We start from the raw sequence: 49,285 nt of genomic DNA, 5'->3' as shown, positions 1-49,285 counted from the left end.
TTTGACTGGAGGTCAGAAAATGAACATCAAGAGCCTTCTTCTCGGCTCCGCTGCGGCACTGATCGCAGTTTCCGGTGCGCGCGCCGCCGACGCCGTCGTCGTCGCCGAGCCGGAACCCGCTGAATACGTCAAGATTTGCGACGTCTACGGCGCTGGCTACTTCTACATCCCCGGCACCGAAATCTGCATGCGCATCGGCGGCTACGTCCGCTATGACATCTCCGCCGGCGATGCGGGCGCGTTCACTGGTGCCCGTTACCAAGACCTTTCGGAAGCCTTGGAAGGCAGGGACGATGTCAACGACGGCTATTTCAAGCAGGCTCGCTTCACGCTGAGGACCTATACCGGCCAGGAAACCGAGATGGGCACCTTGAAGACCTACACCGAGACCCGCTTCAACTGGGGAACCGGTTATCACGGGGTCGATCTCGACGGCAACCCGGCCACCCCTGATGCACAATTCTCCAGCTTTGGCAGCAGAGGCGTTTCGCTGAACTTCGCCTGGATCCAGCTCGGTGGTCTCCGCGTCGGTAAGGACGAAACGGCCTTCAATACGTTCACCGGTTACGCCGGCAACGTCATCAACGATACGCTGGTTCCCTACGGCGGCTTCGACACCAACGTCATCCAGTACTACTTCGATGCCGGCAACGGCTTCTCGGCCGTGGCGTCGTTGGAAACCGGTGAAGGCTTTATCCTCAACGACGACAACACCGCGCTCCACCTGGGTCACGATTCGATCGACAGCTATGTTCCATATGTCGTCGGCGGCGTGAAATACACGCAGGGCTGGGGTTCGATCTCGGGCGTCATTGCCTATGACAGCGCAGTGGAAGAATGGACAGGCAAGGCTCGCCTGGACGTGACGCCGATGCAGAACCTGACGCTGTTCCTGATGGCCGGCTACGGTTCGGACGACAATATCCCACGCAACTTCTACAAGCAGTGGAGCGGCAACTGGGCAGTTTGGGGTGGTGGCACTTACACCATCAACGAGAAGACCTCGTTCAACCTTCAGGCGGCGTATGACGAAGGCGAGAACGTCGGCATCGCGGCGAACATTGCCTACGACATCGTTCCCGGCTTCACGATCACGGCCGAAGTCGACTACCTGCACTTCGGTGACAACAATTTCGACAATTGGACCGGTGCTACCGACGAAAACAGCATCGGCGGTGTCCTCCGCTTCCAGCGCTCGTTCTAAGGGCTGGACTTAAGCAACTGAAATCCAGCCCGGGCGCTTCAACGCCCGGGCTGTTTTATTTTCGCGACTGGTAGCAAACAGAAGGAAAAGGGGGTTCGGTAGCTGAACAGGGTTGTGGAACGATGTCGTTGGGATCCACCACTGGTGGATGAAATCGGCCGCAACGCTTAAAACTCTTGAAAGGGCACCGCCAAGCAGGTAGGTCTAGGCCTATCCACTCGGGGGTGTGGCGAATAATGACGAACGATGCGATTCAAGAGGGAGGGACCTCTGATCATTTTTCGATGTTTTCTTCTCAAACTGCAAAGATAAAATACAGTTACAACAAGATACGAGAAGTAAAGTCGCACAGGATCGGAGAACTTTTTTCAGCATACCGGGATATACTTTGGGATGATGGGCGGCATAAGTACAATGTCAGCTCGTTCATCGGCGAAATAGACGAGATTCTCCTTGGGGAGCGTTTCAGCGCCTTTGACCAAAGCACCCTCGACAACCTTATCGGCACCTTGCGCCAGCGCGGCAACAGCAACGCAACCATCAACCGGAAGATGGCTGCCCTCAGCAAACTGCTGCGCAAGGCTCACAAGATGGGGGATATCCACAGCCTGCCCGAGTTCCGCCGCCAGAAAGAGCGGGCGGGACGGATTCGTTTCCTCGAAAGGGACGAGGAGGCTCGGCTGTTTGCCGCCATCAAAAGCCGCAGCGAGGACGCCTATCGGCTTTCCGTCTTTCTCGTCGACACCGGTTGCCGCCTCGGCGAAGCGCTGGGCTTGATCTGGAACGATATCCAGGAGCACCGCGTCAGTTTCTGGATCACCAAGTCCGGCCGCAGCCGCACCATCCCGATGACCGAGCGGGTAAAAGAGGTGATCAAGCTGCCGGCCACCGAGGGCCGCCGGCCTAAAGGCCCGTTCACCAAGCTTAGCCAGGCGCAGTTTCGTGCCATCTGGAACGATGCCAAGGCCGAAGTCGGGCTTGGCGCCGACGATCAGGTCGTGCCGCACATATTGCGCCATACATGCGCCTCGCGTCTCGTCCAGGGCGGCATCGATATCAGGCGTGTGCAGATGTGGCTCGGCCACCAGACGCTGTCCATGACCATGCGCTACGCCCATCTGGCCACCAACGATCTCGACGGTTGCGTCACCGTGCTTGAGACGCCGCGGTACAGTGGTTCGGACGACGGCGGGGCAAGTCCGTTGTCCTCTCCACCTTCGGCAAGGCGGGAACCAAAAGGTGAGCCGGCCGCAAGCAAGGCACCAAAGCCCGCGAAGAGAAGCGCCAAATCCTGACGGTTTGGGTGGATCTGGCGTAAGTCGGTCGATCTGACAACGGATTGCAGGCCAATACATCAAGTCGGCGCTGCCCCTCACCCTTACCCTCTCCCCGTGAAAAAACGGGGAGAGGGGAGTTCGTCAGCGTTGCGGCCGTCTGTCCTTCTCCCGTCACTACACGGGGAGAAGGTGCCAGCAGGCGGATGAGGGGCGGCGCCGACATCCAACAATTATTCTCCGGGACGCCAGCAGAGCTGTTAATCGCTGCCAGAATGCTTCACAGGTACAAGATAAGGCAGAGAGTTACTTAAACTTACCGTGGTTTTACTTCCAACCGCTCCGCCGCTCCACCCGATCGAAAAAACCAGCGATCCTGCCCGGCAGGATCCCGGACTCCAAAAACGGTGCATGCCCCTGGCCGTCAGCGGTGATCGTCTCGATATCGGTATGGCGCGTCCGCATCTGCTCGAGCGTTTCGGCGGACAGCAGCTTCGAGTTGGCGCCGCGTATGACGAGCATTGGGATGGCCGCCAGCGCGTCGAACTGTGGCCAAAGATCGGGCATCGGCCGGCTGGGATCGAGGCCCGCCAGCGTATCGACCAGTTTCGGATCGAAATCGGGCAGAAATCCCTCCTCGGTCTCGCGGTAGAGGGCTGACGCCATCCGCTCCCAATCCGCATCGGTCAGCGCCGCAAAATCGGCGCCATGGGTGCTGCGCAGGCCGCGGACCACCTCTGCGTACGCCTTCGGCCTGGGCGCGGGGTCGAGATAGGAGCGGATATGGGCGAGCCCTTGCGTCTCGATCACCGGGCCGATGTCGTTGAGGACGACGGCCTTCAGCACGGCCGGCCGCATCGCCCCGAGCACATGGATGATCAGTCCGCCGCGCGACGTGCCGATGAAGGCAGCCTCCTCGATGCTCAGCGCCGCCAGCCCGGCGAGAATATCGCCAGCTTCGATGCCGATATTGTAATGGCCGATATCGGCATCGTAGGCGGACTGCCCGCGCCCGCGATAGTCGAAAGCGACGACCTTGCGCTTCGCCTGCGTCGACAGATAAAGCGCCAGCTCGTGAAAATCACGGCAATTGCGGGTCAGGCCGGGCAGGCAAACGACTGGCCAGCGGCCGGAATTCGCTTCGCCGTAGATGCGGGCGTGCAGGGACAGCCCGTCCGGCGCGGCGTAGAAGAAATCGGAGAAACCCTGCTCGGTTGCCATGTGGACTCCGTTCCTCTCGCTGCTGGCTTGTTTCAACTGCTACAGGCGAGGGGCCGGTAGGGTCAAATAGGGAGGCGCCGAAGTTGCAGGGTCCCTCAAGGGGGAGATTGGCTGTCATCGTCGCTTTCGCCAAGTTTCGTCGGATGCAGAAAGGCACTGTCCACGAAGCTGGGACCCTTGGGGAGATGTCCGGCAGGACAGGGCGGGCCGCTGTCCGCCAACTCGACGTCCGGAACTTTCAAAGCCTGAAACAAAAACCCGCCTCGTTGGGCGGGTCGTCGGTGCGAATCAGCACTATGGTTAAATTAGTAGCATAGCTGCCGGCACAAAGCAAGAACAAAATACGCTGTGACCGGCAAACTTGGCTTGAAGCCCGGTCGTCACCCCCGGCCGTTCACCAGATCCCCGACAATGTCGTACTTGCCGGAGATACGCATCTTGTAGACCTCGTAATTCTCCATCACGCGCTGGACGTAACTTCTTGTTTCCGTATAGGGAATCCGCTCGATCCAGTCGACGACGGCATCGACGTCCTTGCCGCGCGGATCGCCGTATTTCGCCACCCACTGGGCGGCGCGGGCGGGGCCGGCATTGTAGCCGGCGAAGGTCAGCACGTAGGAGCCGTCGAAACGGCCGAGCTGCTCGCCGAGAAAGGCAGCGCCCAGCGTTGCATTGTAGCCGGCATCGGTGGTCAGCCGGGCCTGAGAAAATGTCATGCCGGCCTTCTTCGCCAATTGCTTGGCGGTGCCTGGCATTAGTTGCAGCAGTCCGCGCGCGCCGGCGCTGGAGATTGCGCCGATGTTGAACTCGCTTTCCTGGCGGGCAATCGCATAGGCCAGCGCCTTGCCCGAGCCGGAGATGTTGGCGGTGTCGGGAATGACGCCGAGCGGATGCGACAGCGCGCCGACATCGATGCCGCGGGCGCCGGCGATCTTGCCGATCTTCAGCGCCATGAAATGGTTGCCTTGTCTTTCCGCCAACACCGCAAGCAGCGCCAGTTCGCCGGGGTTGTTCAGCTGCCCGGCGAGGTCGCGGTAGAGCGTCTCGGCATAGCGGTCATAGCCGGCCTCCTGCAGCCGCTNATGGCGCTGACCGCCTCGCGGGTGGCGAAATTCTGGCGGTCGGCGGCACTTGGCTGGGGGTAGACGATGTTGAGGGTCTGCCGGCCGACGCGCTCGCCGGCGAGCTGGCCGTAAAAGGTCGTGCCGTAGCTTGCGGCGCGGCTGAAATAATCCTTGGCATTGCCGGGGCCGCCGACTTCGGCGGCGCGGCCGAGCCAATAATAGGCGCGCGACAGCGACATTGGCCCTTGGGCGAGCTCCGCGATTCGCGCAAAATGCTTGGCGGCGATGCTCGGGTCCTTGAGGCCGCGCAGCGCGTACCAGCCGGCATGGAATTCCGCCTCGGCAGCATTGGCGGGACTTTCGGCGGCATGCGCGGCGACTATTCTGTAGGCGGTCTTCATGTCGCTCTGGTCGACCAGCTCGCGCGACAGCACCCGGCGCTCGACCCACCAGGCGTCCGGATCGACCAGAGCGTCGCGGTCGCCCGGCGCCTTCATCACCAGCGCGGCGGCGTCGGAAAATTTCTGCTGCTTGCGCAGATATTCGGCTTCGGCAAAGAGATAGCCGGCCGCCCGCTGCGCTGCCGGCACCGCCTTCAGCAGCTTGGCCGCGTTCTTGTCGCCTTTGGTGACCGCCGCCCAGGCATCGGCCAATTGCTGGGCGCCGGCGAGACCGGCGACGCGCAGCGCCGAAGCGACCCGGTCGGCATAAAACATGCGCTCCATGCGGAAGCGATGGTCGGCGGCCGGGATCAGCGCACCGAACTCGCGAATGACCGCCGCCTCGTCCCTGGCTTCGAGCTTTTCGGTGCGCCAGAATGGCGACAGCACCGAGCGCGCCGCCTTGGTATCGCCCAGCGCTACATAGGAGCGGGCCAGGATCAGCACGCCCTCGAAGGTCAGCGGCTGGCTGCCGTCGAACGCCCGCACCACGATCTGCGGCGTGGGGTTCTCGCGATAGAGCGCGCGCTCGCTGTTCCTGCGCAAGGCGATCGTACCCGGCCAGTTCGGCAGCATCTTTGCCGCATCGGCGATGTCGCCGCTCGGCACCTGGTCGCCGCCATAGAGCGCGATCGCCCAGGCAAGGATGTGCCGGTCGAGCGATTTGGCCGGCAGCGCTTCGCGCACCTGGCGCGCGCGCGCAATGTCGTTTGCCGCCAGCGCATCGAGACCGCTCTTCAGCACCGCGACGCTCGCGGACGGGGACTGCTGCACCGCATCGTTCTGCGGCTCGGTCANCTTTCCCTACACGACGCTCTTCCGATCTGATCGCGCCGATAAGCGCGAAAAGATGAGGCCGCCTGATCGGCATGGATTTGGTCATCCCCGTTCTTCGACGCTACAACAGACACAGATGAATTGAAGCTTACTCGTCTGTGATGAAGGGCCCGTAAAGAAAACCTTCTCGAGGTCATTCGAATTGCAATTGCTGGCGCAATGCTTGCCGCGCAACAATGTCGAGACTATGGTGCGCCGCTTCGCTTTCGGCTAGAAGGCGCGCACGACAAACCCGAAAGTCCCCAAGGAGTTGGACGACATGCTGAGAGGCTCGCTGACCGCGCTCGTCACACCGTTCGAAAAGAGCGGCCGTTTCGACGAGAAAGCCTTTCGCGCCTTCATCGCCTGGCAGATCGCCGAAGGCACGACGGGCGTGGTCCCGGTCGGCACCACAGGCGAGTCGCCGACGCTGTCGCATGACGAGCACCGCCAAGTCGTCAAGGTCTGCATCGAGGTCGCCAAGGGCCGGGTTCCTATCGTTGCCGGCGCCGGCTCCAACAACACCGAAGAGGCGGTTGGCCTGGTCCAGTATGCCGAGAAGGCGGGCGCCGACGCGGCCCTTGTCGTCACGCCCTATTACAACAGGCCGACGCAGCGCGGCCTCTACGCGCATTTCGCCGCCGTCGCCAAGGCTACCAGCCTGCCGATCATCATCTACAACATTCCGCCCCGCTCGGTGGTCGACATGAGCCCGGAGACGATGGGGCAATTGGTGCACGACTTCAAGAACATCGTCGGCGTCAAGGATGCCACCGGCAAGGTCGAGCGGGTTTCGGAGCAGCGCGCCACCTGCGGCAAGGATTTCATCCAGCTCTCCGGCGAGGACGCCTCGGCCCTCGGCTTCAACGCGCATGGCGGCGTCGGCTGCATCTCGGTGACGGCAAATGTCGCGCCCAGACTCTGCGCCGAATTCCAGGAGGCGACGCTTTCCGGCGACAGCGCCAAGGCGCTCGACCTGCAGGACCGTCTGTTGCCACTGCACAAGGCGATTTTCCTGGAACCCGGCGTTTCCGGCGCGAAATATGCGCTGTCGAAGCTGGGCAAGGTCGAGAACGTGCTGCGCTCGCCGCTAATGACGGTCGAGCCGTCGACCGCCGAGAAGATCGACGCGGCGATGAAGCACGCCGGCTTGATAAATTAGGGATGAGGCGCCACCTCTCCGCATCATGAATCAAGTCAGAAAAGCCGATCCCAACAACAAGACCGTTGCGGAAAACCGCAAGGCGCGGTTTTCCTATGAGGTGCTCGACACGATCGAGGCCGGCCTGGTGCTGACCGGTACCGAAGTGAAGTCGCTGCGCCAGGGCCAGGCCAATATCCAGGACAGCTATGCCTCGGTCGAGGGCGGCGAGATTTGGCTGATCAACTCCTATTTGCCGGAATATCTGCAGGCCAACCGCTTCAACCACGAGCCGCGCCGACGCCGCAAACTCCTGCTCAACAAGCGCGAGATGGCCAAGCTGTCGCAGAGCGTCGACCGCGAAGGCATGACGCTGGTGCCGCTGAAGATCTATTTCAACGACCAAGGGCGGGCGAAGGTGCTGCTCGCCGTCGGCCGCGGCAAGAAGCTGCACGACAAGCGTGAGACCGAAAAGCAGCGCGACTGGTCGCGCGAGAAGGGCCGGCTGCTGAAAGAGCGAGGGTGAGGAGAGGTCCGCGAAGCGGACGAAAAGCCAGTGATTTGGCTTTTCGAGCGACGAACGCCCGGAGCCATGGCGGAGGGCAGGGCGGACCAATAGGGATAGGTCTCGTTTGAAAAACCGGATCGTCTTGTGGGGCGCGGCCGGTCTGCTCCTGGCGGGCCTCGTCCTGGCCGGCGGCTATGCCTACTTCCAGACGTTTTCTCCGGACCGCGGCAAATATCCGGTCAGGGGCATCGACGTTTCCCATCATCAGCGGCAGATCGACTGGCGGCGTGTTGCCGCCGACGATGTCGCCTTCGCCGTTATCAAGGCAACTGAAGGCGGCGACCATGTCGACGATGCCTTCGCCGCCAATTTGCGTGCGGCCCGCGCCGCCGGCCTTGCCGTCGGCGCCTATCACTTCTTCACCTTCTGCAGGCCGGGTGCCGATCAGGCACGCAACTTCATCTCGGTGGTGCCGCGCGATCAGCCTTTGCTGCCGCCGGTGGTAGACATCGAGTTCGGCGGCAATTGCCCGCAGCGGCCAACTCCCGAACAGTTGAGCGCCGAACTCTCAGCCTTCCTCGGCCCGGTCGAAGCAGCGTTCGGCAAGACGGCGATCCTCTATGTGACCGACGAGGCCGCGCAAGCCTATGCCGGGCAGATAGCCGGCCGCCCGCGTTGGCTGCGTTCGCTGGCGCTGCGGCCAGGCCATAACGACTGGATTTACTGGCAGTACCACAACCGGGGCCGCGTCGACGGCATCAGCGGCGACGTCGACCTGAATGTTCTCCAAGGCGGGCCGGCGACGCTGGCCGCGTTGTTTGCCGCAGCGCCTGAAGCGACGGCGTCGGATTGACGCTATTCCTGTCCAGCGAGAGCACCCTCAGTGGGCGATGACGGGAACGACGAAGCCTTCGCCAAGGTGGCTATTCATATCGCAGGCGGCGCCGTGCTAAGTACATTTGATGCCGGAGCGCCCTTCATCAGCCAATGACAGCAACGCCCCGCCTGCTGCGACGGACGGTGGGGATCCCCGCCTGGCGTTTGTCTATGCGGAGGCGGTGCGTGGCCTCCAACACCAGCAGGGCGTGGTTGAAAGTCTCAATACGCGCGCTGGAAATCTGATTTTTGCAACTGCGTTCGCGAGTTCTCTCCTTGGGGGCAGGGCGCTCCTGGATGGCGTGGGGCCTTGGGACTGGCTGGCGCTGACATTGCTTTTTCTTATCGGACTGCTGGTCGCGATTATGGTGTGGCCATATTATAACTATACGTTCCGTTTCGATCCCGAGAAGCTGCTCCAGGATTTCGTCGATCAGCATCCTCCCGCAACCATGGATGGGATGCACCGAGCGCTTGCGCTGCGCATCAAATCCGACATGGCCAGCAATTGGCGGATCATCCAACGCCTGCGCGTCGCGCTGCAGCTTGCACTGTTACTATGGTTGCTGGATCTCTTGGCCTGGTTGTTCGCGATCACCCGAATCTAGGGCTTGTGCGCCGGCGGGCGTCGTCCGGCTCTCAGTCTTCAGAAAAGCTTCTATCTGACTGAAAACGTTGACGAACATGGCTTGCGTCAGTACGCCCGTATTGGTGTTGTAGCGCGAGCAATGATAGCTGGAAAACAGCGCGATGCCATTGGCCTGCTGCTGCCCACCATGCTGGAACGGATAGGCGGCGACGCGCTGGCCGAGCGCCCGCACGGTCGACTGGTGCGCGATCGAGCCCAGCGCCAGCACGGCGCGCAGGTTTGGAAATCGGGCGATCGTCGGTACCAGGAACGTCCGGCAGGTGGCTATCTCGGCACCAACCGGCTTGTTCTCCGGCGGCACGCAGCGCACCGCATTGGTAATCGCCGTACCGACAAGCTCCAGCCCGTCATCTGGTCGCGCTTTGAATTCGCCGCGCGCAAAGCCGTGCGCGATTAGCGTATTGTAGAGCAGATCACCGGCAAAATCGCCGGTGAAGGGGCGCCCCGTCCGGTTCGCGCCGCGCAGGCCAGGCGCCAGCCCGACGATCAGCAAGCGCACCGCATCCTCGCCTTCCGGCGGCAAAAAGGTCGGCACTGGCGCGTTGAACCAGGACGGCTCGCGCTGCCGCCACTCGGCGATGAAGTCGTGCAGCCGCGGACAAAGCGGGCAGTCGCGATCGGGTTCGGGAGAGGCGGCCAGGGGCGCGGTCAAGGCAACGACCGTCAATAGTCTTCCTCGTCGACTTCGGCCGGCTCGGACCGGCGTACCGGCCGCTCCGACGGATCGCGGCCGACTTCATTCTTGAGCGCCATCAAGTCGATGAAATGGTCGGCCTGGCGGCGCAGGTCATCGGAGATCATCGGCGGCTGCGATGCCATGGTCGAGACGATCGAGACCTTGCGCCCACGCCGCTGCAGCGCCTCGACCAGCGTGCGGAAATCGCCGTCACCTGAGAAGATGACATAATGGTCGACGACATCGGCGAGCTCGAGCGCATCGACGGTCAGCTCGATATCCATATTGCCCTTGATCTTGCGGCGGCCGGTCGAGTCGGTGAATTCCTTGGCTGGCTTGGTCACCACCTTGAAGCCGTTATAATCTAGCCAGTCGATCAGCGGCCGAATCGAGGAGTATTCCTGATCCTCGACCAGCGCGGTGTAGTAATAAGCGCGCAGCAGATAGCCGCGTTTCTGGAAGCTCGACAGAAGTTTGCGGTAGTCGATGTCAAAGCCCAGCGCGCGCGAGGTGGCGTAGAGATTGGCACCGTCGATAAAGAGAGCGATTTTTTCACGAGGATCGAACATGGAAAAATGTCCTTTTTCGAAATAAGCGGTCGTCTAAATGCGTGGCGACTATCGGCCGGTCTGATAATAGACCTGTTGGCCTTCATCGTTCGAGATAACGCCAGTTTTACGGCAATCCAAGGCACCATGCGGCACCGCAAGCAATTGTGATCGGCGCTGCGTCGTCGCAGGCGGCCCGCGTCAGAGCTGGGCACCGCCATAAAAGCTTGTATTTTGGCGGCGTTCGGGTTATGGACCGCGCCTGTTTTCCATCAAATCCAGGCATGAAAGGGGCAACTCATGGCCCGCGTAACCGTTGAAGATTGCATCGACAAGGTCGACAACCGCTTCGAGCTGGTGCTCCTGGCCGGCCACCGCGCCCGTCAAATCAGCCAGGGCGCGCAGATTACCGTACCTCGCGACAACGACAAGAATCCGGTCGTTGCGCTCCGCGAAATCGCCGACGAGACGTTATCGCCGGACGACCTCAAGGAAGATCTCATCCATTCGCTGCAGAAGCATGTCGAGGTCGACGAGCCGGAAGCCGATGGCGAGGCGATTGCCGACCAGACCGGCAGTGCCGTTGCGGCCACCGATGCCGACGACGCCGAGGACAACGTCACCTTCGATCGCATGACCGAAGAAGACCTGTTGGCCGGCATCGAAGGGCTGGTACCGCCGGAAAAAAGCGACGATTATTGATCTTAGCAACAACTGCCGACACTTTCGCGTCGGCAGTTTCGTGGCTATCTATGACATGCGCCGTACGTCAGTGCGGCGCATGATTCATTTCAGCATTGCGAGATCCCGCCATGATGCGTCAGTATGAGCTTGTCGAGCGCGTCCAGCGCTACAAGCCTGACGTCAACGAGGCGCTGCTCAACAAGGCCTATGTCTACGCCATGCAGAAGCATGGCCACCAGAAGCGCGCCTCCGGCGATCCCTATTTCTCGCATCCGCTCGAAGTCGCCGCCATCCTCACCGAAATGCACATGGACGAGGCGACGATTGCCGTTGCCTTGCTGCACGACACGATCGAGGACACCACGGCGACCAGGGCCGAGATCGACGAATTGTTCGGCCCGGAAATGGGCAAGCTGGTCGAAGGCCTGACCAAGCTGAAGAAGCTCGACCTCGTTTCGAAGAAGGCCGAGCAGGCGGAGAACCTGCGCAAGCTGTTGCTGGCGATCTCGGAAGATGTGCGCGTGCTTCTGGTCAAGCTCGCCGACCGCCTGCACAATATGCGCACCCTCGACCATGTGCCGGAAGCCAAGCGCCTGCGCATTGCCGAAGAGACGATGGACATCTACGCGCCGCTGGCCGGCCGCATGGGCATGCAAGGCATGCGCGAGGAGCTGGAGGAGATCGCCTTCCGCTTCATCAATCCCGAAGCCTACCGCGCCGTCACCGCGCGGCTTGCCGAAATTTTCGAGCGCAACAAGGGCGTGCTGTCCGAGATCGAGAAGGCGCTATCCACGCTGTTCGACAAATATTCGATCAAGGCCGAGGTCAAGAGCCGGCAGAAGAAGCCGTGGTCGGTGTTCCGCAAGATGGAGGCCAAGGCGCTGTCGTTCGAGCAGTTGTCCGACATTTTCGGCTTCCGCGTCGTTGTCGAGACGGTCGAGGACTGCTATCGCGCGCTCGGCGCCATCCACACCACCTGGTCGATGGTGCCCGGCCGTTTCAAGGACTATATCTCGACGCCGAAGCAGAACGACTACCGCTCGATCCACACCACCATCGTCGGCCCGTCGCGCCAGCGCGTCGAATTGCAGATCCGCACCTACCAGATGAACAAGATCGCCGAATACGGCGTCGCCGCTCATTCGATCTATAAAGATACCGGCGGCAAGATGAATGGTGCCGCCCATGCGATCTCGAAGGAGACCAATGCCTATGCCTGGCTGCGGCGCACCATCGAGCAGCTTGCCGAAGGCGACAATCCCGAGGACTTTCTCGAAAACACCAAGCTGGAACTGTTCCAGGACCAGGTGTTCTGCTTTACGCCGAAAGGCATGCTGATCGCGCTGCCGCGCGGCGCCACGCCGATCGACTTTGCCTATGCCGTCCACACCGACGTTGGCGACACTTGCGTCGGCGCCAAGGTCAATGGCCGCATCATGCCGCTGATGACGGAGCTGAAGAACGGCGACGAGGTCGAGATCATCCGCTCGAAGGCGCAGGTGCCGCCGGCGGCGTGGGAATCGGTGGTCGTTACCGGCAAGGCGCGCTCGGCCATCCGCCGTGCCACCAAGAACGCTATCCGCAAGCAATATTCGGGTCTCGGTATCCGCATTCTGGAGCGCGCCTTCGAACGGTCCGGCAAGACCTTCACCAAGGAAAACCTGAAGCCGGTGCTGCACCGGCTGGCACGCAAGGACATCGAGGATGTACTGGCCTCGGTCGGGCGTGGCGAACTTGCCTCTACCGATGTCATGAAGGCGGTGTTTCCCGACTACAAGGACGAGCGCGTCACGCTGGTCGCGCCCAAGCAGCGCGAGGAGGGCTGGTCGAAGATCCGCAACGCCGCCGGCATGCTGTTCCAGATTCCGGGCCGCGCCGCACGCAAGGACAAGAACCAGCCGCGTGACGATGCGGTGCCGATCCGCGGTGTGCGCGGCGATCTGCCGGTGCGCTTCGCGCCGGAGGGGGCGGTGCCCGGCGACCGCATCGTCGGCATCGTGCAGCCGGGAACCGGCATCACCATCTATCCGATCCAGTCGCCGGCGTTGCAGGCCTTTGACGACCAGCCCGAGCGCTGGATCGACGTGCGCTGGGATATTGACGAGCGCACCAAGGAGCGGTTCCCGGCGCGTGTCTCGGTCACCGCCATCAACGCACCGGGTTCGCTGGCCGACATTGCGCAGGTCGTCGCATCCAACGATGCCAACATCCACACTTTATCGATGGTGCGCACCGCGCCCGATTTCACCGAAATGCTGATCGATCTCGAAGTGTGGGATCTTAAGCACTTGAACCGGCTGCTGTCGCAGCTAAAGGACAATTCGAGCGTCAGCGACGCGCGACGCGTGAATGGGTGAATAGTGAATAGTGAATAGTGAAAGAGGGTGCTCTCACTACTCACTACTATTCACCATTCACTATTCACCATGACATGGAGCGAACGATGAATACCGACGAAGTGCTGGGCATTTTCCGCGAGGCCGGCGCCGTTCTCGAAGGGCATTTTATCCTGACGTCCGGCCTGCGCAGCCCGGTCTTTTTGCAAAAGGCGCGCGTTTTCATGCATGCCGACAAGACCGAGCGCTTGTGCAAGGCGCTGGCCGAAAAGATCCGCGCTGGCGTTCCCGGCAGGATCGACTATGTCGTCGGCCCAGCGATCGGCGGGCTGATCCCGGCCTATGAGACCTCGCGCCATCTTGGTGCGCCGGCGATCTGGGTCGAGCGGGAAGGGGGCGAATTCAGGCTCCGCCGTTTCGAAATCGCCAAGGGGTCGCGCGTTGTCATTGTCGAGGACATCGTCACCACCGGCCTGTCGATCCGCGAGACCATCGACTGCCTGCGCGGCCTTGGCGCCGAAGTCGTTGCCGCTGCATGCATTATCGACCGCTCGGCCGGCAAGACCGATGTCGGCGTGCCGCTGATCGCGCTCGCCGAATACGAGGTTCCGGCCTATCCGGCCGACAGGCTGCCGCCCGAGCTTGCCGCCATACCGGCGATCAAGCCGGGCAGCCGCAATTTATAACGGAGCGCCGCCGTGATCACCGGCATCGATCATTTCGTGCTGACAGTTCGTTCGGTAGACGATAGCTGCGCCTTCTATCAGCGCGTGCTTGGCTTCAAGCGCCTCGACGAGCCGGACCGACCAACGGCGCTGCTGTTTGGAACGCAAAAGATCAATGTGCATGAGGTCGGGCGCACCTTCGAGCCGAAGGCCAAGGCGCCGACTCCCGGCTCTGGGGATTTCTGTCTTGTTGCCGCCCGGCCGCTCACCGAGATATGCGCCAGCCTCGCGGCCAACGGCGTAGCCATAGAGGTCGGCCCGGTCGAGCGTATCGGCGCCTGTGGCCCGATGATGTCGGTCTATTTCCGTGACCCGGACGGCAACCTCGTCGAGGTCAGCGAGTATCGTTCCTGAGGCTCCTCAAATTCGCCGCGATCATGCCCTGTTCAGAATGGCGATACCCAAGGCTGCCGCAAGTGGCGACCGAGCGGATGCCGTCGGCCTCGTTGTTCTTCGGCTAGCACATCGCTATATCAAAGTCGTAGTTGCCTTTCGGTGACCGCAAAGCGCAGCATAGGGCTGTCGCGCCCCGGCTGGGAAAAGCCGGCGCGAAGCCATTGATGGAACTAGGAACAGGAACAGAGTGCTTTTTCGACGGCGCAAGCCTGATGGTTTTTTCGAGCGGGTGCGTACTTATTTGTGGCCGCGCCGCTCTTTCTCGCGCTCGCTGCGGTATTTTTCCAAGCGCATCCTGCGGCTTAGGGCCACGCCGCATGCCGTGGCCGCCGGTGTTGCGGCGGGCGTATTCGCGTCTTTTTTCCCGCTTGGCTTCCACTTCATCATTGCCGCCATGCTGTGCTGGCTGATCGCCGGCAATCTGGTCGCGGCAGCACTCGGCACGGTCTTCGGCAATCCCCTGACCTTTCCGCTGCTATGGGCCGCCTCCTGGGAGGTCGGCAAGCTGATCCTGCATGAACACCTGCCGGCGCATGGCCCACCCGCGCATCTCGGCGACATGCTGCATAATCTTTCCTTTGCGCAGTTGTGGGGACCGGTGCTTAAGCCGATGACCATTGGCGCAATACCGCTTGGCTTGGTTTTCGGCCTGCTGTTTTACGGCATTACCCGCTGGGGTATGGTCACTTTCCACGAGCAGCGCCGCAAGCGTCTGGCCGAAAGAGCCGCAAAGGCTGGAAAAACCGGGCCGGAAGTTCCTGCCGAATGATTATCGGTATCGGCAGCGACCTCATCGACATCAGACGCATTGAGAAGTCGCTGGAACGTCATGGCCAGCGCTTCATCCAACGCATCTACACCGAGATCGAACAGGCGCGCTCCGAAAACCGCGCGGCGCGTGCGGCCTCCTATGCCAAGCGTTTCGCTGCCAAGGAGGCCTGCGCCAAGGCATTGGGCACCGGTCTGGCGCAGGGTGTGTTCTGGCGCGACATGGGCGTCGTCAACCTGGCCAGCGGCAAGCCGACCATGGCGCTGACCAACGGGGCGGCAGCGCGGCTGGACGAAATCCTGCCTGAAGGGCACCGCGCCGTGATCCACCTCACCATCACCGATGATTTTCCGCTCGCTCAAGCCTTTGTGATCATTGAAGCGTTGCCGGTCGAAGAAGCGCCACATTGATTGCATCTGACGACCGGCATGACGTTGCCCAGCGCGCGCCGAGACTCTATACCATCCAACGCACAATCGAGGACGACATGAGCGTGGCTGAAAAAACCCAGAAGAAATCCGGCGGACTTGGCGAAACCGTCAGCGTCATCGTCCAGGCCCTGCTGCTTGCGCTGGTCATCCGCACGCTCCTGTTCCAGCCGTTCTCGATCCCGTCCGGTTCGATGCGGCCGACTTTGCTCGAAGGCGACTATCTCTTCGTCACCAAATGGTCTTACGGCTTCTCCCGCTACTCGCTGCCGTTCGGGCCGAACATCTTTTCGGGCCGCATCTGGGGCTCCGAGCCGAAGCGCGGCGACGTGGTGGTGTTCAAGTTTCCGCCGGACCCTTCCGTCGACTACATCAAGCGCGTCGTCGGCCTGCCGGGCGACAAGATCCAGGTCAAGGATGGCCAGCTCTTCATCAACGACGTCGCTGTGCCACGCGTCAAGGTCGGGCAGATCGACAACCACGACATCACCGAGGAGAACGGGCCGGTCGATGTCTATCGCGAGACGCTGCCGAACGGCGTCACCTACGACACGCTCGACCTGACACAGGCTTCGATCGGCGACAACACCAAAGAGTTCAAGGTGCCGCCCGGTCACTATTTCATGATGGGCGACAATCGCGACAACTCGTCCGACAGCCGCTTCACCGTCGGCTTCGTGCCGGAAGAGAATTTGGTCGGCCGCGCCAACCTCATCTTCTTCTCGATCGGCGGCAGCGCCAGCCCGCTCGAAATCTGGAAATGGCCGTCGCAGATGCGCGCCTCGCGCCTGTTCCATTTCGTCAATTAGGACCATGGCGGCGACAAAACGGCTGACCGCCGATGCGCTCGCCGAGGCGCTCAAGGAGCGCACCGGCCACAGTTTTGGCGACCACCAACGCCTGCAGCGGGCGCTGACCCATGCCAGCGCTCGCGGCAGTCATGCCGGCATCGACTACGAACGCTTCGAATTCCTGGGCGACCGCGTTCTCGGCCTTGTCGTTGCCGATATGCTGCTGGCGGCATTTCCCGACGCTGCCGAGGGTGAGCTGTCGCTCAGATTGAACGCCCTGGTCAACGCCGAGGCCCTGGCGGAAATCGCCGAGGAGATCGGCCTGCCGGAACTCATTCGCGCCGGTTCGGACGTACGCGGCCTCGATGGGCGCAAGCGCGTCAATCTGCGCGCCGACGCACTGGAATCGCTCATCGCCGTGCTCTATCTCGACGGCGGGTTGGAAGCGGCCCGTGCCTTCATCCACAGGTACTGGCAACCGCGCTCACAAGCCATCGACGCCGCCCGCCGCGATGCGAAGACCGAACTTCAGGAATGGGCGCATCAGGCGGCAGGCGCGGTGCCGGTTTACATAATCGACAGCCGCGAGGGACCGGACCACGATCCGCTGTTCACCGTCAGCGTCAAGGTCGGCGCCTATCCGCCAGCGACCGGCAGCGGGCGCTCCAAGCGCGAGGCAGAGCAGGCGGCAGCCGCGGCACTTCTGCAGCGGGAAGGCGTCTGGCTCAATCAAGGGAGTGCCGCATGACCGCCACCGAAGCTCCGGCAACAGAAGCTCCCGCTACCCGCTCCGGCTTCGTCGCGCTGATCGGCGCGCCCAATGCCGGGAAATCGACGCTGGTCAACCAATTGGTCGGCGCCAAGGTATCGATCGTGACGCACAAGGTGCAGACCACGCGCGCCATCGTGCGCGGCATTGCCACCCACAACAACGCGCAGATCGTCTTCGTCGACACGCCGGGCATATTCAAGCCGAAGCGCCGGCTGGACACCGCGATGGTGACCACAGCCTGGGGCGGTGCCAAGGACGCCGATATCGTGCTGCTCTTGATCGATGCCGAGCGCGGCATCCGGGGCGATGCCGACGCCATCCTCGAGCGGCTGAAGGATGTCCGGCAGCCGATGGTGTTGATCCTCAACAAGGTCGATCGGGTCAAGCACGAGACGTTGCTGGCATTGTCGGCGGCAGCCAACGAAAGGGTGCCGTTCAAGCGCACCTTCATGGTTTCGGCGCTGACCGGGTCCGGCTGCAAGGACCTGCTCGACTATCTCGCCGAGACCTTGCCGGCCGGACCTTGGTACTACCCGGAAGACCAGATCTCTGACCTGCCGATGCGCCAACTCGCGGCCGAGATCACCCGCGAAAAGCTCTATCTCAGGCTGCATCAGGAACTGCCCTATTCCTCCCACATCGAGACCGAGAAATGGGAAGAGAAGAAGGACGGCTCGGTGCGCATCGACCAGACCATCTATGTCGAGCGCGACAGCCAGAAGAAGATCGTGCTCGGTCATAAGGGCGAGACGATCCGCGCCATCGGCCAGGCCGCGCGCATGGAAATATCAGGCATACTCGAGCAGAAGGTGCACCTCTTCCTGTTCGTCAAAGTGCGCGAGAACTGGGGCGACGATCCCGAGCGCTACCGTGAAATGGGGCTCGAATTTCCGCACTGAGCCTGTTTGGGCGATCCGCCGAGCGGCCTGTTGGCCGCCGCCTCAGGATTACCCAAGTGCCAGCGACACGCCGTCGGCAAGATGTTCGGCATCGGAGGCGTTTTCGAAGGGGATGCCCGTTCTTGCATAGTCGAGCGGCGAGAGATTGGAGCCGTCGGCGCTGATCAGCGCAGCCTGGCGCCTTGCCGCCTGCATCTCGCCCAGCTGAGCGTAACAGGCGGCAAGCCGGGTGCGGATCCATGGCCTCGGTCGCGTCGCCAGCTCCAGCGCCTCGGCAGCCGTGCGGTATTCGCCCAGCATGTATAGCGCGAGCGCGCGATCGTACTGATACCAATGAGGGTCCAGCGGGTTGATGCGGATGGCGCGTGCCAGCCAGGCGAGCGCGTCGAGCGGCCGGCAGCGCATCGTCAACAGATGCCCCATCTGCTCGATACAGTCCGCGTCGCCCGGATTGAGCTCGAGCGCGATGCGCAAGTGATGCTCGGCCGCCTCGTGCTCACGCATATTGAGCCGTACCAGCGACTGGATGCGGTGTGCCGTTGCCTGGTCCGGCGACAATGCGATGCCCCGGCCGGCCAGGTCGCGGGCCTTCGTCAGAACGGCGTCGCTGGTGGGTCCGAATTCGCTGTTAAGCACATGCGACAGCGCCAGATAGGTGTAAGCGAGGCCATAGGCCGGGTCTCTGACGATCGCCGCTTCGAAAAACGCTGCCGCTTCTTTCAGTTCGCTTTGCGCCGGATCGCGCAGCAAAGCGACGCCGCGCAGCACCAGTTCATGGGCGGCGAGGCTGGCTACCGGCTGCCGCGAGGCACGTTGCAGGCCGGCATTGTTCACCCGAACCACCAGCCGGCCGACGATCTTTTCGACGATCTCCTGCTGGATGGCGGACAGCCCGGCGTAATCGGCCTGGTAGCGATCCCCCCAGAGCTGGGAAGCGCTGGCTGCGTCAACGAGATTGACCGCACAGACGATGCTGTCTGCGTGCCGGCGCACCGAACCCTCGATGAGATAATCGGCGCCGATGCGCGAACGCACGACAGGCCATTCACTGGGCGAATATGAGGCAAACGAGAAGCTCGAATTGCGCGCCAGGACCGTCAGCGTGTCGAAGCGGGCGAGGCCGTTGATAATGTCTTCGGCAATACCGTCGACGATCGCTTCGTCGGCCGGATCGGCGCTGTCATTGCGGAACCTGAGCACCGCCACGATCGGCTGTGCGCCGGGTTCGGGCACCGGTTCGATTTCAGGGATCAGCATGTAGCCGCGCTTCGATACGGTCCGTATAGTTTCCTCGCCGAGCACCTTGCGGATCTCGCGAATCAACTGCGTCAGCGAATCCTCGGTGACGAAAACACCCGGCCAGACCGCATCCATCAGTTCCGACTTCGGCACCACACGGCCGATATGGCGGGCGAGATGCGTCAGCAATGCGTAGGCTTTCGGCCGCAGGAAGGCCGGCTGTTCGGCCCGGCCGAGCGTACCTTTGCCCAGATCGAGCGTGAAACCGCCAAACTGAAAAACCTGGTCAGTGGCCGAACCCGCCATCGAGACGGCCCGCTCCCTGAAGCCGTGCCTTTATTGGCCTACGGCTGGAGGGCTGGGTCAAGGTCTGTCGCCGCCGAAAGCGGCTTTTGATTTGGGCGCCGCAAATTAGACGGTGCCAGCGAGGGTGGGCTGCGTTGCCGACCTGCGGACGAAGCTTTCGGTACCGTAGAAGACAACGATGGCGACGGCAGCCACCGCCCAGATCGCAACACCGATCCATTGCTGCTGCACATGGTCGGCGTCGATGAACACCTTGCCCAGGAAGCGCACGCTGTTCTGATGGGTGACATGCATGAGAATGGCGAGAAGCACACTGCCGGTGTTCTGATAGAGCCAGGTGAACACCACTGCCGCCAGCACGACGTTGATCGTGCCGTAGACGCTGAGATCGCCGACCAGGCCGAGCGGAAAATGCCAGATTGCCCAGATCGCGCCGAGGATCAGGCTTCCGGCCAGCGCTGAATGGCTGGCCATCAGCCGCGGTGTCGCAAAGCCGCGCCATCCCGGCTCTTCGCCAAGCGGGCCGCTGAAGACCGCATACAGCGCGATGATCGGCAGTATCTCAGTGACAGCAGGAATGTTGCTCCAGACCGGCGTCGCCGAGCCGAACAGCGGATTGACCAGGATCGAGGCAAGCTGCGTGCCGAATGGCAGGCCGAATGCCACCAGATACCACAGCGGAGATACCCGCCACTTCACCACGGAAGCGAGAATGGCCTTGACCGAAGCCCAGCCTCCGGAAAGGGCTGCGACAACGAATCCGGAGACCATCGGGCCGAAGGTAAACCAGGGAATGCTATCGCCATTCGACAGGTAGAACGGGATGAAGGCAAACCAGCTCAGGGCAAGCGCCAACGAAAAGAAGGCAGCCAACTGATGCTGCCGCACCAGGTGCAGGAACGAAGTCATGTCAGTCCTCTCACGGGCAGATGACAATGAGAGGTCGCCGGGCTGCCCAATCGGTCGACTTGCATTTTTTACAGCCGGCCGAATCATTCCGGGAGGCTATGCGTGGACCACGTCGGTCGACCCGTTTCTTATTGGCACCGGCGCGACCCGAAATCCTGAGCGGGTTCTGAGAAATTTCCGATATTCCATGCAAAATTGGTCAGTTAGATCGGCTGGAGCACCTGCCGACACTGCGACCGTGCGTGGTTCCCGTTTGTCGTCTCTCCGTCATACACCCTGCCTATAGGCTGTGCGAAAGACCCGCTTCCGAGCAAACCGGAACAGGCGGGCAAACAGCCAGATTAGGACATGACCGGGACTTGGAATCGCATCGACCCCATCCGTCAGATCGAGTTTGCAAACGCCGTCGCTGTTGAGATCGAGCGCGTGCTGGCGCGGCAAGGCAAGGTGACGAACAGCGATGCGGTCGTCGCAGCGGGCAGGGTCGCCGGGGCCGTTGCCGCCGCCGTCGCCCTGCTTGCGCCGACCGACATCAGGGCGATCGACACCATGCAGGAAAGATTGCCCGGCATGGCGTCGCGGTTCGTGCGGATATTGGCGGCCGAAGCGACGGAACGCCGTACCCGGACGCCTCTGTCGACGGCGCACGAAGGCCAAGGGGCAGACATCCAACCCCTGGCCGGAACGGGCGACCTCGACGCGATGCGGGTCGAGGACTGGGCCGGTCGGGTCGCCGGGTCGACCTTCCTGCAGGAAAATCTCGGCATATCGCGCTCGACCCTGCATCGCTGGCAGCGGAGCGGCACGGTCGTTGCGTTGCGCACCGGTGGCCGCAAACATGTATTCCTCTGGCGCAGTTCGTCGACGGCAGGCCGGCTCCGGGTATCAACGAAGTGTTATCCGCGATGCCCGATCCGCGGCGTGCCTGGTCGTGGCTGGTCGGCCCCGCGCCCGGCCTTGCCGGACGTATTCCCATTGAAATGCTCAAACAGGATCTGGTGGCGGAAGTCGTTCTTGCCGCACAGAACGCAGCGATGGCGAAGTTGGCTTGATTTTCGCCGCCAACGTTAGAAGTCTATTCCAAAAAATAACACGTAAAAGGAATGTCAACCGGACTATGACCGGTTTGCCGGCTAATGGAATAAGTATAGTTTCGTACAATTGTGACAATGTCTCGTTTGTGCCGGGAGCAAACGTGAAGAAAATATGAAGTGATATTTGTGCAACATGGATTTCTTCTGTTATACAAACATTGATTATTTTTGGAATCGTCATTGAGACTGGAATGCGGATGAGTATGTTCGCCGCCTGGAGAGGGGGTGCGGTGCGCGCCTTTTTCGACGTGGGTGAGGCGTTCAGCCGTTCAACCCATGAATCCAAAGCCATTTTTAACTTTGACTGGAGAGGTCAGAAAATGAATATCAAGAGCCTTCTTCTCGGCTCAGCCGCGGCATTCGTCGCGGTCTCCGGCGCGCGCGCCGCCGACGCTGTTGTGGTCGCCGAGCCGGAACCCGCTGAATACGTCAAGATCTGCGACGTCTACGGCGCCGGCTACTTCTATATCCCCGGCACCGAAACCTGCCTGCGCATCGGCGGCTATGTCCGCTATGACGCCAGCTTCGGCGACGGTGGCCGCGTTTTCGACGGCGCGACGACCCACGACCTTATGGACGGTGACGAACAGCAGACCTGGAACAAGAATGCCCGCTTCAATTTGAAGACGTGGACCGGCCAGGAAACCGAGCTCGGCACGTTGAAGACCTACACCGAGACCCGTTTCAACTTCGGCAATACCAAACACACCGTGAGCGGTGTTGATTTCAGCGTGCAGGACAACAAGGCGGTTACCCTGAACTTCGCCTGGATCCAGCTTGGAGGTTCCCGCGTCGGCAAGGATGAAACTGTCTATGATTCGTTCATCGGCTACGCCGGCAACGTCGTCCAGGACACCATCATCCCGTACGGCACCAAGGACACCAACCTGATCAGTTACTATTTCGACGGCGGTAACGGCTTTACGGCAGTCGCCTCGGTCGAAACAGGCTCCGGCGCTGACCAGTCGATCGACAGCTACGTTCCGTTTGTCGTCGGCGGCGTGAAATACAAGGGTGACTGGGGTGCGATCACCGCCGTCGGCGCCTATAACAGCACGTCGGAAGAATGGGCCGGCAAAGCTCGCCTCGACGTCAAGCCGATTACTGACCTGACCCTGTTCGTGATGGCGGGCTACGGCAGCGACGACAACGTCGCAAAGAACTTCTACAAGCCGTGGACTGGCAACTTTGCCGTCTGGGGCGGCGGCAGCTATGCCGTCAACAAGAAGACCTCTTTGAACGCCCAGGTCTCCTATACCGACGACAAAGACTTCGCCGTTGCGGCCAACGTCGCCTACACCATCGTTCCTGGTTACACGATCACCGCCGAAGTCGATTATTACGACAATTTCGATGCCGACGATGCCGACGCAATCGGCGGCATCTTCCGCTTCCAGCGCTCGTTCTGATCAAACGACGATCTCGCAAAAACGGCCCGTAGCGATACGCTACGGGCCGTTTTGGTTTGGCGGCGGATAAGTCGCTCATCTTGATTTCGCCATCGAACCGGTGACAAGCTCTGGTCATGGAATGGCGCGACGAGGGAATCATTCTCGGCACCCGCAAGCATGGCGAAACCAGCGCCATTCTCGAGGTGATGACACGTGCGCATGGCCGCCATCTCGGTCTCGTGCGCGGCGGCCGTTCGCGCAAGCAGCAGCCGGTCTTGCAGCCCGGCAACCGCGTCGACCTGTTGTGGCGGGCGCGGCTCGACGAACATCTCGGCACCTTCCAGGCCGAGGCCATCGAAATGAACGCCGCCCGGCTGATGGACAGCGCCGTTGCCGTTTACGGCTTGCAGACGATGGCCGCGCATTTGCGTCTTCTGCCCGAGCGCGATGCCCATCGCGGTCTCTATGAGACGCTCGCGGTCATGATCGCCCATCTCGACGATGCCGATGCCGCCGGCGAGCTGGTGGCCCGCTTCGAGCTGCTGGTTCTCGACGAACTCGGTTTCGGCCTCGATCTCAGCCAGTGTGCGGCGACCGGCACCAGGCAGGATCTTGCCTACGTCTCGCCGAAATCCGGCCGCGCCGTGTCGCGGGCGGCGGGCGCGCCGTGGCGCGACAAGATGCTGGCGCTGCCTGCCTTCCTGCAGCGCGGTTCGGGCCTGCGCGCCGATCCGGCGGCGATCGACGACGCCTTCCGGTTGACCGGCTTCTTTTTGACCCGCCATGTCTACGAGCCGCGCGGTATCGAACCACCCGGCGCCCGCGCCGGCTTCCTCGCCGCCTTGCGCAAGCATTATGCGGGCGGCAAGGCAATCGCCGGGGAAACCGCCGTCGGCGAAGCCATCAGGTGAGCGAAGTGGAACTCTACCCCGGCCGGGTTTCGCCGCTTGGCCTCGACATTATTTGACGCGGCCGATCACACCAGGGACCGGCGAGGTGGTGTGCGAGGGCAAAGTGGTGCACAAGGGCCGCACGCTGGCGGTTTCGGAAGCGGCGCTGAAGGATGCCAATGGCAAGCTGCTGGCTTTCGGCACCGAAACGTGCTCGATCTTTCCGGCGGCCAATCTGGCGGCACGTTGAATGGACCGGCCGTCTGGCCGCCGCATTTGAATGTCACTGAACATTGAATGTCAGTGACGACTGGCCTGGTTTGGGGGAACCGCCATGTTTGAAAGCCTGATTGGCCTCGTCGCCATCATCGCGCTGTTCGTCATCATTTCACGCCAGCAGCGCCGTATCGGCCTGATCGAGCGCGAGCTTGGCGCGTTGCGCAGCCTCGTGCTTTCGGGCGCGCCTGTCCTGCCGCCGCAAGCCAAGGAACCGGCTGCAAACGACAGCAAACCGGCGGATGGCGCAATCCCGCCGGCGGCGGCAGCCGACATGGCCGCATCGCCAGGGGCCGAGACCGCAGCGGTCGCATCAGCCACAGAGGCAGAAGCCGATACCGCGGCGCCGTCCGCACCCGAGCCGGCGCAACCGGCGGCAGCGGCGAAAGCCGCCCGCCAATCCGACGTCGAAACGGCGCTCGGTACCCGCTGGGCGGTATGGGTTGGTGGCATCGCGTTGGCGCTGGGCGGCCTGTTCCTGATCCGCTACACCATTGAGGCCGGCATTTTCGGGCCACGCGTGCGGCTTGCCATGGCGGCGGCACTTGGGCTGGTGCTGGTCGCCGGCGGCGAGTTCATCCGGCGCACCGGCTTCAGGGTGCCGGTGCAAGGTGCCGCCGGTGCCTATATCCCGGCGATCCTGACGGCGGCCGGCGCTTTCATCCTCTTCGGCACCGTCTACGCCGCGTACAGCATTTACGGTTTCATCGGCCCGGCGCTCGCTTTCACGCTGCTCGGCGCCATCGGGGTGGCGACGATCGCGGCAAGCCTGGTCCACGGTCAGGCGCTGGCCGGCGTAGGCCTGCTCGGCGCCATGGTGACGCCGCTACTCGTCGCCTCGCAGGCGCCCAATCCGTGGGCGCTGTTTGGCTATCTGGCGATCGTGCTCGCCGCCACCGGCGTCATTGCCCGCATCCGCGACTGGAGGCTCTTGATGGCCGCAGCCTTCGTCGCCACCGGCATCTGGACCATCTTCTACATGACCGAAGCGCCGGGGACGAACCTTTCCGTCATCCTCTTTATCGACGTGGTGACACTGGCCGTGCTCGCCTTCGTGTGGCTTGGCCGTCGCAGCGAAGCGGTCGCCGGCACCGGCTTCGACTGGCCGTCGATCGCGCCGGGGTTCTTCGACGCTCTTTCAGCGCTGGCCCTGTTCGTCGATCCGGTCTTTGCCGCCGCCGGCGATGCCCTGCAGGGCGCGGCCCTTATCGTAGCCCTGGTGGCGGTAGCGCTCTACCGTCCGCGAGCGCTTGCACTGCTGCACGCCGCCGGGCTGGCGACGGTGCTGGTCTATCTCGGCATCATTCCGCCGACCACGGTCGCCGCCGATTTTTCGGGCGGCGCTCTCGGTGTCGATGGCGTGCCGGTTGCGGCGTCTGATGCCTTGATGCTCAGGATCGGCATCGCGCTGGGCCTGGTCTTCATCGGCGCCGGCTTTTGGGCAGCGCGCCGTTTTGCGGCTCCTGGCTGGCTGCGCGCCGCCACATGGGCGGCATGGAGCGCTGTCGCGCCACTGGTCATCCTGCTGGCGCTCTGGTTCACCTTCGGCAATCTCGACCGTGACCTTGCTTATGCGGCCGCAGCGGCCGTTTTGGTCGGGATCTTCGTCGCCGGCGGCGAATGGATAGCGCGCGGCGAAGCGCCGCCGCTGACCGGCGGCGCTGCCGTCTCCTTCGCGCTCGCCGGCGCGGCGATTGCCGGCCTGCTGATGTTGCATATGGCCTTTGGTTCCGGCTGGACAACCATCCTGCTCGGAGCAGCCGCCGTTGTGCCGGCGCTGGCGACGCGCTGGCGCAGCTATCCGGTGCTTGGCTGGATTTCGGTCGGTGCGGTGATCGCAGTGCTCGGCCGTGCCGCCTTCGACCCGACCATCGTCGGTGCCGAGTTCCTGTCGAAAACACCGGTATTTAACTGGCTGCTGCTCGGATATGGCGTGCCGGCGCTCGCCTTCGGCTTTGCCGCCTGGCAACTCGCCCGCACAACCAATGGCCGGCCGCGCCTCGCCATGGAGGCCGGCGCCGCGCTGTTTGCTCTGCTCGCCGTTGCCATGCTGGTGCGTCATGCCATGCATGGTGGCGTCATCGACAGCGGCTCGATGACACTTGCCGAACAGGCGATCTATACGCTGATCGCCATCGGCGCCGGTGCAATCCTGGTCGCCATCGACATGCGCTCGCCAAGCTCGGTGCTACGTTACGGCTCGATGGCTGCTGGGGTGCTCTCGGTCGCCTTCATCGTCATCCGGCATTTTGTGGTGCTGAACCCGCTGCTGACGGATGAATCGACCGGCGGCATTCCGGTGTTCAACCTTCTGTTCCTCGCCTATCTGTTGCCGGCAGTCGCGACAGGCGCACTGGCGCTCTATACCCGCGACAAGCGGCCGAAATGGTATGCGGCCATGCTTGCGGTTGTGGCGGCGGTGCTCGCCTTCGTCTATGCCACGCTGTCGGTCAGGAGGCTGTTCAAGGGCGAGTTCATCGGCCTGTGGAGCGGCCTCGGCCAGGTCGAGACCTATACCTATTCGGCGCTCTGGTTGGCCATCGGCGTGGTGCTGCTCACCGCCGGTGTCTGGCTGAAGTCGCAGGTGCTGCGCATAGCGTCTGCGGCGCTGATCGCGGTCGCCGTGCTCAAGGTCTTCGTCTTCGATATGTCGGAGCTGGAAGGCGTGTTGCGGGCGCTGTCCTTCATCGGCCTCGGCGCGGTGCTCATCGGCATCGGCTTGTTTTATCAGCGGCTGCTGACAAGGGCGGCGAAAGAAAAGCTCGAGACGAGCAATAGCTGACGATTTCAATTTGGCCGGGAATAAAGCTGGCATCGGCAGCGTTATTCAGTTGCTTGGGTGACCGGGGCGGCGGACCGCTTCGCGCTGGCCGCTTGCGCCGCGCCGCAAAGGCGCGTTCAATCACCACGGACAGGGGCTCCAGAACCAGCGGTCATGGACGAAAAGAAGGCAGCAATCCTTGGTGAAATACCGCGTTTGCGCCGCTATGCACGCTCGCTGTTGCGCGACCGCGATTCCGCCGACGATCTCGTCCAGGATTGTCTCGAGCGGGCGCTTGTGCGGCTCGACAATTGGCAGACAGGAGAAAGCCCCAGGAGGTGGCTGTTTACGATCATGCATCATTTGTTCATCGACCAGATGCGCAAGGTGAACCGGCGCGGCGAGGCGGCGATGCTGCCGCTCGAGGCAAGCGAGGCGCAGGCAGCACCCGCCGAGCAGGTCGAGAGCATCGCCTCGCGCGAGATCGTCGACGCGCTGCAGGCGATCAGCCCTGACCGGCGCGCGGCACTTGTGATGGTCGCCATCGAAGGGTTTTCCTATGCCGAAGCCGCCAACATCCTTGGGGTTCCCGCCGGCACCTTGATGTCCCGCATCGCGCGCGGGCGTGAGGAACTGCGCGCGCTGCTGGATGATACCGCGCGCCGCCGCTCGATAAGGATCGTCGAGAAATGAGCCGGCGCGATTTCTCCGAACGCGACATCCACATGGCTCTCGATGGCGAGTTGCCGGGCGACGAGCGGACGGCCTATGAGGCATGGCTCGAGGCCAATGCCGAGATGAAGGCCAAGAGTGCACGCTACGCCGCCGACCGGGCAGCATTGCGCGCAGCCTTTAACGGCGTGCTGGACGAACCCGTACCGGTGCGGCTGAACAAGGTGGTGCTTGGCGAGGCGTCGGTGGTCAGAGCGGCGCCGTCGCGCTCGCGTTGGTGGCTTGCGGTCGCCGCTGCCGCCATGCTGGTGATTGGCGGTGCTGGCGGCTATCTTGCCGGCATCGGCGGCCTCGGCCTGGAAAATAGGGCCGAGGACCAGCTTGCCGAAGAAGCGATCGCCGCCCACGTCATCTATGCCGCCGAAAAGCGGCATGCGGTGGAAGTGCCGGCAAGCGACAAGGATCATTTGCAGAGCTGGTTGTCGAACCAGGTGGGTTTGAAGCTCGTCGCGCCGGATCTGGCAGCGCAGGGATTCCAACTGGTCGGTGGCCGGCTGCTGCCTGCCGGCCAGGGCAAGGCCGCGATGCTGCTTTACGAGGACGACAAGGGCGCGCGCATTTCGCTCTTCGTCACCGCCGAATCGGCTGCCAAGGCCAAGGGCACCTATGGGTCGGAAGAAGATGGTCCTGCGGCTATCTACTGGCTGGACAAGGGTTATGGCTGCGCCGTCGTCGGCTCGCTGCCGCGCGAGCGGCTGGCCGCGGTGGCCAAGAGCGCCTATGGCCAGCTTCTGGCGGCCTTGCAAAGCTGAGCAGGATCTCATTTTTCCGGAGCCGCGCCGATGCCGAAACACGGAGGTCGCTCAAAGCCTTTGCGCGACCTGCCTGCTGTCAAAACTGTCACAATTCGGCCCTAATCGAGGTGCGATAGCGCTTGCTTAATGCTGGCACTTCGGCTGGTGTGACCGATGTTTAGACTAGGGTCGTTTCCACAACCCAATCGAGGTTTTCTGAGCCCGCATGCCTGCCGAGATTCGCAAGGCCCGCGCGTCCGACGTCGATGACCTCGCCGCCATCGAAAAAGCTGTTTTCTCGAGCGACCGCATTTCTCGCCGTTCCTTTCGCCAACTGATCGAACGCGACACCGCCGAACTGCTGGTTGGCGAAAGCGATGGCCGCGTCGCCGGCTATGCAGTCGTGCTGTTTCGCAAGGGCAGCGGCGTCGCGCGGCTCTATTCGATCGCCGTCGGTCCATTTTTCGGCGGCCGTGGCGTTGGCCGCCTTCTGCTGGAAGAGGCCGAGACCGCTGCTTTCGAGCACGGCCGCATGATGCTTCGTTTGGAAGTCCGCGAGGACAACCCGCGCGCGATCCAGATCTACGAGCGGAGCGGCTACCGCAAGATCGGCCGCGAACCGGACTATTACGAGGATGGCGCCACGGCGCTGCGCTATGAAAAGACCTTGCGTGGCGACATTCCGGTCGCCACCGAAGTGCCGTTTTATCAGCAGACTTGCGAATTCACTTGCGGACCATGCTGCCTGATGATGGCGATGGCTTACTTCGGCCCCGGCTTCGTGCCGGACCCGGTGATGGAAATCCGGCTGTGGCGTGAGGCGACGACCGTTTTCATGATGTCCGGCCCCGGCGGCTGCGAGCCGTTCGGGCTGGCCGTCGCCGGCTATGAGAGCGGGCTTGCTGCTGAGATCTATGTGTCCTTCTATGGCGCGCTTTTCCTGCAGTCGGTGCGCAGCGAAGACAAGCGCCGGGTGATGGAGCTGGCGCAGGTCGACTTTCGCCGCCGCGCGGAACTTTACGGCATCCCGGTGAATTACCGTTCATTCGGGCTTGACGACATTCGCACCGCGATCGCAGAGGGAAAACTGGTACTGGTCCTGATCAGCGGCTTCCTGATGTTCGGCAAGAAGGTTCCGCACTGGGTATTGGCCATTGGTGACGATGGCGATCATATCCTGATCCACGACCCCTGGGTCGAGGACGAGCGGCAGGAGACGATCCTCGATGCTGCCAACATTCCCGTGCCTTACGGCATCTTCATGAACATGGCGCAATTCGGCCGCGACGGATTGCGCGCCGCCATCACTCTCGGAAAGCGCGACAGCCAATGACCTGGGTCATCCTTACCGGCCGGCAGAACGATCTCGACCAGGTGGCGACGCCGCACAAGATTATCACCAATCGCGACTACCTTGCCCATCCGGCACTGTTTCGCGGGCAGCGGCCGAAGGTCATCAACCTATCGAACAATTACGGCTACCAGAGCCGCGGGTATTACGCCTCGCTGCTCGCCGGTTCGCGCGGCCACAAGGTCATCCCGACGGTCGAAACGATGATCGACCTGTCGGAGCGCAAGCTCTATGAGCATGCGTTGCCGGAACTCGAACTCGCACTCAACAAGTGCCGCAAGGATTTGGGCGGCGCTTTCCCGCAGAAGGTCTGCATTTTCTTCGGCATAGGACCGTCCAGGATCTGGGACCGCTTCGCCAAGCTGCTGTTCGACTGGTTTCGTGCCCCGGCGCTCGAGGTCCACATCAGGGACAGCGCCGAATGGGCCTCGATCCGCAAAATTGGCTTCCATCCCCTGGCCAGGATGACCGAGGACGAGGAAACGCACTTTCTCCAGTGCCTGGAGACCTACACCAACCGCGAGTGGCGCGACACCAAGGGCCGCACGCCGGCGCGCTACACTTTCGCCACGCTGGTCGATCCGCATGAGGAACTGCCGCCGTCGGAGATTTCGTCGCTGCGCCACTGGGCCAAGATCGCTGAAAAGATGGGCGTCGAAATCGAGCCGATCACCAAGCGGGATCTGGCCAAGCTCGCCAACTACGACGCGCTGTTCATCCGCGAGACCACCTCGATCTCCAACCACACCTACCGCTTTGCCCGCCGCGCCCAGCAGGAAGGCATGCCGGTCATCGACGATCCGCTGTCGATGATCCGCTGCACCAACAAGGTCTATCTCAACGAGCTGATGACCTACAACAAGGTACCGGTGCCGCCGACGGTGATGATAGCCGGCATCTCGGATCTGGAAGTTGCGGCGCAGACGCTGGGCTTCCCCCTGGTGCTGAAGATCCCGGACTCCTCGTTTTCGCGCGGCGTCAAGAAATGCGGCACCTTCGAAGAGTTAAAGACGCTCGCAACCGAATGGCTGGAGGATTCCGACCTCCTGATCGCGCAAAAATTCATTCCGACGGAATATGATTGGCGCGTCGGTGTCCTCGGCGGCCAACCCTTGTTTGCCGTCCATTATCTGATGGCCAAGAAGCATTGGCAGATCGTCAATCATAAGGCCAACGGCAAGCCCGACCAGGGCGGCATCAAGACCTTCACCCTGAAGGAAGCGCCGGCCCATGTCGTCGAGACGGCGGTGAGCGCGGCGCGCTGCATCGGCGACGGCCTCTACGGAGTCGACCTCAAGGAGACCAGGGACGGCGTCTTCGTCATCGAGGTCAACGATAACCCCAACCTCGACCACGGCTGGGAAGACTCCGGCGAAAAAGACGAGGTCTGGGTGCGGCTGACGCAGTGGTTCCTGGAGCGATTGGACCGGCCGGGCCGATGACATCCGAATTGAGGGGAAAAAGATGCTGTTCTTCGTAACCGAGGATTTTCGCGGCTGCGACCGTAAGGAGATCTACCGCCGTTTCCGCGACCAGGGCCGCCTGAAGCCGGACGCGCTGCTCGTGCACCACAGCTGGATCGCAGCGGATATGAGCCGCTGCTTCCTGCTGGTGGAGGCCGATGACGTCACACTCCTGCAGCGGTGGGTCATCGAATGGGCGGATCTGGTCGAATTCGAGATCGTTCCCGTGGCGACGAACAAGGATATGGTGGAGGCGTTGAGCGGACATCTCTGACCTGCGCGCGCTTCGACGAGGTATATCCAGACATTGTATTGATGGCAGATGTCCAGGCTGAGCCGATGACTGGCTCGCCCGGCTGTCGCACTTAGCCGGATTGCCTGATCGTCGCGTTCGACTTCAGCAGCCGGTTGATGTCCGACGCTTTCGATGGCACGCCGATCAAATAGCCCTGGGCCTCGACGCAGCCCTCCTTTTGCAGGAATTCAAGCTGCGCTTCGGTCTCGACACCCTCGGCGGTGACGGTGATGCCCAGCTGTGCGCCAAGCCCGATGATGGTGCGCACGATCGCCGCGGTATCGCGACTGTCGATGTCACGGGTGAAAGAGCGATCGATCTTGATCTTGTCGACGGGAAAGCGCCTGAGGTAGCCGAGCGAGGAATAGCCGGTGCCGAAATCGTCCAGCGCTATGCGGACACCCAGATCGCGCAGCTGCCTCAGTGTCTTGAGCACCAGATCGCTCTCGTCCATCAGCACCGTTTCGGTGATTTCCAGTTCAAGCCGGTTGGCCGGCACGCCCGAGAACGCCAGCGCCGAGATGACGCTGCGGGCAAAGGTGCCGCTTTTGATCTGCACGGCGGAGACATTGACTGCGATGCGCAAAGGCGCCCAGCCTGCCGCGGTCGTGCAGGCTTTCCGCAGCGCCCATTCTCCAAGCGGCACGATCAGCCCGGTCTCCTCGGCGGCCGGAATGAAGTCGTCCGGACGCACCAGGCCGCGCACTGGCGAACGCCAGCGCATCAAGGCTTCGGCACCGACGATTTCGCCGGAGGCGATGTTCATGATCGGCTGGAAATCCAGCTCGAATTCCCGGCGCGACAACGCCGCCCTGAGATCGATTTCGAGCGCCCGGCGCGCGCGCACCATCGCATCCATGGCTGGTTCGAAGAAACGGTAGAGGTTGCGCCCTTCGCTCTTTGCCCGATAGAGCGCCATATCGGCGTTTTTCAGCAAAGTGTCGGTGTCCTTGCCGTCATTCGGAAACAGCGCGATGCCAACACTGATGCCGACGCGCATGTCGTGTCGCTTGTCGCGAAACGGCTTTCCGATGATCTCGACGATGCGTTTGGCCAGTTTTTCCGCATCGCCCGGGCTTTTGAGATTGAACTGGATTATGACGAATTCGTCGCCGCCGAAGCGAGCGACAACGTCCGTTTCATTGCGCAGGCACCGTTGCAGCCGTTCGGCCACGCATTTCAGCAGCCAGTCGCCGGAAGGGTGGCCCCAAGTATCGTTGACCGCCTTGAAGTGATCGAGGTCGAGCGAGAATATCGCCAGCGATCCGTCTTTCGTCTCGCTAAGGGCTTGGTCGAGCCGTTCGCGAAGCATCGAGCGATTGGGCAGGTTGGTCAGTGTGTCGTGATGCGCAAGGTGGGTCATGCGCTCTTCCACGCGCCTGCGCTCGGTCACGTCGTCGAATGTCGCGACCCAGCCGCCGCCGCTCATCGGCCGGCGTGCAACCAGCAGCGTTCTGCCATCGGCAAGATGGCGATGCGTTAGTGTGTTTTGCCCGCCCGCAGGCAGGCTTCGATTTGCGAAATTTCGCTGTCGGGGTCGAGCTTTGTGTAAATGCCCAGTTCCAGCAGCCGCTTAAAGGCATCACGGTGGCTCATGCCAAGCGGGAGGTCGGCCGGCCTGACATGGTAAAGTTCCAGAAAACGTTCGTTGCGCACGATCAGCTTGCCGTCCGCGTCGTACATCAAAAGTCCTTGCGACATGTTGGCAAGTGCCGCGTCGAAACGGCGGTGCTGCTCCTTCAACTCCTGCTCGGCGCGCCGTTGCTCGGTGATATCCTCGTAGATCGATACCCAACCGCCCGACGCCAGCGGCCGGTGCGAAATGTTGACGATACGCCCGTCTGCAAGCGTTTCCTCATAGGTGGAAGGTTTTGCCTGGTCGATATAGGGCTTGCGAATGGCATAGAGTTGCTCAGCGCTTTGCGAGGCGATGCCGATGTCCACGCTGTGCTGGAGGATGTCGAAAAACCGGATGCCGGGCCGTACCACTTCGGCGTCGAGGCGAAAGATACTGATGTAGTTCCTATTGCAGATGATCATCCGTTCATCGGCATCGAACATGCACAGGCCATGCGACATGTTCTCGACCGCTGCCGAAAAACGCTCGTTCTGTTCGCGCAGCTCGTCTTCAATCCGTTGCGGCAGACCAACGCCTTTGACCCGTCGTCGGCGGACGGGCGAACCTGCCTTGATACCGGCAACGGGCATGTAGCGCGCCTATGGACCGTGGTTAACCACGGCACTCTTGTCCTTGCCGGTTAATTTACCGTTTTCAGCCGGCTGGAACGGCAGTCTGGCGTCGCGACTTCTCGATCGCCGCAAACCGTTTGAGAAAGGCATTCTGCGCCCAGGTCACCGAGCGCGGCGTGACATCGAAGCGCTCGGCATTGAAGCCGCGCGGCCGGCCGAAGAACTCCGTCGCCTCTGCCGTTGAAAAACCCGCAAGCAGCGTCGCTTCGAAATAAGCGGCGATCTGATCCGCTCGCTTGATCTCCTTGCGCAGTCCCGCGTCGAGTTCCGCTGGCAGCGAAAAGCGCAGATGGATGGCGCGCTGCAGCCTGATCTCGCAGTCCCTGTAGCTGCCGCCCATCACGGACTTGAACGGCGAGATCATGTCGCCGATGACATATTCCGGCGCGTCGTGCAGCAGCGCCGCCAACCGCGCATCGGCGTCGGCATCCGGCATCAGCTCGCCGACAAGCGTTTCGACGAGCAGCGAATGCTGGGCGACCGAAAAGGCGTGCTCGCCTCTGGTCTGGCCGTTCCAGCGCGCGACGCGGGCAAGGCCGTGAGCGATATCCGAGATCTCGATGTCGAGCGGCGAGGGGTCGAGGAGATCGAGCCGTCGCCCGGACAGCATGCGCTGCCAGGCGCGCGGCGGCGCCCCGGCGCGATCGGCCGCCATCAGGCCTCCTCCGCGCCGACGGCTTCCTGCGGAAAGCTGAATTTCGCCCAGGGCGGGATGGTGAGCGACACGGCGACATCGTCAGCCAGGATCGGCAGGCCGGCGTCGAACGCTGCCTTGACCCGGTCGATGCGGGCAATGGCGAGGCCTGTCGTGCCGGCGGTCGAGCCAAGCGTGCCGACCGGCCGCCCCTCCACGGTCAACTCTGCGCCCGAGGCGGGCAGGGAGCGTTCGGCCGAGACGATCAACACCCGGCGTCTGGCAGTGCCGCGATGCTGCATGCGCGAGACAACCTCCTGGCCGACATAGCAGCCCTTCTTGAAGCCGACGCCGCCGATCTCGTCGAGCAGCACGTCATGCGGAAACGCATCGCCGAGCTGATAGTCGGTGCCGCTTTCGGCAATGCCATGGGCGATGCGAAAGGCTTGCCATGCGGCAAGGTCGCCTCCTTCTGCGGTGCCATCATAGAAGCGTTTGACGATAGCATCGACGAACCGCCCATCGGCAAACGGTGCTGATTCAAATTGCGAGGCAGTTGAAGCGCTTTCCCATAGGACGGTCACAACAGGCTGATCAAGCTTGGAAATTTGGACTTTGGCGCGCAACTTGTAGAGCGTCAGCCGGCGCATGAAATCGTCGGCGGTCTCGGCACGGCATTCGAGGCGGAAAGCATTTTCGCCGGCGCGCGAGATCAGGAAGTCGAAAAGGATCTTGCCTTGCGGCGTCAGCAGGGCGCCGGGCTTTGCTTCGCTGCTCCCGAGCACGTCGAGGTCGGTAGTCAGGATGTTCTGCAAAAAGTGCGCGGCATCCGGCCCGGACACGGAAACGAGTGCGCGATCTCTGAGCGAGGCAAAGGGCATGGTGGGAAAACGAGCCTGATCTTGCAAAACTGTCGGCCATTACGTAAGCCGCTGGCACTTCCCCCGCAAGAGACCTGATCCGCATGGCCCCCATCTACGATCTCATCCTGACAGGTGGCACCGTGGTCAACCACGACGGCGAGGGTTTTCGCGACGTCGGCATCAATGGTGGGCGCGTCGCTGCCATCGGCGATCTCCGCCAGGCGTCGGCCGGCGAGACAATCGACTGCCGCGGACTGCATATCCTGCCGGGCGTCGTCGATAGCCAGGTGCATTTCCGCGAGCCGGGACTGGAGCACAAGGAAGATTTGGAGACGGGCTCGCGGGCAGCGGTGCTTGGCGGCGTCACCGCCGTCTTCGAGATGCCGAACACCAATCCGCTGACTACCAGCGAGACGACCCTTGCCGACAAGGTGCGGCGTGCCACCGGCCGCATGCATTGCGACTTTGCCTTCTGGGTCGGCGGGACCCGCGACAATGCAAAAGACGCTGGCGATCTCGAGCGGCTGCCGGGTGCGGCCGGCATAAAAGTGTTCATGGGCTCGTCCACCGGCGACCTGCTGGTCGAGGACGACGAAGGCGTTGCCTCGATCCTGAGGAACACACGCCGCCGCGCCGCCTTTCACTCCGAGGACGAGTTCCGGCTGCGCGAGCGGCTCGGCGAGCGCATCGAGGGCGATCCGTCCTCACATCCGGTGTGGCGCGACGAGATCGCCGCATTGCGCTGCACCGAGCGCCTGGTGCGCATCGCGCGCCAGGTCCGTGCCCGGATCCATGTGCTGCACATCTCGACCGCCGAAGAGATAGGCTTCCTCGAACAGCACAAGGATGTCGCGACTTGCGAGGCGACGCCGCATCATCTGACGCTGAGCGCAGATGACTATGCGCAGTTAGGCACGCTGATCCAGATGAACCCGCCGGTGCGCGCCGCGCGCCATCGCGAGGGGGTCTGGCAGGGCATTGCGCAAGGCGTTGTCGATGTCCTCGGCTCCGACCATGCGCCGCACACGCTGGCCGAGAAGGCAAAACCTTATCCGGCGTCGCCGTCAGGCATGACCGGCGTGCAGACTTTGGTGCCGATCATGCTGGATCATGTCAACGCCGGCCGGCTGACGTTGCAGCGCTTTGTCGACCTGACCAGCCATGGCCCACAGCGCATTTTCGGCATCGCCAGGAAAGGCCGTATTGCCGCCGGCTACGATGCCGATCTGACCATCGTCGACCTGAAGCGCCGCGAGATCATCGCCAACGCCCAGCAAGGCTCCAAGGCCGGTTGGACGCCTTATGACGGCAGGCAGGTGACCGGCTGGCCGGTCGGCACTATCGTTCGGGGCCGGCGCGTGATGTGGGAAGGCGAGATTGCCACGCCAGGCCAAGGCAGGGCGGTGGAGTTTTCCGAGGCGTTGGCGGGCTAAGCTCCCTGCCTCAATAAGGGCCAGGCCTGACCACTCAATCCCCAGCGACGAAGAACGTCCATTGCCCGGTCGGCGTGATGCCGACGCGGTAGAAGATGTAGGCGCCGAACTGCTTCATGTTGTCATAGTCGCTGGCAGTGACGATCTTGAATAACTCGACCCGCTGCCTGGCATCGAGCTTGTCCAACGGCAGGGCGAAAAAATACGGCCAGACGTAGAGATCCTGCGGCGTGCCTGCATCGACATGGACATAGCCGGCATTGAGCACCTCTTCCAGGATGGCGAGGATTTCCTGGCCTTCCGTGTCGCCCGAAAGCCCTTTCAGGAAGGCGATCGGGTCGCCCTCCATGTCGCCCAGCGACAATTGGGTCATCATGTCGCCCGTGCCGATCAGCGGCCGCAGTCTTTCGATGTCGCCGCTTTTGCACGCCTCGACGATCAGATCGTGCATGCGCCTGACCGGTTCCGGCAACTTGGCAAGGTCGTAAACGACTTCGGGCACAGGCGCGTCCGGATCGACATGCGGATTGGCCATGCCGCCGTCGTCCGCTGGCCCTTTCGGTTCGGTTTGCCTTGGCTCGTCGGACGGAGTCGGCTGGCTGGCTGCAGGTGGCGTCGTGCCGAGCGGGCCGGGCATCGGCACGGTACTTCCGGGCGGCGACATGTCGCCGTCGGGCGGCGGCGTGACCGGCGAAGGCAGGTCTTCGCGCTTGATCTCGCTGAGGGCGTGAGCGGGACTGCTCGCAAGAAACAGTGCAAGGGGAATCGTGGCGCAGGAGGCGATAAGCCAAATGCTGAGGACCAGGCCGCGCGGCTTGCCTGATATCGAAAAATTCACCGCCTGCTACTCCCTGGTTCCAGGCCCACTCATGTGCCCGGACATGATGTGCCCGGACATGATGTCCGGCGACGCGCCGTCGTCAAAGAACCGGGGTCAGTGCCGCAGCCTTTCGGGCTCGAAGGCCCCGGCAACCACCTTTTCGCGCATGCGATCGAGCAGGGCAAGCGCCGAGGTCTCGCCATTGGTTCGCAGCATCTCGCCGAATGCCGTTTCGAGGGCTGCCTCGGCGATGATTTCCGGCTCGATCCCCGCCGACAATCCTTCCGCCCAGGCTTCGCTGTGGCTTTCCACGGCGGTCAGGCGCTTTTCTTCCCTGACCAGCGCGTCGATGTCGTTGACGCCATGTTCCATTGCGATGTCCACCCTTTCAAGCGGTGATCCGTTGGATAGGGATCAAGCTTGAGTTGTCCCTTTTACACGCAGGCGAAGTAAGTACTTGTAAATGCGACATTTTTTTGGTCGTTTTCTACAAAACCCGTCGCATTAAGCAAACCTGCGTCCGATCCGTTTCAAACTTACCCGATTAGGCCGGCCAAGGGGACGGAAACCTTCAGTTTGAGTTAATTTCACATCTGCGCGCTAACGTTTCGTTAACATAGTTGCAAAAGTGCAACATCAGGTTTGCACCAAGACCTCACCCGAGGCAAGCGGAGAAGTGTCGAACGCGTCCGCCGCCAACAGCGCCGACGCTTGATTCCGCTTTGCCGGAACGGCAGCTGCCGCCGTCAGTTCCCGTAGCGCGAGGCGATGTCGCGAGACAGCGTCTCGCCTTCCTTCATGTAGCGGCTGATGGCTTCCGTCGCCGAGGCGGTGCATTGCGTATAACTGCCGCCGAAGGATCGGTAGCCGCGGTTGAAGCTGGCGATGAAGCGGGCGCGCCGCTCAGGGTTCGGATTTTCTGATGCGATCAGTTTTTCCATCTCGGCCCGCCACCGGTCGCCCTTCTCGCCGCATAGATTGCGCAGGAAATGCAACGAGCCGAGCACTTCCGCCAGCCGCAACAGCCCGGGCTCGAACGGCGCCTCGGCGGCAATGGCAGGACGCAAGCCGACAACCACACTGACGGCGAGGCAGGCGGCGAGAAACGGTGATGTGCGGTTCATGAGCCCTTGTGCTGAAACAATTTGTTGCCTGCAAGGCGATTCTCAAGCTCAGTTCGCGCCGCCCTTGCTGGTGGCCAGCAGGCCGTCGGCGATATCAAACACTGCATCGGCAAGCTGCATCGCTGTCATTTCGGCCAGTGTATAGAAGGCGGCGGTTTCGGCGTCGTCACTGGCCACCGCCTCGCCGCCGGCATAGTTGGCCCCAAACACCGTCAGCCGGTAGTCGACCGGATGCCCATTGCCGCTGCCGTCGATGTGGATTTCCCGCAGCGGCCGGTAGTTGCGCGCCTGCAATCCGGTCTCTTCCAGCAATTCGCGCCTTGCTGCCTGTTCCAGCGTCTCGCCGGCTTCGACCTTGCCACCGGGAAAGGCATAAAGGCCCTGCGAGGGCGGTCTGGCCCGCTTGACCAGCAGCACCGTGTTCTCGCGCACGACGCAGACCGAGACTGCCGGAATGATCTTACGTGCTTCCATGGGTTCCCGATCGCTCGATTGGCATAGCCCGTTGTGGACCGGCCGTCGGCGAACAGCTTTAGCGGTTGCGAAAGGCAGGTTCCATGGTCACTTTCACATGTCACCCATTCGAGAGCTGAATTCATGTGCGGACGCTTTGCCTTGACCGCCACTCCGGACCAGACCGCCGCCCTTCTCGGTCTGGCGGAGTTGGAGGAGTTTCCGCCCCGCTACAATATCGCGCCGACGCAGCCGGTGCTGATGGCGCTCGCCGGATTGCCGCAGGCGCCGGGCTCGAACCTGCCCGACCGCCGCTCGATGCTGGTGCGCTGGGGCCTGATCCCGGCCTGGGTCAAGGATACGCGTAACTTCCCGCTGCTGTTCAACGCGCGTTCTGAGGGGGCTTCGGAAAAGCCGTCGTTTCGCGCTGCCATGCGCCATCGCCGCGCCCTGGTACCGGCTTCGGGATTCTACGAATGGCACCAAACCGCTGGCAGAAGAGGGCAGCCCTATTGGGTGCGGCCAAAGCATGGAGGGCTTGTCGCCTTCGCCGGGCTGATTGAGACGTATGCCGAGCCGGGTGGCTCGGAAATGGACACCAGCGCCATTCTGACCGCCCACGCCAATGCCGATATTGCCCATATCCACGACCGCATGCCGGTGGTGATCCATCCCGAGGATTTCGCGCGCTGGCTGGATTGCCGCACGCTCGAGCCGCGTGATGTGGCCGATCTGCTGAGACCCACCCGGCCCGATTTCTTCGAAGCGATCCCGGTTTCCGACCTCGTCAACAAGGTCGCCAATACCGGGCCGGAGATTCAGGAGAAGGGCGTCGTCGAGCCTGAGCCCGAGAAGGTCAAGCGCCAGAAGTCCGGCGCGAACGACAGTCAAATGACATTATTTTAGCGAAAGCTACTATTTCCAGGACACCGTGAGCGCCTCAATCTTCACCCGACGGCATTCTCAGGCAGCGCGTGGCGACACGATCTTCTGTGCCGGCTTCTTCTTCTTCGCGGTGTGCAGAAGAGCTGCGACGATTGCTGCCGGGCCGATCGCCCGGTAATGGCTGGCGAGCGCCGGTTGCTTGGCGCGGTTGGATTCTTGCTTAGGCATTATTCTCTTCCCTGGTAACGTTTTCGTGTCTGCGTTTGCTGGCCGAATCCGACCAAATCGTGACGCTTGCTGATCTAGCCGGCGAATGTTTCATGACAGTGCCGATCTGTTTAATAAAATGTTTCAGTGGCTCATTTCCTGTGAGCCAACGATATTTTTGGCGAAGGTAGCGACTTGACGGCAACACCGGGCAAGGCGATAAAGCCGGCCATGAAAACGTCTTTCGCCATTTGCGGCATTTGCATTATCGACTAGCCTCGCGCTGGTCCTGGACGTTTTCGCCTCATCTCCTCCCAGATTGGACAAACGCCCCGGCCAGCAGGCTGGAGCTCGATTTTGCGCCTCGGCGTGACCGACTCCATCCAGAGCACGATCCCAAAAGATCATGCTCAAACAAAGTAACGCACCGGAACGCACGTATGTCTGACGCATCGAAGAGCCTGCGCCTCTACAACACGCTAACGCGGAGCAAGGAGGATTTCTTCCCGATCGATCCGCGCAACGTGCGCATGTATGTCTGCGGCCCGACGGTCTACGACTTCGCCCATATCGGCAATGCGCGGCCGGTGATCGTCTTCGACGTGCTGTTCCGTTTGCTGCGCCATCTCTACGGGCAAGCGCATGTCACTTACGTCCGCAACATCACCGACGTCGACGACAAGATCAACGCTCGCGCGCTGCGCGATTTCGGCGGCGAGATTGCCTTGGGCAAGCTGTCGCTGAACGAAGCGATCAGGCGGGTCACCGAAAAGACCGCCGATCAGTTCCACAAGGACGTGGCGGCGCTCGGTTGCCTGGAACCGACGGTCGAGCCGCGCGCCACCGAGTTCGTCGAGCCTAGGCCCGACGGCAAGGTCGACATGATCCTCTTGATTCAACGCTTGATCGAACGCGGCCATGCCTATGTCGCGGCTGGAGAAGTCCTGTTCGACACCGCTTCCATGCCGGACTACGGACAGTTGTCGAAGCGCAATCTCGACGAGCAGCAGGCAGGCGCCCGCGTCGCCGTCGATGCGCACAAGAAGAACCCGCAGGATTTCGTGCTGTGGAAATTGTCTTCGCCCGAGGAACCGGGCTGGGAGAGTCCGTGGGGCAGGGGTCGGCCGGGCTGGCACATCGAGTGCTCGGCGATGTCGGCCGCCTATCTCGGCGAGGTGTTCGACATCCATGGCGGTGGTCTCGACCTGATCTTTCCACACCACGAGAACGAGATCGCCCAGTCACGTTGCGCCCACGGCACCGAAACGATGGCCAAGGTGTGGATGCACAACGGTTTCCTGCAGGTCGAGGGCCAGAAGATGTCCAAGAGCCTGGGCAATTTCTATTCGATCACCGAACTGCTGGAGACGGAGACTTTTGGCGGCCGCAAATGGCCGGGCGAGGTGCTCAGGCTGGCGATGCTGATGACGCATTATCGCGAGCCGATCGACTTTTCCGTACGCAAGCTGGAAGAGGCGGAGAATACGCTGCGCAAATGGAAGCGAGCGGCCGATCTGGCGCCGCCAACGGCAAAATCGGTGCCGGCGGATGTGATCGAAGTGCTGTCGGATGACCTCGCCACCTATCCCGCATTCCAGTTGCTGACCCAGTTGGCTGGCGATGCTGTTGATTTCGACGCTGGTAGCAGCAACGCAGCCGCCGAAGACAACGATGCTGCCACTTTGCTGAAGGCATCGCTGCTGTTCCTCGGCTTCGACGTCGCAACAGCCAAGGTGGATGAAGACGCCATTGCCAAAGCGATCGCCAAACGCCTCGCGCTGATCGCCGCCAAGAACTGGGCCGAGGCCGACCGCATCCGCGACGAGTTGCTGGCGCAAGGCATCCAGTTGAAGGACGGCAAGGACCCTGTCACCGGCGAACGCATCACCACCTGGGAGGTAAAAAGATGATCCATCATCTCGGCATCACCGTTTTGGATTTCGACGTGTCGAAAGCTTTTTACGACAGGGCGATGGCGCCGCTTGGTGCCTCGCTGCTCTACATGGTGCCGCAGGAATATACCGGCGGCGCCAAGGTCGGCGGCTACGGCCGCGACCGGCCAGTGTTTTGGCTGCATGCCGGCAAGGACAAGCCGAAGGATCATCAACACGTCGCTTTCACGGCGCGCAGCCGTGCCGAGGTCGATGCCTTTCACGCGGCGGCAAGGACAATGGCGGGCCGGGCCTGCGCCCGCACTATCATCCGAACTATTATGGCGCCTTCGTCTTCGATCCCGACGGCAACAATGTCGAGGCGGTCTGCCATGCTCCGGAGTAAAATGCGATGAGCCTTGACAACAGACCGGTGTATACGGGCGGCTGCCAGTGCGGCGCAGTGCGCTTCCGCGTCGAAGGCGCGCTCGGCGATGCCTCCGTCTGCCATTGCCGCATGTGCCAGAAGGCGAGCGGCAATTTTTACCTGCCGCTGGTCTCGGTGCGCGGCGCAGGACTCGACTGGACGCGCGGCGAGCCCAAACGCTTCCGCTCGTCCAATGCGGCGTTGCGCGGTTTCTGCGCCGAATGCGGCACGCCGCTGACCTTCGAAGCGACCGACGGCGTGGCGCTCGCCATCGCCGCATTCGACCACCCCGAGGAGATCGCGCCGACGATCCAATGGGGTGTCGAAGCCAAGCTCCCCTATGTGGATCATGTCCACGAATTGCCCGGTGAGGAAACGATGGCCGACGTCTCGTCTGCCTCCTATCTCGCCGACCTCGTCTCCTACCAACATCCCGACCATGACACCGAACAATGGCCGCCGGAGGAAAGATCATGACCGAAACCGTTCGTACCGGCGGCTGCCAGTGCGGCGCCGTGCGCTTCCGCATCCACGGCGCGCTCGGCCGCCCCTCGATCTGTCATTGCCGCATGTGCCAGAAACAGTTCGGCTCGTTTTTCGGCGCGCTTGTGACAGTGCCGAGCGACGGCGTCGAATGGCTGCGCGAGGAGCCGAGTTACTTTCAGTCGTCGGTCAACATCGATCGCGGCTTCTGCGCCCGCTGCGGCACGCCGCTGACCTACCGCCAGCCCGGCGCGCTCGAGATCGCCATCGGCGCCTTCGACGACCGTTCCGATCTGGCGCCGCAGATCCAGGTCAACTACGCCGCCAGGCTGCCTTGGGTGGAGACGATCTTCGACGCGCCAATCCACGACGATCCGGATTTCTACGCGCGACAGGAGTCAATCATCTCCTTCCAGCATCCCGATCACGAGACGGCCAACTGGCCGCACCAGGGCCTGAAACTATGAGCAGCGAATTCCGCACCCTCTATCCCGAGATCGAGGCTTTCGAGTCCGGCATGCTAGACGTTGGCGATGGCCATCAGGTCTATTGGGAGCGCTCCGGCACCCGCGGTGCCAAGCCGGCGGTATTCCTGCATGGCGGACCGGGCGGCACCATTTCGCCAAAGCACCGGCGGCTGTTCGATCCGACGCTGTACGATGTCATCCTGTTCGACCAGCGTGGCTGTGGAAAATCGACGCCCAATGCCTCGCTCGAAGCCAACACCACCTGGCATCTGGTCGCCGACATAGAGCGGCTGCGCGACATGTGCGGCTTCGACAAATGGCTGGTGTTCGGCGGCTCGTGGGGTTCGACGCTGGCGCTGGCCTATGCCGAGACACACCCCGAGCGGGTCAGCGAACTGGTCGTGCGCGGCATCTACACGCTGACCCGCGCCGAACTCGAATGGTACTACCAGTTCGGCGTCTCGGAGATGTTCCCCGACAAATGGGAGCGGTTTTTGGCGCCCATTCCGGAGGCTGAGCGCGGCGACATGATGGCCGCCTACCGCAAACGGCTGGTCGGTAGCGATCCTGTGGCGCAGGTCGAGGCCGCTCGCGCCTGGAGCCTGTGGGAGGGCGAGACGATCACTTTGCTGCCGGAACCGGAAACCAGCGGTCCCTTCGGCCAGGATGATTATGCCCTGGCCTTCGCCCGCATCGAGAACCACTATTTCGTCCATGCCGGCTGGCTGGAAGAGGGACAGCTGCTGCGTGATGCATGGAAGCTTAAGGATATACCGGGTAGCATCGTTCACGGCCGCTACGACATGCCGTGCCCGGCGCGCTATGCCTGGGCGCTGCACAAGGCGTGGCCGAAAGCGGATTTCCATCTGATCGAAGGTGCCGGCCACGCCTATTCGGAGCCGGGCATCCTCGACAGGCTGATCCGCGCAACGGACGTGTTTGCCGGGAAATGACGATGGCTCGCGAGCGCCTTTATCTGTTCGACACGACGCTGCGCGATGGTCAGCAGACGCCGGGTATCGACTTTTCCGTCGAGGACAAGATCGCCATCGCCAAGCTGCTCGACGAGTTCGGCATCGACTACGTCGAGGGCGGTTATCCTGGCGCCAATCCAACCGACACCGCCTTTTTCGCCGAGCGTCGCACGGCCGATGCCAAGTTCGTCGCCTTCGGCATGACCAAGCGGGCAGGAGTGTCGGCCTCGAACGACCCCGGCCTCACCGCGCTGGTCCAGTCGAAGTCGGATGCCATCTGCTTCGTCGCCAAGAGCTGGGACTACCATGTCCGCGTCGCGCTCGGCTGCACCAATGAGGAGAACCTCGAGGCGATCAAGGCCTCGGTCGAGGCGGCGCTCAGTGCCGGCAAGGAGGCGATGGTCGACTGCGAGCATTTCTTCGATGGCTTCAAGGCCAACCCCGATTATGCGCTGGCCTGCGCCAGGACGGCCTACGATGCCGGCGCGCGCTGGGTGGTTCTATGCGACACCAATGGCGGCACGCAGCCCTCCGAGGTGCGCGCCATCGTCGAAAAGGTGATCGCGGCCGGCATACCGGGCGACCATCTCGGCATCCACGCCCATGACGACACCGGCCAGGCGGTGGCGAATTCGCTTGCCGCCGTGGAGGCCGGCGTGCGCCATATCCAGGGCACGCTGAATGGCATAGGCGAGCGCTGCGGCAACGCCAATCTGATCTCGATCGTGCCGACATTGTCGTTGAAGCCTGCCTTTGCCGGCCGCTTTGCAACGGGCATTTCAGCGGAGGCGTTGACCGGTATATCGCGCTTGTCCCGCGCCTTCGACGAGTTGCTGAACCGTGCGCCGGAAGCGCAGGCCCCCTATGTCGGCGCCTCCGCATTCGCTACCAAGGCCGGCATCCATGCCTCGGCGCTGGCCAAGGAGCCGGCGACCTACGAGCATGTACCGCCAGAGACTGTCGGCAACCGCCGCCGCGTCATGGTTTCGGACCAAGGCGGCAAGGCGAATTTCATGGCCGAGCTGAAACGGCGCGGCATCGACATGCCCCGGGACGACCATCGCCTCGACGCGCTGATCGCCGTGGTCAAGGAGCGTGAGGCGGAGGGCTACGCTTACGAAGGCGCCGACGCCAGCTTCGAGCTTCTGGCGCGCAAGATGCTGCATGGCGTGCCGGAATTCTTCCGCGTCACTTCATTCCGCTGCATGGTCGAGCGCCGCTTCGACGCCAACGGCCAGCTGAAGACGGTCTCGGAGGCGATTGTGAAAGTGCTGGTCGAGGGCGAGGAGAAGATGTCGGTCGCCGAAGGCCATGGCCCGGTCAACGCGCTCGACATTGCGCTGCGCAAGGATCTCGGCAAATTCCAGAGCGAGATCGCCGATCTCGAGCTGGCCGACTTCAAGGTGCGTATCCTCAATGGTGGCACCGAGGCGATTACCCGCGTGCTGATCGAATCGCATGACGGCACCGGTGCGCGCTGGTGGACGGTCGGCGTCTCCGAAAACATCATCGATGCTTCGTTCCAGGCGCTGATGGATTCGATCGTCTACAAGCTGATGAAGAACCGCGACATGGCCGGGCTGATCGCGGCGGAGTGAGGAAATGGGCTTCACGATAAGCTGGGTCGCATTCAATGGTCTGCCACTCGCGAAGGCAGCGCTGGCTTTCGGTCTGGCTCAGAGCGGACAATCGGACGAGGTTTTTGATTTTGACTACAATGGCGTGACGGTTGGTCAAAATTGGTCTGTCGTCATTTTTAACGACGTGAACATGGACCTGGTGGACGAGAAGCGCCTGGCTAACCTTTCGACGGGCAGGGACATTGTCGTCGTTCACAATATCGATACGGTCATGCTGCAATGGGCCGAACAGTGGCGCGACGGGCACGAAGTCTGGAGCATACGACACACCAGCGCAGACGGTGCGCGCAACCTGGAAGCGACAGGAAACCTTCCATCCTGTTTCGAGGAGATCCGCCGCGAGCGCTTCGCAGATCAGGATCGCGAGGACGCAGGTGCTGCCGCCATAGACTTTATCGCCGATATTCCGATCGAGGTGGCAGAATGCGTGACGGGCTTTCGTCACGACACCGTTGGAGCGGAATTCATGGAATTGGTGCCTGCGCCCGGCGAGACCAAATGACTGCGGGCTTCGCGCATTTCAATGAACTGGTGAAAACTCCGGGTTCTTGAACCATCAGCGAGACTCCATTGATCCATCAGAACTTTGCGATGGTCTTGCCGGGGCCGCTGGCGCATAGCCTTGGGCCATGGCTACCCAAGTACTTCAAATCGAGGCCGATACCAAAGCTCGTCGCGGCTTCTTGCTGGCGCTCGTCGCCTACCTGCTTTGGGGGCTGCTGCCCTTCTACATGAAGGCTGTCGCGCATCTGCCGCTGGCCGAAGTCATCGCCCACCGCATCGTCTGGTCGGTGCCGATCGCGGCCGCCGTCCTGGTCTGGGCGGGCCGCACTGCCGATTTCAAAGCGGCCGTTCGTTCGCCGCGCATCATTTCGATGGCGCTGCTGACGGCGGCGCTGATCTCGGTCAACTGGGGCATCTATGTCTGGGCGATCGCGGTCGACCGCACGATCGAGACCGCGCTTGGCTATTACATCAACCCGCTGGTCAGCGTCGTTGTCGGCGCGCTGCTGCTCGGCGAACGGCTCGACCGCCTGCAGATCGCGGCGGTGGTGCTCGCGGCAATCGCCGTCGCGGTGCTAACCATCGACGCTGGCAAGCTGCCCTGGGTGTCGCTGGTGCTGGCCTTTTCCTTTGCCGCCTATGGCTTCTTCCGCAAGACGCTGCCAATTGGTCCAAGCCAGGGCTTCCTGCTCGAAGTGCTGCTACTGTCGGTGCCGGCGCTCGGCTACATCGTCTTCCTGATCGCCACAGGACAGGATCATTTCGTCTCCAGCTCCTTGAACGACACCGCCTTGCTGGTCGGCTGCGGACCGGTCACCGCCGTGCCGCTGCTGTTGTTTGCGTTCGGCGCCAGGCAGCTGCGCCTCTCCACCATCGGCATCATGCAATATATCGCGCCGACAATCGTCTTTTTGATCGCGGTGCTGATTTTCGGCGAACCCTTCGGCAGCGTTCAGGCCATCGCCTTCGGCCTGATCTGGGCGGCGCTGGCGATGTACTCCTGGTCGATGTTTTCTTCGGCGCGCAAGACCGTCGCCGCATCCGCTCGATCCGCGTAACGAAGAAAGGCGGCTGGCGGGCCTAATGCCGGCAGCCGCCTCTTTCACGGTCGCTCAGCGCTTCGGCCCGAAGCCTGGATAGGGCTGCAGCGGCACGACGGCGGCAATGTCCATCATGCCGGCCTTGACCAGCGGCAAGGTTGCGAGATGGCTGCGCACGTCGGCATCGCTGCCGGCCTCGAACATCATGCCGCTGCCGGGAATGTCGCCTCGATTCCACACCTGACGCACGGCGCCTTCGGCATAGAGCGTGCGGCGCTGCTCGGCCTCGCCGGGCAGCAGAGGCGCGAAATCGGCGTCGGTGAACTTTTCGGTGTTGCGCACAAGAAGGGCAAAGAACTGCATCGGAATCTCCTGATGTTGGCCGTTGGAATGGCGAAAATATTCGCTTCGGCTGGCCAGACAGTCCAAGACTGATTAGGCTAAAGTTGAGACCTCACGGGACTTGAGCATCGGAGCAACAATGTTCGACCTGCGCCAGCTCCGCTATTTCATCACGGTGGCCGAAACCGGCAATGTCGGGCGTGCCGCCGAATTGCTCCACATCTCGCAGTCGCCGCTCAGCCGCCAGATCATGCAGCTGGAGCAGCAACTGGGCATCACATTATTCGAGAGGGCGAGGCAGCGTGTTCATCTCAATCCCGAAGGCCGCGCCTTTCTTACCGAGGCGCGTGCGCTGCTGGCCCATGCAAGACGGCTGGAGGAGCTCGGCCGCAATCTCGCCAGCGGTACGGTCGGCCGTCTCGCTATCGGCTATGTCGAAGGTGCGGTCCATGCCGGGCTTGTCGCTCGGATGCTGCGCCAGTTTCGCCGCGACCGGCCCGAATTTCATCTTCAACTGAAGGGCCAGCGTTCCGCCGCGCAGATCGAAGCGCTGCGCGAACGATCGCTCGATCTGGGCCTCGTCTACACGCCTCCTTCTGCCGACGATCCCGACATCGCCGCCTTGCTCATCATGCGCGAGCCTCTGGTTCTGGCGATGCCGGAAAGCGATCCATTGGCCGAAATCGCGGAGATACTGCCGCAGCAACTGGACGGACGCACCTGGATCACGGTGGTGCGCCAGCCTGACGACACCAACCGCAGCCAATTTCTCGCCGCCTGTGCGAAGGCCGGTTTCCTGCCCGACATAGCCTATGAGACGACCGATCCGTTGACGTCGTTGGGCTTGGTCAGCGCCGGGCTTGGGCTGGCGACGGTGCAGGCCAGCCTGCGGAGTGCCGCGCCGCCTCAGATCGTGTTTCGCGATCTGCCGTGGTTCGAACGCACCGTCTCGATCCATCTCGCCTGGCGACGTCAGGACAAGCGGGCGGTCGTCGCGGACTTAAGGAAGGCAGTAGGGAAGGAGTTAATGAAGGAGTTAATAGTGAATAGTGAATAGTGAATAGTAAAGTACAACACCTTCCGAACCGGCGCGCGTGTCTATCCCTACTCCCTACTCCCTACTCCCTACTCCCTCTACATTTTATCAATCACCGACTGCACGCCCTCCGTCGGTGCATCGACGGAGGATCCCGCCACCATGATGGCGGCT

At 62.3% G+C, this 49,285-nt stretch carries 50 protein-coding genes and 2 pseudogenes (1 of these 52 running past the window's edge); 36 read left to right on the top strand and 16 right to left on the bottom strand.

Annotation, left to right across the window (positions count from 1 at the left end; genetic code table 11):
- Window positions 1-19 precede the first annotated feature (19 nt).
- Entirely contained in the window at window positions 20-1,204 is a 1,185-nt protein-coding gene (locus X760_RS58190) for a porin (RefSeq protein ID WP_023719899.1), read from the top strand.
- A gap of 284 nt (window positions 1,205-1,488) precedes the next feature.
- A complete protein-coding gene (locus X760_RS58185) occupies window positions 1,489-2,499 on the top strand; it encodes a site-specific integrase (RefSeq protein ID WP_245278620.1) in 1,011 nt (336 codons plus the stop codon).
- Between the two features lie 306 nt (window positions 2,500-2,805).
- On the opposite strand, the gene X760_RS58180 is transcribed toward X760_RS58185, so the two are convergent.
- On the bottom strand, window positions 2,806-3,699 hold the full coding sequence (locus X760_RS58180) for an alpha/beta hydrolase (protein ID WP_023719897.1): 894 nt from the start codon (window positions 3,697-3,699) through the stop codon (window positions 2,806-2,808).
- A 2,600-nt stretch (window positions 3,700-6,299) separates the two neighbouring features.
- On the opposite strand from X760_RS58180, the gene dapA reads away from it, so the two are divergent.
- The 4 genes from dapA to X760_RS74890 all read left to right on the top strand — a co-directional run bounded on the left by dapA (window position 6,300) and on the right by X760_RS74890 (window position 9,152).
- Entirely contained in the window at window positions 6,300-7,181 is an 882-nt protein-coding gene (dapA, locus tag X760_RS58170) for a 4-hydroxy-tetrahydrodipicolinate synthase (RefSeq protein WP_023719896.1), read from the top strand.
- Between the two features lie 25 nt (window positions 7,182-7,206).
- Window positions 7,207-7,686, top strand: a complete 480-nt coding sequence (gene smpB / locus X760_RS58165; protein ID WP_023719895.1) for an SsrA-binding protein SmpB — start codon at window positions 7,207-7,209, stop codon at window positions 7,684-7,686.
- Window positions 7,687-7,792: 106 nt separating this feature from the next.
- Window positions 7,793-8,521, top strand: coding sequence for a GH25 family lysozyme (locus tag X760_RS58160; protein ID WP_023719894.1), 729 nt, complete (start codon window positions 7,793-7,795; stop codon window positions 8,519-8,521).
- A 109-nt stretch (window positions 8,522-8,630) separates the two neighbouring features.
- The gene (locus tag X760_RS74890; protein WP_245278618.1) at window positions 8,631-9,152 is read left to right on the top strand and encodes a hypothetical protein; all 522 of its coding nucleotides are present in this window, start codon (window positions 8,631-8,633) and stop codon (window positions 9,150-9,152) included.
- On the opposite strand, the gene X760_RS58150 is transcribed toward X760_RS74890, so the two are convergent.
- Window positions 9,102-9,860 carry a uracil-DNA glycosylase gene (locus X760_RS58150; protein ID WP_245278617.1) on the bottom strand — a complete coding sequence of 253 codons (759 nt, stop codon included), beginning with the start codon at window positions 9,858-9,860 and terminating at the stop codon, window positions 9,102-9,104. The two genes, X760_RS74890 and X760_RS58150, sit on opposite strands and share 51 nt — an antisense overlap.
- Entirely contained in the window at window positions 9,857-10,438 is a 582-nt protein-coding gene (locus X760_RS58145; RefSeq protein ID WP_023719891.1) for an NYN domain-containing protein, read from the bottom strand. Before X760_RS58145 ends, X760_RS58150 begins: the two co-directional genes overlap by 4 nt.
- Before the next feature lie 279 nt (window positions 10,439-10,717).
- Here X760_RS58145 and rpoZ point away from each other — a divergent pair, with 279 nt between their 5' ends.
- The 9 genes from rpoZ to era all read left to right on the top strand — a co-directional run bounded on the left by rpoZ (window position 10,718) and on the right by era (window position 18,217).
- Complete coding sequence (rpoZ, locus tag X760_RS58140) at window positions 10,718-11,119, top strand: DNA-directed RNA polymerase subunit omega (protein WP_023719890.1); 402 nt, start codon at window positions 10,718-10,720, stop codon at window positions 11,117-11,119.
- A 110-nt stretch (window positions 11,120-11,229) separates the two neighbouring features.
- On the top strand, window positions 11,230-13,458 hold the full coding sequence (locus X760_RS58135; RefSeq protein ID WP_023719889.1) for a bifunctional (p)ppGpp synthetase/guanosine-3',5'-bis(diphosphate) 3'-pyrophosphohydrolase: 2,229 nt from the start codon (window positions 11,230-11,232) through the stop codon (window positions 13,456-13,458).
- Window positions 13,459-13,544: 86 nt separating this feature from the next.
- On the top strand, window positions 13,545-14,123 hold the full coding sequence (gene pyrE, locus X760_RS58130; RefSeq protein WP_023719888.1) for an orotate phosphoribosyltransferase: 579 nt from the start codon (window positions 13,545-13,547) through the stop codon (window positions 14,121-14,123).
- 12 nt (window positions 14,124-14,135) lie between these two features.
- Window positions 14,136-14,516: a VOC family protein gene (locus tag X760_RS58125; protein ID WP_023719887.1), complete on the top strand. Its 381-nt coding sequence runs from the start codon at window positions 14,136-14,138 to the stop codon at window positions 14,514-14,516.
- A gap of 229 nt (window positions 14,517-14,745) precedes the next feature.
- Entirely contained in the window at window positions 14,746-15,327 is a 582-nt protein-coding gene (locus X760_RS58120; RefSeq protein ID WP_023719886.1) for a DUF2062 domain-containing protein, read from the top strand.
- Window positions 15,324-15,737 (top strand): holo-ACP synthase, encoded by a 414-nt coding sequence (gene acpS, locus X760_RS58115; RefSeq protein ID WP_023719885.1) that lies wholly within the window; start codon window positions 15,324-15,326, stop codon window positions 15,735-15,737. The genes X760_RS58120 and acpS overlap by 4 nt, the downstream gene beginning before the upstream one ends.
- A 77-nt stretch (window positions 15,738-15,814) precedes the next feature.
- Entirely contained in the window at window positions 15,815-16,564 is a 750-nt protein-coding gene (gene lepB / locus X760_RS58110; RefSeq protein ID WP_023719884.1) for a signal peptidase I, read from the top strand.
- Window positions 16,565-16,568: 4 nt separating this feature from the next.
- Window positions 16,569-17,294 carry a ribonuclease III gene (gene rnc / locus X760_RS58105; RefSeq protein WP_031194250.1) on the top strand — a complete coding sequence of 242 codons (726 nt, stop codon included), beginning with the start codon at window positions 16,569-16,571 and terminating at the stop codon, window positions 17,292-17,294.
- Entirely contained in the window at window positions 17,291-18,217 is a 927-nt protein-coding gene (gene era, locus X760_RS58100) for a GTPase Era (protein WP_023719882.1), read from the top strand. The genes rnc and era overlap by 4 nt, the downstream gene beginning before the upstream one ends.
- 48 nt (window positions 18,218-18,265) lie before the next feature.
- Here the strand turns inward: era and X760_RS58095 are convergent, their stop codons facing one another.
- Both X760_RS58095 and X760_RS58090 read right to left on the bottom strand, forming a co-directional pair.
- Window positions 18,266-19,762 carry a winged helix-turn-helix domain-containing protein gene (locus X760_RS58095; protein WP_023719881.1) on the bottom strand — a complete coding sequence of 499 codons (1,497 nt, stop codon included), beginning with the start codon at window positions 19,760-19,762 and terminating at the stop codon, window positions 18,266-18,268.
- 105 nt (window positions 19,763-19,867) lie between these two features.
- On the bottom strand, window positions 19,868-20,671 hold the full coding sequence (locus X760_RS58090; RefSeq protein ID WP_023719880.1) for a type II CAAX endopeptidase family protein: 804 nt from the start codon (window positions 20,669-20,671) through the stop codon (window positions 19,868-19,870).
- 348 nt (window positions 20,672-21,019) lie between these two features.
- Between X760_RS58090 and X760_RS58085 the strand changes: the two genes are divergently transcribed.
- The 10 genes from X760_RS58085 (at window position 21,020) to X760_RS58045 (ending at window position 31,637) form a co-directional block, all read left to right on the top strand.
- A complete protein-coding gene (locus X760_RS58085; protein ID WP_348633229.1) occupies window positions 21,020-21,742 on the top strand; it encodes a hypothetical protein in 723 nt (240 codons plus the stop codon).
- Between the two features lie 343 nt (window positions 21,743-22,085).
- Complete coding sequence (locus X760_RS58080) at window positions 22,086-23,174, top strand: porin (RefSeq protein WP_023719879.1); 1,089 nt, start codon at window positions 22,086-22,088, stop codon at window positions 23,172-23,174.
- Window positions 23,175-23,290: 116 nt separating this feature from the next.
- Window positions 23,291-24,067 (top strand): DNA repair protein RecO, encoded by a 777-nt coding sequence (gene recO / locus X760_RS58075; RefSeq protein ID WP_023719878.1) that lies wholly within the window; start codon window positions 23,291-23,293, stop codon window positions 24,065-24,067.
- A 52-nt stretch (window positions 24,068-24,119) separates the two neighbouring features.
- The gene (locus X760_RS74885) at window positions 24,120-24,296 is read left to right on the top strand and encodes a hypothetical protein (RefSeq protein ID WP_023719877.1); all 177 of its coding nucleotides are present in this window, start codon (window positions 24,120-24,122) and stop codon (window positions 24,294-24,296) included.
- Between the two features lie 84 nt (window positions 24,297-24,380).
- On the top strand, window positions 24,381-27,104 hold the full coding sequence (locus X760_RS58070) for a DUF2339 domain-containing protein (RefSeq protein WP_023719876.1): 2,724 nt from the start codon (window positions 24,381-24,383) through the stop codon (window positions 27,102-27,104).
- Between the two features lie 153 nt (window positions 27,105-27,257).
- Window positions 27,258-27,776 carry a sigma-70 family RNA polymerase sigma factor gene (locus X760_RS58065; protein WP_023719875.1) on the top strand — a complete coding sequence of 173 codons (519 nt, stop codon included), beginning with the start codon at window positions 27,258-27,260 and terminating at the stop codon, window positions 27,774-27,776.
- Window positions 27,773-28,567, top strand: a complete 795-nt coding sequence (locus X760_RS58060) for an anti-sigma factor (RefSeq protein ID WP_023719874.1) — start codon at window positions 27,773-27,775, stop codon at window positions 28,565-28,567. Before X760_RS58065 ends, X760_RS58060 begins: the two co-directional genes overlap by 4 nt.
- 208 nt (window positions 28,568-28,775) lie before the next feature.
- Window positions 28,776-29,882 carry a peptidase C39 family protein gene (locus tag X760_RS58055; protein WP_023719873.1) on the top strand — a complete coding sequence of 369 codons (1,107 nt, stop codon included), beginning with the start codon at window positions 28,776-28,778 and terminating at the stop codon, window positions 29,880-29,882.
- A complete protein-coding gene (locus X760_RS58050) occupies window positions 29,879-31,342 on the top strand; it encodes a RimK family protein (protein ID WP_023719872.1) in 1,464 nt (487 codons plus the stop codon). Before X760_RS58055 ends, X760_RS58050 begins: the two co-directional genes overlap by 4 nt.
- A gap of 22 nt (window positions 31,343-31,364) precedes the next feature.
- Window positions 31,365-31,637: a DUF3303 family protein gene (locus X760_RS58045; protein ID WP_023719871.1), complete on the top strand. Its 273-nt coding sequence runs from the start codon at window positions 31,365-31,367 to the stop codon at window positions 31,635-31,637.
- A gap of 91 nt (window positions 31,638-31,728) precedes the next feature.
- Here X760_RS58045 and X760_RS78010 read toward each other — a convergent pair whose 3' ends face one another.
- From X760_RS78010 to X760_RS58030, 4 genes and pseudogenes are all read right to left on the bottom strand, one after another.
- Complete coding sequence (locus X760_RS78010) at window positions 31,729-33,105, bottom strand: EAL domain-containing protein (protein WP_348633230.1); 1,377 nt, start codon at window positions 33,103-33,105, stop codon at window positions 31,729-31,731.
- A pseudogene (locus tag X760_RS78005) lies at window positions 33,085-33,719 on the bottom strand (PAS-domain containing protein); the annotation flags it as partial. The pseudogene X760_RS78005 and the gene X760_RS78010, both read right to left, overlap by 21 nt.
- 211 nt (window positions 33,720-33,930) lie before the next feature.
- Window positions 33,931-34,563 (bottom strand): HD family hydrolase, encoded by a 633-nt coding sequence (locus tag X760_RS58035; RefSeq protein ID WP_023719870.1) that lies wholly within the window; start codon window positions 34,561-34,563, stop codon window positions 33,931-33,933.
- Entirely contained in the window at window positions 34,563-35,423 is an 861-nt protein-coding gene (locus X760_RS58030; RefSeq protein WP_023719869.1) for a folate-binding protein YgfZ, read from the bottom strand. The genes X760_RS58035 and X760_RS58030 overlap by 1 nt, the downstream gene beginning before the upstream one ends.
- A gap of 83 nt (window positions 35,424-35,506) precedes the next feature.
- Here X760_RS58030 and X760_RS58025 point away from each other — a divergent pair, with 83 nt between their 5' ends.
- The gene (locus X760_RS58025) at window positions 35,507-36,838 is read left to right on the top strand and encodes a dihydroorotase (protein ID WP_023719868.1); all 1,332 of its coding nucleotides are present in this window, start codon (window positions 35,507-35,509) and stop codon (window positions 36,836-36,838) included.
- Window positions 36,839-36,872: 34 nt separating this feature from the next.
- On the opposite strand, the gene X760_RS58020 is transcribed toward X760_RS58025, so the two are convergent.
- From X760_RS58020 to X760_RS58005, 4 genes are all read right to left on the bottom strand, one after another.
- Window positions 36,873-37,676, bottom strand: coding sequence for a hypothetical protein (locus tag X760_RS58020; protein ID WP_023719867.1), 804 nt, complete (start codon window positions 37,674-37,676; stop codon window positions 36,873-36,875).
- Between the two features lie 96 nt (window positions 37,677-37,772).
- The gene (locus tag X760_RS58015; RefSeq protein WP_023719866.1) at window positions 37,773-38,030 is read right to left on the bottom strand and encodes a hypothetical protein; all 258 of its coding nucleotides are present in this window, start codon (window positions 38,028-38,030) and stop codon (window positions 37,773-37,775) included.
- Between the two features lie 374 nt (window positions 38,031-38,404).
- On the bottom strand, window positions 38,405-38,782 hold the full coding sequence (locus X760_RS58010) for a TIGR02301 family protein (RefSeq protein WP_023719865.1): 378 nt from the start codon (window positions 38,780-38,782) through the stop codon (window positions 38,405-38,407).
- Between the two features lie 48 nt (window positions 38,783-38,830).
- The gene (locus X760_RS58005; protein WP_036244964.1) at window positions 38,831-39,256 is read right to left on the bottom strand and encodes an NUDIX hydrolase; all 426 of its coding nucleotides are present in this window, start codon (window positions 39,254-39,256) and stop codon (window positions 38,831-38,833) included.
- A gap of 123 nt (window positions 39,257-39,379) precedes the next feature.
- Between X760_RS58005 and X760_RS58000 the strand changes: the two genes are divergently transcribed.
- On the top strand, window positions 39,380-40,141 hold the full coding sequence (locus X760_RS58000) for an SOS response-associated peptidase (RefSeq protein ID WP_023719863.1): 762 nt from the start codon (window positions 39,380-39,382) through the stop codon (window positions 40,139-40,141).
- A gap of 57 nt (window positions 40,142-40,198) precedes the next feature.
- Here X760_RS58000 and X760_RS74880 read toward each other — a convergent pair whose 3' ends face one another.
- A complete protein-coding gene (locus tag X760_RS74880) occupies window positions 40,199-40,348 on the bottom strand; it encodes a hypothetical protein (protein WP_023677745.1) in 150 nt (49 codons plus the stop codon).
- 419 nt (window positions 40,349-40,767) lie between these two features.
- Between X760_RS74880 and cysS the strand changes: the two genes are divergently transcribed.
- From cysS to rarD, 8 genes and pseudogenes are all read left to right on the top strand, one after another.
- Window positions 40,768-42,237 carry a cysteine--tRNA ligase gene (gene cysS, locus X760_RS57995; protein WP_023719862.1) on the top strand — a complete coding sequence of 490 codons (1,470 nt, stop codon included), beginning with the start codon at window positions 40,768-40,770 and terminating at the stop codon, window positions 42,235-42,237.
- Window positions 42,234-42,604: pseudogene (locus tag X760_RS57990) on the top strand (VOC family protein). The gene cysS and the pseudogene X760_RS57990 overlap by 4 nt, the downstream one beginning before the upstream one ends.
- Before the next feature lie 6 nt (window positions 42,605-42,610).
- Window positions 42,611-43,102 (top strand): GFA family protein, encoded by a 492-nt coding sequence (locus tag X760_RS57985; protein ID WP_023719861.1) that lies wholly within the window; start codon window positions 42,611-42,613, stop codon window positions 43,100-43,102.
- Complete coding sequence (locus tag X760_RS57980) at window positions 43,099-43,575, top strand: GFA family protein (RefSeq protein ID WP_023719860.1); 477 nt, start codon at window positions 43,099-43,101, stop codon at window positions 43,573-43,575. Before X760_RS57985 ends, X760_RS57980 begins: the two co-directional genes overlap by 4 nt.
- Window positions 43,572-44,528, top strand: a complete 957-nt coding sequence (pip, locus tag X760_RS57975) for a prolyl aminopeptidase (protein WP_023719859.1) — start codon at window positions 43,572-43,574, stop codon at window positions 44,526-44,528. The genes X760_RS57980 and pip overlap by 4 nt, the downstream gene beginning before the upstream one ends.
- On the top strand, window positions 44,525-46,147 hold the full coding sequence (gene cimA / locus X760_RS57970) for a citramalate synthase (RefSeq protein WP_198030508.1): 1,623 nt from the start codon (window positions 44,525-44,527) through the stop codon (window positions 46,145-46,147). Before pip ends, cimA begins: the two co-directional genes overlap by 4 nt.
- A 4-nt stretch (window positions 46,148-46,151) precedes the next feature.
- Window positions 46,152-46,691 carry a hypothetical protein gene (locus X760_RS73755; RefSeq protein WP_051409686.1) on the top strand — a complete coding sequence of 180 codons (540 nt, stop codon included), beginning with the start codon at window positions 46,152-46,154 and terminating at the stop codon, window positions 46,689-46,691.
- Window positions 46,692-46,818: 127 nt separating this feature from the next.
- Entirely contained in the window at window positions 46,819-47,751 is a 933-nt protein-coding gene (gene rarD, locus X760_RS57960) for an EamA family transporter RarD (RefSeq protein WP_023719856.1), read from the top strand.
- Window positions 47,752-47,805: 54 nt separating this feature from the next.
- Here rarD and X760_RS57955 read toward each other — a convergent pair whose 3' ends face one another.
- The gene (locus tag X760_RS57955) at window positions 47,806-48,096 is read right to left on the bottom strand and encodes a muconolactone Delta-isomerase family protein (RefSeq protein ID WP_023719855.1); all 291 of its coding nucleotides are present in this window, start codon (window positions 48,094-48,096) and stop codon (window positions 47,806-47,808) included.
- A 118-nt stretch (window positions 48,097-48,214) separates the two neighbouring features.
- Here X760_RS57955 and X760_RS57950 point away from each other — a divergent pair, with 118 nt between their 5' ends.
- Entirely contained in the window at window positions 48,215-49,132 is a 918-nt protein-coding gene (locus tag X760_RS57950) for a LysR family transcriptional regulator (protein WP_023719854.1), read from the top strand.
- Between the two features lie 77 nt (window positions 49,133-49,209).
- Here the strand turns inward: X760_RS57950 and X760_RS57945 are convergent, their stop codons facing one another.
- On the bottom strand, window positions 49,210-49,285 hold the end of the coding sequence (locus tag X760_RS57945; RefSeq protein WP_023719853.1) for a TIGR00730 family Rossman fold protein. Its footprint extends 536 nt past the window's final position; 76 of the gene's 612 nt are visible here — the last part of the coding sequence; its start codon lies off the right edge, out of view; the stop codon is at window positions 49,210-49,212.

This window comes from Mesorhizobium sp. LSHC420B00 (assembly GCF_000503055.1).
GTDB lineage: Bacteria > Pseudomonadota > Alphaproteobacteria > Rhizobiales > Rhizobiaceae > Mesorhizobium.
Note: the sequence above shows the minus strand (reverse complement) of the source record. Positions and strands in the feature narration are given on the sequence as shown.

Coding starts and splice junctions, on each gene's coding strand:
- X760_RS58015 (WP_023719866.1), bottom strand. CDS start 38,030: ATGGAACATGGCGTCAACGACATCGACGCGCTGGTCAGGGAAGAAAAG.
- X760_RS58010 (WP_023719865.1), bottom strand. CDS start 38,782: ATGAACCGCACATCACCGTTTCTCGCCGCCTGCCTCGCCGTCAGTGTG.
- rnc (WP_031194250.1), top strand. CDS start 16,569: ATGGCGGCGACAAAACGGCTGACCGCCGATGCGCTCGCCGAGGCGCTC.
- X760_RS58080 (WP_023719879.1), top strand. CDS start 22,086: ATGAATATCAAGAGCCTTCTTCTCGGCTCAGCCGCGGCATTCGTCGCG.
- X760_RS58030 (WP_023719869.1), bottom strand. CDS start 35,423: ATGCCCTTTGCCTCGCTCAGAGATCGCGCACTCGTTTCCGTGTCCGGG.
- X760_RS74880 (WP_023677745.1), bottom strand. CDS start 40,348: ATGCCTAAGCAAGAATCCAACCGCGCCAAGCAACCGGCGCTCGCCAGC.
- X760_RS57980 (WP_023719860.1), top strand. CDS start 43,099: ATGACCGAAACCGTTCGTACCGGCGGCTGCCAGTGCGGCGCCGTGCGC.
- X760_RS58145 (WP_023719891.1), bottom strand. CDS start 10,438: ATGTTCGATCCTCGTGAAAAAATCGCTCTCTTTATCGACGGTGCCAAT.
- X760_RS57985 (WP_023719861.1), top strand. CDS start 42,611: ATGAGCCTTGACAACAGACCGGTGTATACGGGCGGCTGCCAGTGCGGC.
- X760_RS58135 (WP_023719889.1), top strand. CDS start 11,230: ATGATGCGTCAGTATGAGCTTGTCGAGCGCGTCCAGCGCTACAAGCCT.
- X760_RS58090 (WP_023719880.1), bottom strand. CDS start 20,671: ATGACTTCGTTCCTGCACCTGGTGCGGCAGCATCAGTTGGCTGCCTTC.
- X760_RS58055 (WP_023719873.1), top strand. CDS start 28,776: ATGCCTGCCGAGATTCGCAAGGCCCGCGCGTCCGACGTCGATGACCTC.
- dapA (WP_023719896.1), top strand. CDS start 6,300: ATGCTGAGAGGCTCGCTGACCGCGCTCGTCACACCGTTCGAAAAGAGC.
- X760_RS58000 (WP_023719863.1), top strand. CDS start 39,380: ATGTGCGGACGCTTTGCCTTGACCGCCACTCCGGACCAGACCGCCGCC.
- X760_RS58025 (WP_023719868.1), top strand. CDS start 35,507: ATGGCCCCCATCTACGATCTCATCCTGACAGGTGGCACCGTGGTCAAC.
- X760_RS58050 (WP_023719872.1), top strand. CDS start 29,879: ATGACCTGGGTCATCCTTACCGGCCGGCAGAACGATCTCGACCAGGTG.
- recO (WP_023719878.1), top strand. CDS start 23,291: ATGGAATGGCGCGACGAGGGAATCATTCTCGGCACCCGCAAGCATGGC.
- X760_RS58095 (WP_023719881.1), bottom strand. CDS start 19,762: ATGGCGGGTTCGGCCACTGACCAGGTTTTTCAGTTTGGCGGTTTCACG.
- rarD (WP_023719856.1), top strand. CDS start 46,819: ATGGCTACCCAAGTACTTCAAATCGAGGCCGATACCAAAGCTCGTCGC.
- acpS (WP_023719885.1), top strand. CDS start 15,324: ATGATTATCGGTATCGGCAGCGACCTCATCGACATCAGACGCATTGAG.
- rpoZ (WP_023719890.1), top strand. CDS start 10,718: ATGGCCCGCGTAACCGTTGAAGATTGCATCGACAAGGTCGACAACCGC.
- lepB (WP_023719884.1), top strand. CDS start 15,815: ATGAGCGTGGCTGAAAAAACCCAGAAGAAATCCGGCGGACTTGGCGAA.
- X760_RS58085 (WP_348633229.1), top strand. CDS start 21,020: ATGACCGGGACTTGGAATCGCATCGACCCCATCCGTCAGATCGAGTTT.
- X760_RS58045 (WP_023719871.1), top strand. CDS start 31,365: ATGCTGTTCTTCGTAACCGAGGATTTTCGCGGCTGCGACCGTAAGGAG.
- pip (WP_023719859.1), top strand. CDS start 43,572: ATGAGCAGCGAATTCCGCACCCTCTATCCCGAGATCGAGGCTTTCGAG.
- cysS (WP_023719862.1), top strand. CDS start 40,768: ATGTCTGACGCATCGAAGAGCCTGCGCCTCTACAACACGCTAACGCGG.
- X760_RS57955 (WP_023719855.1), bottom strand. CDS start 48,096: ATGCAGTTCTTTGCCCTTCTTGTGCGCAACACCGAAAAGTTCACCGAC.
- X760_RS73755 (WP_051409686.1), top strand. CDS start 46,152: ATGGGCTTCACGATAAGCTGGGTCGCATTCAATGGTCTGCCACTCGCG.
- X760_RS57950 (WP_023719854.1), top strand. CDS start 48,215: ATGTTCGACCTGCGCCAGCTCCGCTATTTCATCACGGTGGCCGAAACC.
- X760_RS58190 (WP_023719899.1), top strand. CDS start 20: ATGAACATCAAGAGCCTTCTTCTCGGCTCCGCTGCGGCACTGATCGCA.
- pyrE (WP_023719888.1), top strand. CDS start 13,545: ATGAATACCGACGAAGTGCTGGGCATTTTCCGCGAGGCCGGCGCCGTT.
- X760_RS58070 (WP_023719876.1), top strand. CDS start 24,381: ATGTTTGAAAGCCTGATTGGCCTCGTCGCCATCATCGCGCTGTTCGTC.
- X760_RS58005 (WP_036244964.1), bottom strand. CDS start 39,256: ATGGAAGCACGTAAGATCATTCCGGCAGTCTCGGTCTGCGTCGTGCGC.
- X760_RS58185 (WP_245278620.1), top strand. CDS start 1,489: ATGTTTTCTTCTCAAACTGCAAAGATAAAATACAGTTACAACAAGATA.
- X760_RS58180 (WP_023719897.1), bottom strand. CDS start 3,699: ATGGCAACCGAGCAGGGTTTCTCCGATTTCTTCTACGCCGCGCCGGAC.
- era (WP_023719882.1), top strand. CDS start 17,291: ATGACCGCCACCGAAGCTCCGGCAACAGAAGCTCCCGCTACCCGCTCC.
- X760_RS58060 (WP_023719874.1), top strand. CDS start 27,773: ATGAGCCGGCGCGATTTCTCCGAACGCGACATCCACATGGCTCTCGAT.
- X760_RS58065 (WP_023719875.1), top strand. CDS start 27,258: ATGGACGAAAAGAAGGCAGCAATCCTTGGTGAAATACCGCGTTTGCGC.
- smpB (WP_023719895.1), top strand. CDS start 7,207: ATGAATCAAGTCAGAAAAGCCGATCCCAACAACAAGACCGTTGCGGAA.
- cimA (WP_198030508.1), top strand. CDS start 44,525: ATGACGATGGCTCGCGAGCGCCTTTATCTGTTCGACACGACGCTGCGC.
- X760_RS74890 (WP_245278618.1), top strand. CDS start 8,631: ATGCCGGAGCGCCCTTCATCAGCCAATGACAGCAACGCCCCGCCTGCT.
- X760_RS58035 (WP_023719870.1), bottom strand. CDS start 34,563: ATGGCGGCCGATCGCGCCGGGGCGCCGCCGCGCGCCTGGCAGCGCATG.